Source organism: Massilia sp. (assembly GCF_031995545.1).
Lineage (GTDB): Bacteria > Pseudomonadota > Gammaproteobacteria > Burkholderiales > Burkholderiaceae_D > Telluria.
The window spans coordinates 1-57,671 of record NZ_DAMAGA010000032.1 but is presented as its reverse complement, the minus strand read 5'-3'; the positions used below and the strand labels follow the sequence as shown (position 1 = coordinate 57,671).

The following is a 57,671-nucleotide window of genomic DNA, read 5'->3' as shown; positions in this document are numbered from 1 at the left end:
ACACGCCGCTCGACAAGAACTACAAGCCCTTGCTGGTCGACGCGCGTACCGCCGAACTGCTGCCCGAGCCGCCGCTCGAGGGCGGTCCCTTCATGTCGCTGATGTTCCACCTGCACGTCGACCTGTATGCCGGCCTGTGGGGCAAGCTGTTCCTCGGTTTCATAGGTTTTGCTGCTGCTGGTGGCGGTGGTATCCGGCGTGGTGCTGTACGCCCCGTTCACGCGCAAGCTGGCCTTCGGCACGGTGCGCCACGAGCGCAGCCGCCATGTGCGCTGGCTCGACCTGCACAACCTGCTCGGCATCGTGACGCTGGTGTGGCTGTTGGTGGTAGGCTCGACCGGCGTGATCAATACCTGGGCCGACCTGCTGCTCAAGGTCTGGCAAAAGACCGAGTTGGCCGAGATGACGGCGCCGTACGCCGGCCTGCCGCCGGTGACGCAGCTGGGCTCGATGCAGAAGGTGATCGACCTGGTGCAGGAGACCGAGCCCGGCATGCTGGTGCGCTACGTGGCCTTCCCCGGCACCAATTTCGCGACCCTGCACCATTACATCGTCTATCTGCAGGGCGACACGCCGCTGACCTCGCGCCTGCAAAAACCGGTGCTGGTCGATGCCCAGACCGGCGCGGTGACGGCCAGCGTCGCCCTGCCGTGGTATATGGTCGCGCTGCGCGTGTCGCAGCCGCTGCACTTCGGCGACTACGGCGGCCAGGCGCTGAAACTGCTGTGGGCCTTACTGGATATCGCGACCATCGTGGTGCTGGTCACGAGCCTGTACCTGTGGCTCAAGCGTGGCAAGGCGGAGGCAGCCAAGCCGGCCGAGGTGCGTGCGGCGGAGGAGGCGGTATGAGGCAGCCATTCAGTCATCTGTACCGCGTCGGTCGTGCTGGGGTGCTGACCGTTATCGGCCTGGTCAGTGCGCTGCTGGGCGACGGCGTGTGGGATGCGGTATCCGCGCTGGCGCTGGCGCTGGGCGCGGTGGCGGCGGTGGGTGGCTGGTATGGCTTGCGTCGACCGAAGGCGCGGCAGACGCGCCCGGTACCACCAGCATGAGGACGTGAAAAAAGTAGATCGGCTAATGCCTAGCCTAGCTTTCCGAATTCTATGGTCGGGGTAGGAGAATTCGAACCTCCGGCCTAACGTCCGAAATAATGAGGATTGAGAAAATAGTTTTGTGTAATATGAATTGCAAAAAGAGCACTACCTTTAGTACTACGGTTGGCTATGCATGAAGATGCAAGAGTATGCATCCTGTTTTGCCTGTTCATATCCCAGCTTAGCCAGCGCGGTGTCACCGCAGACCTAAGCCTAGTGATAACGCGTTGCGGTCGAGTTAATGTAGATAGGTCATCGTTGCTGAAAGTTAATTTCTTAAGTAGAATGATCTAAAAATTATATCGATGCAAATTCTGTATCGTTTTGCGCTGTCCGACTTGAGAAATTTATGAAAAATGCAACAAAGGTAGTAGGTATGCTTGGATGCTTGGTTCTGGCAGGCTGTGGAGGAAGTAGTGGTTCGCCCTCGACGCCTGGAGTGCAAAATCCCATACCGCCGGTACAAGCGCCGGCCACACCGACCTGGAAATTGACTGGCACTGTGGCTGTAGCCGCCAACGGTACTGCCCTGGGTACAGCGGTGATGAGCAAGGCCGACGGCTCTAAGCTGGTTGTGTTCGGGGGGCCGGAAGTCATCTATAGTCCCGGCTATACGTTTACGTGCAACAAAACGACGCTGCATGCTGTCGAAATTACGAGTGCCGGATCGGTCACCGACGGCACGGCGCTGCTGGCACAAACGACCACGGGAGTGCATACTCGTGCAATGGTCGTGGCCGACTTCAATGGTGACAGCCACGACGACTTGTTCGTTGCCAATCATGGTTGCGACGACCCCAGCAAGAACATGCAGAACGAGACTAACAACCTGTTCCTGTCGTCGGGTCACCAGATTACCGATGCCTCGTCTGAGGTGAGCGGTCTGCCCCCTGCTTTCACGCATAGCGTAGCCGCGGCTGCCACCGGCTACTCGCAAGACGTGGACGTGCTGGTCGGTGTAATGGGTGGCGACGGCCCGTACATCCTGCGCGGTGATGGTGCCGGACACTTCACCAAGGACACTTCTTCGCTGGCCTCTCTGGGCGAATATGCGTCGGCGAAGTTCGTTGACGTAAATGGTGACAGCATGGCGGACTTGGTCGTGGGATACGACCAATCAGGCGCGACTGCTGGGGCTGTGCTGCTAAACGACGGCAAGGGTTATTTCAAAGGTCCCGCAATACCACTGCCGGTTGGTGTGATGGGGGCCAACAATACAATTATTGTGGGGATCGAGAGCACTGACGTGAACGGTGACGGTAAAGCTGACCTGATTCTGTCGAGCTCCCAAAATGCACCCACATACTACGGCAACGGTCGTTTGCAGGTGCTGATCGGTGACGGTGACGGGACCTTCACGGATAAAACATCTGCGTATTTACCAGTGAACAACAACAGGGCTTGGACGCAAGCTGTTCACGTGGTTGATCTGGATAGCGATGGTAAGCTAGATCTGCTGCTGCAAACGGAGAACCCGCAAGTCAACGACGTTATCGCTTACAAGAACAATGGCACAAATTTTACCCCGATAGCTCGCTCGGATTTGCCGCCTTCGGTAATCACGCTGATCCCGGTCAAGAACAACAGCACGCTGTCTCTGGTGTCGCTGGTGCCGAATGGTTTGGCAGTGACTGCTACTATGTATCAGCTTAAATAAGCACTGGTGTCACAATAAGGGGACCTCTTATTCGCAGATAAACCGATCACGCTTATATAGTAACAGCAAGCAATCAGCAGCACTGACGTAACCGCAGGTGCCGTGCCTGATTTCGTGAAGGGCAATGATAACTGTTATGTTAGTCGCAAGAGCAGAGGGAAGTATTTTCCCGGAAATGAATGTAAGCATTGGTAAACTGAATCGGATGCGGTGTAAGGCAGCGACTACGCCGCGTGCGAGCATTGCAAACGAAAGCCATACTGTTGCATTTGGTTCTTGAAAGCGCCTCTACGATCCTTGGTGGGGCCGCAAGCTCCTATCCTTCTTGAGTATGAAACAGCCCATATCAACTTCCCGACTAAATTTGTATATGGTGCTTGGCACTATGTGTTTGCATGGCATCGTAATGATTGCCAACGAATTGTTCATCCAGCGAGCGCAGTTCACTCGGGGAATAGACTGGATCTACCTTCCAGCTGGAACCCGGTTGCTGTGTACACTGCTTTTCGGTCCGGCTGGGGCGATCGGATTGCTAATTTCAGGTTGGTTTGCTTGCTATTGGTATTACTTTCCAGGCGATGCTTTACGCGCAACGACCGGGACTATTGCCGGAGCTATTGGCCCGTATCTAGTCTACGTTATTGCGCAAGAGCGATTTGGTTTGCAGGCTTCTTTAATCAATCTGACACCCAGGCGACTTGTGATCTGCGCTATTGGATGTGCATTCGCAAGCCCTTTTCTGCATCACATCTGGTTCGCAATCGACGGGGACACCGGTCTCTTGCCTAGTTTTCTTGCGATGTTCGTCGGAGATCTGGGGGGAGCGTTGATCGTACTCTACACGGCTAAAGGGTTGCTTTCACTGTTTCCAGTGCCGACTCTCCCTCGCTAAATACGTGGATCGATGTGCTTAAATTTATAGCAGAAAGATTGTCGGTTAATCTGACAACAACAGATTAGTTTTGAGCGATGCTATGACGACTTCTAAACGACCGGCCGATATTTACATGCGCTTTCTGCAATTGGCTGAAGCCTTGGGAGGATTGCCATCCTTGCCGCCACTTGATCCGTTGGAGGAACGCATATTGGCTATTGTCGCACTAGCTTGTCAGGGACAAGAGCGCCTGTCGGTGCGCGATATGATGGGTAAAAAGGAGCTTGGTGCGCCAGCGACGGTGCACAGTCGTTTGACCTCGATGAGAAAAAAGGGCTGGCTCATGCTGAGCGATACCGAAGACACTCGGAGAAAGCAGATCGAGCTTACGCAAGCTGCGCTGCTGCACTTTGATAAGTTGTCGAAGTGCTTGGTACAAGCTGCTAAGCAAAGCTGATGGAAATTCGCTGCGGCGTTAGTTTTTTTATCAGTCGAATGCGACCGTCTGGCCGGCCTGCACTCTATCGTGTACATCGCTATTGCTCAACCGTCTCTGAACTGCCGGCATTGACGTGCTTCGACATTCTAGTCGTGGCGAATGGATTCAAACCTCTGGTCTTTGCATCCCGAAAGTACCGGTTTACCAGGCGTTGCTAATCCCGGCTAGGTTTGGGACTCGTGGCAGAATCTCGGAAGGAATTACTAGAGCTGTTGTGACGATTCTAACTTCTGAATACCAGGTTCCCCCGGACAGGAATGCTTGTAGCGCGTTCCGCCGACCCTCTGCTTGGACAGTGGGTGCAGCGGGCAAGTTCGCCACGTAGCACGGTTTCGTTGTCTTCAAGGTTGAACCTCTGCCGCTCAAGAAACGAGGTCAGAGCTTCATAGCCTTGTACTGCCATTACATCCAGCCGCTGGCGCAGCAGGCCAAGCATTCGCGAAGCAATTTCGTCGGCGTTGTGACGAACGGGCGCAGGAGGGGTGTGGCGAGTTGTGGACTTGGAATGACTCGAGGCAGGGACGGCTAGCGCGGCGCACCTTAGCGAACTCTTCATCAAGCTTTGCTCCGGCGACACGGCATAGCTGTTCAGCTTCGCAACGGTCACTCGTGCCGAGCGCCTTCACGACCTCTGTTCGACCGTAGTGGCCTTGCAAATCAAAGGGGAATCTTGCGGCGGATGGAATATCGACTTCCGCGTTTGGTTAGATGCGTACACACAGGTTCTTGCTCCTCAACGAATGTAGCACACACGGGGAACAATCCTGCTATAGATCTTCGATTCTATGGGAAATCGTTAAGAATCAACGAGATAAAATGGTCGGGGTGAGAGGATTCGAACCTCCGGCCTCTACGTCCCGAACGTAGCGCTCTACCGGGCTAAGCTACACCCCGACGGTTTGGGATGTCAGTACAGTCATCCCGGGATGGCATTACTATAATAATCTCAATGGTTCCTGTCAACAGCGAAGCTGCAGAGCTGCAGCAGGCTGCTCTTGTAGTCGCTGTCGGGCAGATCGGCGATCGCATCCTTGGCGCGGCGCGCTGCCTGCTCGGCCTGCGAGCGGGTGTAGGCCAGGGCGCCGCTCGAGGTCACCGCCGCCAGCACCGCGTCGAACTGCTGTTCGTCGCCTTGCTCGATGCAGCTGCGCACCAGCTCGCGCTGTTCCGAGGTGCCGTGTTCCATCAGCCAGATCAGGGGAAGCGTAGGCTTGCCTTCGCGCAGGTCGTCGCCCAGGTTCTTGCCGATCTCGGCGGCGTCGCCCGCGTAGTCGAGCACGTCGTCGATCAGCTGGAAAGCGGTGCCGAGCGAGCGGCCGTATTCGCCGGCCGCGGCGATCTGCGCGTCGTTGGCGCCGGCCACCAGGGCGCCCAGTTCGGCGGCGGCCTCGAACAGCTTGGCGGTCTTGGAGCGGATCACCAGCAGATACGCCGCTTCGGTCACGTCCGGGTCGTGCATGTTCAGCAGCTGCAGCACTTCGCCTTCGGCGATCACGTTGGTGGCGTCGGACAGGATGCGCATCACGCGCATATTGTCGAGGCCGACCATCATCTGGAACGAGCGCGAGTACAGGAAGTCGCCGACCAGCACCGAAGCCGCATTGCCGAACAGGGCGTTGGCGGTCTGGCGGCCGCGGCGCATTGACGATTCGTCGACCACGTCGTCGTGCAGCAGCGTCGCGGTGTGGATGAATTCGACCACCGCCGCCAGCTCGTGGTGCGCCGAGCCCTTGTAACCGTAGGCGTTGGCCAGCAGCAGCACCAGCACCGGGCGGATACGCTTGCCGCCGGCGCTGATGATGTACTCGGCGATCTGGTTCACCAGGGTGACTTCGGAGTGCAGCCGCTGGCGGATCACCGAATTGACGGCCTCCATGTCGGGGGCGATCGATTGGACGATGGTGTTCTGTTGGGCGTGTTGATTGGCGGCGGACAAGGCGAACCTGCAGACGATGGGTTTTATATAAGTGCGGCGATTATACGACATGCAAGGGAAACGCGTCCCGAACGGCGGCCGCATTCTCCCTATGGCGTGGCGGAGCGCGCCGTGTCAGTACGTCAACGTTGCAACAGGTGGCGGCGTGGCGTGAGATCGGCTTTGACGCACCCCTTTGTCCCATGTATAATCCCCTGTTCCCCGGCTTTCAAACAGTCCAGCGCGGCAAGTAGCTCAGCAGCGCAGGGGGATTCTTTTAACATTTGATGAGGTTTCAAATCATGTACGCGGTCATAAAAACCGGTGGCAAGCAATACAAAGTTGTCGCTGGTGAAAAACTTAAAGTAGAACAGATACCGGCTGACATTGGTTCCGAACTCACGATCGATCAGGTCCTCGCCGTTGGCGCGGGCGACAGCATCAAGTTTGGTGCTCCGCTGGTCGAAGGTGCAACGGTGCTGGTGAAAGTGGTTTCGCATGGTCGTCACGACAAGGTCCGTATCTTCAAGATGCGCCGTCGTAAGCACTACCAGAAGCGTCAGGGCCATCGCCAGAACTTCACCGAAATCCAGATCGTTTCGATCAACGGCTAATCGCCGTCCGGTTCCCAGCATAGTCATCAAGGAGTAATACAATGGCACACAAAAAAGGCGGCGGTACTACCCGCAACGGCCGTGACTCAGAAAGCAAACGCCTCGGCGTGAAAGTCTACGGCGGCCAGGCGATCAACGCCGGCGGCATCATCATCCGTCAACGCGGCACCCCGGTGCGCGCTGGCGCCAACGTCGGCACCGGCAAGGATCACACCCTGTTCGCGCTGGTCGACGGTACCGTCAAGTTCGTCAAGCAAGGCGTGGGCTCGAAGCAGTTCGTGACCGTCGTCGCTAACGAAGCAGTCGCAGCGTAATAGCGCTCCAGCGTCGCTCAAGCAGCGGCGCTTCTTTGCAAGGCGTAAGCCTTCCATCGAAAGGCTCTGCCCACGGTAGGGCCTTTTTAGTTTTTAAGCGGTCACAATCATGAAGTTTATCGACGAAGCAAGAATTGAAGTCATCGCTGGCGACGGCGGCAACGGGTGCGCCTCGTTCCGTCGCGAAAAGTTCCGGCCATTCGGCGGTCCGGACGGCGGCGACGGCGGCAAGGGCGGCTCGATCTTTGTGGTTGCCGACCGCAATGTGAACACCCTGGTCGACTTCCGTTACTCCAAGACCCACACCGCCCGCAACGGCGAACCGGGCCGCGGCTCGGACTGCTACGGCAAGGGCGCGGAAGACGTCACCATCCGGATGCCGGTCGGCACCCTGATCGTGGACGACAACAATGGCGAGATCATCGCCGACCTGACCGAACACGGCCAGACCGAACTGCTGGCCAAGGGCGGCGAGGGCGGCTGGGGCAACATCCACTTCAAGACCTCGACCAACCGCGCACCGCGCCAGAAGACCGAAGGCAAGGACGGCGAGCGCCGTACCCTGCGCCTGGAACTGAAGGTGCTGGCCGACGTCGGCCTGCTGGGCATGCCAAATGCCGGCAAGTCGACCTTCATTACCGCGGTGTCGAACGCCAAGCCGAAGATCGCCGATTACCCGTTCACCACCCTGCACCCGAACCTGGGCGTGGTGCGTGTGTCGCACGAAAAGAGCTTCGTGATCGCCGACATCCCCGGCCTGATCGAAGGCGCGGCCGAAGGCGCCGGCCTGGGTCACCAGTTCCTGCGCCACCTGGCGCGTACCGGCCTGCTGCTGCACATCGTCGACCTGTCGGGCTTCGATGCCAAGGCCGATCCGGTCAAGGAAGCCAAGGCGCTGGTCAAGGAACTCGAAAAGTACGACGAAGAGCTGCTCAACAAGCCGCGCTGGCTGGTGCTCAACAAGCTCGACGTGGTGGAAGAATCCGAGCGCAAGAAGGTCGTCAAGGACTTCGTCAAGCGCATGGCGTGGAAGGGTCCCGTGTTCGAGATCTCGGCCCTGAACCGCGAAGGCTGCCAGGACCTGATCAACGCGATCTACCTGCACCTGGAAGAAAAGCGCCACTCGGAGCAGCGCGCTGAAGAAGTCTCGATGACCGAGGAAGCACGCGGCATCTCGTCGATCGATCCTGACGATCCTCGTTTCAAGATCCTCGAAGACTGACGTTGAGCGCCAGCGTTCCACGCATCGGTAAGCCGGCTCCCCCTGAGCCGGACGCCGCCTCCGCTCCCTCCGCTTCCTCCGGGAGCGCGTGGTCGCGTGCCGGGCTGCGCGGGCGATTGTTGTCGCTGGTCGCCACCGTCAGTTCCCTGGCCGCGCTCGCGGCCATGCTCGATCCCGACCGTATCGCGTCGGCGATGGGCCTGTTTCTTGTCGGCGTAAACGGCTACAGCCAGTTCTACGCGATCTATGTCGGCATCCGTCTCGCTACCGCGGGGCTGGCGCTGTTGGCGGCCAGGCGGGGCGACCAGCCCATCCTCGGCGACCTCGTTGCCCTGTTCCTCCTGGCCCAGCCGGCCGGCCGCCTGATCGCGGCCTTCGCGATCGGCTTGCCCACGGGGGTATTATTAGTCGTCTGCGCGGTCGAACTGCTGGCAGGACTTTCCCTGCTGGCGCTGCGCCCGCGAGGGAAAATCCTGTCGCCATGAACTCCGCCACCCATTCTGTTCTTCAGCAAGCCAACCGCATCATCGTCAAGGTCGGCTCCTCGCTCGTCACCGACGAGGGCAGGGGCCTGGACCACGCCGCCATCGCCCGCTGGGCCCAGCAGATCGCCGCCCTGCGCGCGCTCGGCAAGGAAGTCGTGCTGGTCAGCTCGGGCGCCATCGCCGAAGGCATGCTGCGCCTCGGCTTCGCGACCCGCCCCACCGACATCCACGAACTGCAGGCCTGCGCCGCCTGCGGCCAGATGGGCCTGGCCCAGATCTACGAATCGAGCTTCCGCGCCCACGGCGTCGCGACCGCGCAAGTGCTGCTGACACACGCCGACCTGGCCGACCGCGAGCGCTACCTGAACGCACGCTCGACGCTCACCACGCTGCTGCGCCTGAAAGTGGTCCCGATCATCAACGAGAACGACACCGTCGTCACCGACGAGATCAAGTTCGGCGACAACGACACCCTGGGTGCGCTGGTGGCCAACCTGATCGAGGCCGATGCGCTGGTGATCCTCACCGACCAGCGCGGCCTGTATTCGGGCGACCCGCGCAAGGATCCGAATGCGCAGCTGATCGCCCAGGCGCAGGCGGGCGACGCGCAGCTGCAAGCGATGGCCGGCGGCGCCGGCAGCAGCATCGGCCGCGGCGGCATGCTGACCAAGGTGCTGGCGGCGCGCCGCGCGGCGCGTTCCGGCGCCCACACCATCATCGCCTGGGGCCGCGAGCCGGAGGTCCTGACCCGGCTCGCCGGCGGCGAGGCGATCGGCACCCAACTCAACGCCGCCACCGGACGCCTGACCGCGCGCCGCCAGTGGATGGTGGACCATCTGCACACCAGCGGCGAAGTGGTGCTCGATGCCGGCGCCGTGGCCAAGCTGACGCGCGAAGGCAAGTCGCTGCTGCCGATCGGGGTGCTGGCGGTACGCGGCGAATTCGGACGCGGCCAGGTGGTGACCTGCGTCGACGAAGCCGGCCGGCCGCTGGCGCGCGGGCTGACCAGCTATGCCAGCGGCGAAGTGCGGCGCATCATGCGCCATTCCTCGAGCGAGATCGAGGGCATCCTCGGCTTCGTCGAGGGGCATGAACTGATCCATCGCGACAACCTGGTGCTGCTCTAAGAGCGCGGCGCCGATTCTTGAAAGAACGTATGCCAGCTTCTCCGCTCGCTGTGGTCCAGGCCCAGCTCGACGCCTATAACGCCAAGGATCTCGACGCCCTGATGGCCACCTACGCACCGGACGCGCAGCAGTTCGCGCTGCACGACGCGCTGCTGGCGCAAGGCCATGACCAGATCCGTCCGCGCTACGAAGCGCGCTTCGTGGAACCGGACCTGCACGCGCGCCTGCTGTCGCGCACCGTGCTCGGCAACTTCGTCACCGATCTCGAGATCGTCACCCGCAACTTCCCCGAAGGGAAGGGGACCGTGGAGATGCTGTGCGTGTACGAAGTGGTCGACGGGCGCATCGTGCGCGCCTCGTTCGCGACCGGGGAAACCCGGGTCTGAGACCGGTCAGCTCGCCGCCGAGGCCGTGGCAGCGGCGGCTTCCACGTCGGCGTCGAGCGCCGGATCGTGCACGCCGGCGGGCGCCGGCGTCTTGTCCCTGAATTCGCACAGGTCGGCGATCAGGCAGTTCCAGCATTTGGGTTTGCGCGCCACGCAGGTGTAGCGCCCGTGCAGGATCAGCCAGTGGTGGGCATCGTGCAAAAAGTCCTTCGGCACGAACTTCAGCAGCTTCTGTTCGACGATGTCGACGTTCTTGCCCGGCGCGATGTTGGTGCGGTTGGAGACGCGGAAGATGTGGGTGTCGACCGCCATGGTCGGCTGGCCGAACGCCGTGTTCAGCACCACGTTGGCGGTCTTGCGGCCCACACCCGGCAGCGCTTCCAGCGCTTCGCGCACCGGCGGCACTTCGCCGCCATGCTGTTCGACCAGGATCTGGCAGGTCGCCATCACGTTCTTGGCCTTGGTGTTGTACAGGCCGATGGTCGAGATATAAGTCTTCAGTTCGTCGATGCCGAGGTCGAGGATGGCCTGCGGCGTGTTCGCCACCGGGAACAGCTTGCGCATCGCCTTGTTGACGCCGACGTCGGTCGACTGCGCCGACAGCAGCACGGCAATGAGCAGCTCGAATGGGGTGGTGAATTCGAGTTCGGTGGTGGGATGGGGATTGGCGGCGCGAAAGCGGGTGAAGATCTCGAGGCGTTTGGCGGGATTCATCGTTCAGGTCTTGTCAGGGTTGCCGGCCGCCTTCAGGCGCGCCCGTTCCATGGCGGCGGCGATGATGGCGCGCTTGCGTTCTTTCTCGGCCAGTTCTTCCGGGGTATTGGTGGCTTCCGCGGTCACGGCGCGCATCTTTTCCACCGCCTTGGCCGCCAGGCGCGCATCGTTCTCTTCGCGCTCGCGCTGCAGGCGCGCGCTGCGGAAGTCGTGGCGGCTCCGGGCGGCGTCGGCGTCCGCCTGCGACCAGGCGTCCCAGCCGGTGCGCTCGCCCGTCACCGGCACCATCGCGATGCAGTCGACCGGACACGGCGCCACGCACAGGTCGCAGCCGGTGCACAGGCTCGGCAGGATCGTGTGCATCTGCTTGGCCGCGCCCATGATGGCGTCCACCGGACAGGCCTGGATACACAGCGTACAGCCGATGCACAGCGACTCGTCGATGAAGGCGACCGGACGCGGGCGCTCGACGCCGTTGGCCGGATTGATCGGGATCACCGGCCGTCCGGTGGCCGCCGCCAGCCGGCGCACGCCTTCCATGCCGCCCGGCGGGCACTGGTTGATCTCGGCTTCACCACGCGCCATCGCTTCGGCATACGGGCGGCAGGCGGGATAACCGCATTTGGTGCACTGGGTCTGCGGCAGCAGGTCTTCGAGCTGGTCGGCGAGGGGCTTGGTCACGGCGGGAAAAAATCGGCGATTCAAATCTGATAAGCCGACATTATCCGCCAAAACGGTGGGCTGCGCGGTGTGAGCTTGCGCAAGGCCGCTGCGCGTCGATCGCGTTGAGCTCAGCCGTTTGCGATGTACGTGTTCGAGCTAACAGACGCGGCGCCGATAGGCTGGTGTACTGGGCGCTGATTGAGCACTTACCGACAATTCACTGACCGCAGGGGGCCGAGATGAACGAGTTGATTGCGCCGCTGATCTTCGCCGCCGTGATGTCGGCCGGGGATGGCTTGCAGCCGCGCGCCGGCGCCGCTGCGGATGGTACCGCGACGTTGACTGCATCCGCCCAGGCGCGGCCGGCGGCGCTGAAGCCGGGACCGTACCGCAGCGTCGAATCGGACGGCGAGCTGCGCCGCGGCGAACGCCTGCCGGCGCGTTACCAGACGCATCAGTACGTGATCGAGAACTGGCGCTCGCTGCGCCTGGCCAAGCCGCCGCGCGGGCACCAGTGGGTGCAGACCGGTGGCAGCTATGCGCTGGTGGCGATCGCTACCGGACGGGTGGCGCAGGTGGCGGTCGCCAACGGACGCGTGGCGCAGGTGAGGTAGGGTTGGCGGCGAAGCGCAGGGCCGCCGAGGCCAACCCTACAAAAAATGCCGTGGCGTGCCACGGCATTTTTGTTGGTCGCTCAACCGATCAGCGGTTCGCCTGAATGAACCCGGTGATCTTCGGACACACGATCTCGCGCCAGCGACGCCCCGAGAAGATGCCGTAGTGGCCGGCCTTGGGCACCACGAATTCCTGCTTCTTCTCTTGCGGGATGCCGCTGCACAGCTCGAGCGCGGCGCTGGTCTGGCCCAGGCCCGAAATATCGTCCAGCTCGCCTTCGACGGTGAGTAGGGCAACGTTCTTGATGTCTTGCGGACGCACCAGCTTGCCGCCGACTTCCCAGGTGCCTTTCGGCAGGCTGAAGTCCTGGAACACGGTCTTGATGGTGTCCAGGTAGTACTCGGCCGGCATGTCGAGCACGGCGTTGTATTCGTCGTAGAACTGGCGGTGCGCCTCGGCCGAATCGTCGTCGCCGCGCACCAGGTGCTGGTAGAACTCGCGGTGCGACTGGGCGTGGCGGCCCGGGTTCATGGCGATGAAGCCGGCGTGCTGCAGGAAGCCCGGATACACCTTGCGCCCGAAGCCTGGGTAATTGCCCGGCACTGCATAGATCACGGTGTTCTCGAACCACGAGAACGGCTTTTCGATGGCCAGGTCGTTGACCGCGGTGGGCGACTTGCGCGGGTCGATCGGGCCGCCCATCATCGTCATCGAGCGCGGCAGCTTGGGATCGTTGTCGCTCGCCATCAGGGCGATCGCGGCCAGCACCGGCACGGTCGGCTGGCACACGGATATCACGTGCACTTCCGGGCCCAGGTGGCGGATGAAGTCCTGGACGTAGTAAATGTAGTCGTCGAGGTGGAACGGGCCGGCGGCCAGCGGCACCATGCGCGCGTCGGTCCAGTCGGTGATGTAGACGTCGTGGTCGACCAGCAGCGCGCGCACGGTGTCGCGCAGCAGGGTCGAATGGTGGCCCGACAGCGGCGCCACCACCAGCACGCTCGGCTGGTCCAGGGCGGCGAATTCGGCATCCGGCAGGTCCTTGCGGAAGTGCAGCAGCTTGCAGAACGGTTTCTCGAGCACGGTGCGCTCGTTGATCGCGACTTCCTTGCCGGCGATCGTGGTGCTGTCCAGGCCGAATGCCGGCTTCTGGTATTCCTTGCCGAGACGGTACATCAGCTCGTAACCGGCGGCGATACGTTGGGAAAACGGGGTGTGCGCGAAAGGCGACACAGGATTGGAAAACAGTTTCGAGGACGCATCGGCCCACTGCATCAGCGGGGTCAGGAAGGAGCGTTGCATCTCGTGCAGTTGATAAAGCATAGGGTTTCCTTCGGGGTAGCAGCGCGTCGCAAACGGTTGCGGCTTGCTTCAAATCATTATAGGGGAATTGTCTTGGCCTGTGGAAACAAGGACTTAGGCTTCCCGTATATACATCTCACTTGTAGCATATTTGCCTGACCGCCGTTGGTGAGGCGCCCCACATAAACAAAAATGCCCCGCTGGGCGGGGCATTCTCGGGGGCTGCGTCGTACCGATGTTACTGAACGAGGCAAGTGTATTATCAGTCGAACACCGGGGTTTCGACGCCCAGGATCTTGTGCAGTTTCGGCGAAGTCGTCGTGTACTGCATGTGGATCTTCTTGTCCGGGAAGATGTACGGCGCGGCGCCGAAAGCGGCCAGCGCGGCTTCGTGGAAGCCCGACAGGATCAGCTTCTTCTTGCCCGGGTAGGTGTTGATATCGCCCACGGCGAAGATGCCCGGGACATTGGTCTCGAACTTCTCGGTGTCCATCACCTTCAGCTGCTTGCGCTCGATGTCCAGGCCCCACTCGGCGATCGGACCGAGTTTTGGCGACAGGCCGAAGAACACCAGCAGCATGTCCAGCGGCACGCGGCGGGTGACGCCGTCGGCGCCGGTGACTTTCACTTCGCTCAGCTGGCCGTCTTTCTCGTCGAAGCCGGTGACCTGGCCGGTGATCAGCTGCATCTCGTACTCGTCGCACAGTGCCTTCATCTTGGCGACCGAGGCCGGGGCCGCGCGGAAGTCGTCGCGGCGGTGCACCAGCACCACCGATTCGGCCTTGCCGACGAAGTTCAGGGCCCAGTCCAGTGCTGAGTCGCCGCCGCCGCAGATGACCAGGTTCTTGCCGTCGAACAGTGCCGGATCCTTGACGCGGTAGAACAGCTGGCTGTTCTCGAACTTCTCGATGCCGTCGACCTTGATCGTGCGCGCCTGGAACGAACCGACGCCGGCAGCGATGAAGATGGTCTTGGTGATGAAGCGGGTGCCGAGCGTGGTTTCGACGTTGAAGCGCTGGTCTTCGCGGCGCTGCACGGTGGTGACTTCCTGGCCCAGGTGGAAGGTCGGCTCGAACGGCTCGATCTGCTTGAGCAGGTTGTCGGTCAGTTCCTGGCCGGTGCAGATCGGCACCGCCGGGATGTCATAAATCGGCTTGTCCGGGTACAGTTCCACGCACTGGCCGCCGACGGCTGCCAGCGAATCGATGACGTGGGCCTTGATTTCGAGCAGGCCGAGTTCGAAGACCTGGAACAGGCCGACCGGGCCGGCGCCGATGATCACGGCATCGGCTTCGATGGCGCCTGCGAAGGAACTGTTGGGAGCGATGCTGCCCGCGTCCTGGGTGGCATTGATAGTCATGCGCTAAGCTTCCTGTGTTTTTTGATTGGTGAGGCGATGGCAGCCAGCACTGCCATGCGTAACGACCCTTGGGGCTGGCACCGGTACCTCCCGCGCATTGTCGCAGGATGGATGGCGCCGCGGCGCAGCGTCGGCTGCGCCAGCGGGATCAACGGGCCAGCTGGTCGAGCTTGTCCTTGACGTCTTTCCACTCTTCCGCGTCTGGCAGGGCCGGCTTCGTCTTGGTGATCGAAGGCCAGAAGCGCGACAGGTCGGCATTGAGCTTGATGAACTGCTGCTGGTCGCCAGGCACGTCTTCCTCGGCATAGATCGCATTCACCGGGCACTCGGCCACGCACACGGCGCAGTCGATGCACTCGTCGGGATCGATGGCGAGGAAATTCGGGCCTTCCCGGAAACAATCTACCGGGCATACATCGACGCAGTCGGTGTAACGACAACGGATGCACGATTCGGTGACAACGTGGGTCATAACAGTCCTATCAATTGGTGGAGTGTCGCGTCGCCGGGCGCAGATGCGTGAATAGGCCGGCCGGACATGGCAAAGCACTGTATTTTAGGGCAATTCAGGTTTTCCCACAAATTCGCCTATATATACATTCCACATAAGCAAATCATGGCTCAGCTGCACGAGCGTGCGTTTTGACAGGGGCGATCGAGCCTGGCACTGCTCCAGGGTGGGGAGCAGGGAGCGCCAGGCGCAGAGCTGGGTGAGGTCAGGCGGTGCGGCGCGGATGCGCGCACGGCCCGCGGCAGGCGCGGGCCCCGGTTTTTACGCCGTCAGCGTGTCGTCGAGCGCGCTGCCGGCTTTCGGCAACCCCAGGTTCGGCACCCCGGGCGCCAGGCTGCCCGGAGAGATGCCGGGCAGCGCCGGTCCGTGACGGCCGTGCTCGGCGCACCAGCGCGCCAGCAGCCGTGCTTCGCCGGCCAGCACGCGCTCGGCATCGGCATACTCGGCCAGCTGCATGGTGCCGCAGCAGGCGCGCCGGTCCTGGCGCGCGCCGGGCGCGTCGCACACCTTGGGCGCCAGCGGAACGCACGGCAGGAAGGCGGAGCCGACGGCGCCGCTAGTTGGGCCCATGGCGGCTTCCAGCGCCGTGCCAAGGCCGGGCTCGACCACGTCGCGGCGGCTGAACTGGTTGCGGATGAAGCCGCTGTAGGCGGCCGGCTTGCCGTCCTGCGCCACCGCCTGCAGCATGGTGTTGACCACGTCGGCGAAGGTGGCGGCTTCCTCGGGCGCGGCGATCAGGGCGCGCAGTAGCACCCCGGCCAGGTAGCCGGCCACCCGGTGCAGCACGGCGGCGTCGTCCTCGCGCTCGGGCGCGCGCTCGTAGGCGAACAGGTCGGCCAGCACGTCGTACACGGCGCCCGTGAACACCTGCGAGATGGCGTGCACCTGGGTGCCGGCCTGGCCCAGGCGCAGGTCATTGTCGGCGTTGCGCAGGCTGCTCCCGTTGCCGAGCGCCACGCCGAACTGCTCGGCGATGTTGGCCAAGTAGGATTTGTCGTGCAGACTGGCCTTGGTCTGGGCCACGATCGCTTCGCACTGGTCGAACTGCGACAGGGCCAGGAAGATCGCGGTCAGGTCGCCGAAGGCTTCGTGCAGGCCGCCGGTCTGGGGCGGCGCGTCGGCCTGCAGCCAGCGCGGCTTGATGCCGTCCAGCACCGCGTGCGCGGTCTCGTGGGCCACGATGTCGAACGAGCGGCAGGTGTACACGCGCTCGCTGGCGCCGGCGGGCAGGAAGTCGCCGAACTTGAGGCAGCCCTGGGTGCGGCTGTAATAGGCGTTCATCACGTCCGGCAAGCCGTGCGGGAACACTCGCAGCGGACTGGTGTCGACGCTGCTGTTCCATTGCCACGGCAGCGGCATGGCGGCGCCGGCCGCGCCCAGCGCGCGCTGGTACATGGTCAGGGTCTGGCGCACCACGGCGAAGGTGTGCACGGCGTCGAAGCCGGGCGTATCGGGCTGGGTGACGAAGTCGCCGAAGGCGTTCGGCTCGACTGCGGCGATGCCGGGCTCGCCGGGCGCGATGCGGGCGTCGCGCGGGCCGGCCAGCACCACGCCGGGCAGGTAGGCCTTGCGGGTGCCGATCTCGTCCACCGAAGGATCCTGCTTCCACATCAGCACGCGCGCGCCGAAGGCGTGCGGCAGCGGCTCCGCCTCGACTGTCGGATCTTGTTCCGGCGCGCTCGGGTCGCCGAGTTGCAGGGTGGATAATTCCATGTCGACTCCTTCGATGATGAGTGATGCGGACTGAATACGCGCACTGAATACGATTTCATGGTCGCGCGCCCGGCCAGGCGTGCCTTGAGACTCATCAATTGATGCCGCTCGACACCGTCAACAGTAGCGAGCTCTGGCATGAGATCGCTTCGAGTGGCATCATGGCGGATTGTTCGGAATCGACTAGGAAGGATTGTTTCAAATGGCGGAAATCAGCATCGTCCAGCAACACAGCCTGAGCCCGGATGCGGCGCGCTCGGCGGCCGAGCAGGTGGCGCAGCGCGTCGCGCAGGAATATGGACTGGAGTGCAAATGGGACGGCGACGTATTGCGCTTCGAGCGCAGCGGCGTGGAAGGAGCGCTGACGCTGGAGGGGCAGAGCGCCGCGATGCGGATCCGCCTGGGGTTCTTCATGGGGGCGTTCGCACCGGCGATCGAGGCCAAGGTGGCGGACAAGATGCGGCGGGTGTTTACCGCGGCGTGATGGCGCTGCCATGCGGCGCGTCCGGCGCGCCGCATGTCTGAAACGAACGGGCGATCAGCCCTTCAGTTCTTCGATCAGGTCGACATACTGCTGCTGCGCCTCTTCCTGCGAGGTGCCTTTCAGGTTGGCCCATGCATCGTACTTGGCGCGCGCCACAAAGTCGGTCATGCCCGGACGCTCGCCGGTCGCATCGCCGCTCGAACCCTGCTTGAACAGGGCATAGATCTTCAGCAAGGTCATGTTGTCCGGACGCTCGGACAGGTTCTTGGAATCGATTTGCGCCTGGTTGAACTGTTCCTGCAAGCTCATGGAAACTCCCGTGATGATGGTTGGTTGCGGTATTGTCGCTTGGACAATGCGGCAGGCATCTTAGCGCAGGAGGGGCGCGCGGAACCGTGAAACGGCCGCATTTTAGAAGGGAAGTTCAAATGCGCGCGCAGCGGCGCGATGCCGGCGCGCGCAGGTAAAGCAGTCTTAGACGGCCAGCAGTTCGACGTCGAAGATCAGGGTGGCGTTCGGTGGAATCACGCCGCCGGCGCCGCGTGCGCCGTAGCCCAGGCTGGCAGGGATGGTCAGACGGCGCAGGCCGCCGACCTTCATGCCCTGCACGCCTTCGTCCCAGCCGCGGATCACGTGGCCGGCGCCCAGCGCGAACTGGAACGGGTCGTTGCGGTCCTTGCTCGAATCGAACTTGGCGCCCTGGGTGCCGTCGTCGTTGCGCAGCCAGCCGGTGTAGTGCACGGTGACGTGCTGGCCGGCCTTGGCTTCGTCGCCGCTGCCGGCGATCAGTTCTTCGTATTGCAGGCCAGAATCGGTAGTGGTGGTGGACATGGTATTCCTTGTTGTTCAGATTGAACGGCGATTGTAGTCCATGGGTTCCGAAAGTGCCATGCGCGCGCTGTTCGCACCAATGCCATCGCCGCCTCGCCGTGTCCGGTGGCGGCGAAGTTGTGCGTAAAATGACAATCCCGACATCTCATCAGGAGCCAGCATGCGCGCCGCCGCCCGACCGATCCATCACGCGCCCCGGGTCTCGCCATGAAAGGCGTGCTCACCGCCTACCGGCGCGCGCTGCGCGCGCAGTTCAGCGGCCGCATGCTGCTGCTGTCGCTGGCGCCACTGCTGCTGTCGCTGCTGCTGTGGGGCGTGCTGCTGTGGCTGGGCGCGCAGCCGCTGCTCGACTGGCTGCAGGGCCTGTTCGCCGAGTATGGCGCCCACGAGACCAGCAACAGCGTGCTGGCCATGCTGGGCCTGGGCATGCTGAAGGTGATGGTGGTGCCGCTGCTGGCGATCGCGCTGCTGCTGCCGCTGATGATCGCTTCCAACCTGCTGTTCATGGGTGTGATCGCGATGCCGGCGATCGAGCGTCATGTCGGCCGGCGCCAGTTTCCCAAGCTGGAAAAGAAAGAGGGCGGCAGCTTCTTCGGCAGCCTCGGCATCAACCTCGGCAGCACGATCGTCTTTGCCTTGCTGTGGCTGCTGACGCTGCCGCTGTACGCGGTGCCGCCGCTGGCCTGGCTGGTGCAGGCGGCGCTGTGGGCCTGGGTGACGTCGCGCGTGATGAGCTACGACGCGCTGGCCGCGCACGCCAGTCAGGCCGAACGCCTGGCCCTGATGCGGCGCCATCGCACCGCGCTGCTGGCGATCGGTTTCGCCTCCGGCCTGGCCGGGGCGCTGCCCGGCATCGCCTGGATGGGTGGCGCGGTGCTGTCGTTCGTGCTGTTCCCCGTGCTGGCCATGGTGTCGGTGTGGCTGTACATCATGATCTTCCTGTTCGCCGGACTATGGTTCCAGTATTACTGCCTGCAGGCATTGGAAGAATTGCGCGCGCAGGAGGCACTGCAGCCGGCGCCGTGACCGTGGCTGGCCGATTTTCCCGCGCTTGTGCACCGATGGCGCGGCTGGCGCGTTGAACGCACTGGACCGCAGTGGCGGCGCATTCAACACGCGGCAAGCAACACGCTGCACCGAACGGAGCATGGCATGGGTTTTGGCCTGATCGTCGTTGGCGACGAGATCTTGTCCGGCAAGCGGCAAGACAAGCATTTTTCGAAAGTGATCGCACTGCTGGCCGAGCGCGGCCTGCAACTGTCGTGGGCCGAATTCGTCGGCGACGATCCGGCGCGCTTGACGGCGTTGCTGCGGCGCAGTTTCGCCGGCGACGACATCGTGTTCTCGTGCGGCGGCATCGGCGCCACGCCGGACGACCACACGCGCCAGTGCGCGGCGGCCGCGCTCGGGCTGCCGCTGGTGTTGCACCCGGAAGGCCGGCGCCTGATCGAGGCCCGCATCCGCGCCACGGCGCCGCAAGGCAGCCAGCCCGACCTGGATGCGCCGGACAATCTGCAGCGCTTCAGGATGGCCGAGTTCCCGCAAGGTGCGACCTTGATCCCCAATCCCTATAACGGCATCGCCGGCTTCACGGTGGCGCGGCATCACTTCGTGCCCGGTTTTCCGGTAATGGCCTGGCCGATGATCGCCTGGGTGCTGGACGAATGCTATGCCGGCCTGTTCGGCAGCGGACGCCAGCTCGAGCGTTCGCTGCTGGTGTACGGACAGGCCGAGGCCGCGCTGACGCCGCTGATGGAAGCGCTGCAGCGCGACTATCCAGGCGTGCGCGTGTTCAGCCTGCCGAGCGTGGGCGACGGCAATACGCGGCGCCATATCGAACTGGGTGTCAAAGGCGCGCCCGATCGGGTCGAGCCGGCATTCGCTGCCTTGCGCGCCGAACTGGCGCGGCGTGGCGCCGAAACCGGGCCGTTGCCAGAGGCGTAATAGCGTCTTTGCAAGAAGGAATGTCACCCAGCTAAGTCTTGCTCAGCTACCGATCGGGTGCCCGTTGTTTTTTTGCGAAAATATTCTGTGTTCGTCAAATATGTTAAACGGCGTCTCGCGCGTGTCGTATTGATGTGGTGGAATATTGCCTACGGAGGGCGCGATCTGGAGTTGGATTGCCCTGCCGATTGTGCGAACTAAAGAGACCACAATCACTCGAACGGACCAGCAGCAACATGCATGGCGAGCAGGTTGGCGGGGATTGCAAGCGTTTTGATTCAGACCGGTTAAGCCATCATGGAAAGTATTCGCCGTCTAGCACGGCCTAGTAATGTGTTCGGCAAGCGTGCCGCATCCGCACGGCGCGAGCCGTCGATCGACGCCGCCAACGAGGCGGTGGCGGGTGCGCCTGCGCTCGCCAGCTCGTCCGCGGCTGCGGCCGCACCGGCCGGCGGCAACGACGTCCCCCTGTACGAAGCCTTCCCGCACCTGGCGCCGGGCGGCGGCGCGCCGGGCGAACCCGGCGATCCGTCGGGCGACCCGGGTGAACCGCGTCCGCGCAAGCGCCGCTTCAAGCTGTGGCTGGCGCTCGGCCTGCTGTTGCTGCTCCTGATCCTGGCCGGCTGGGCGGTGCTCGAAATGCGCACCTCCAGGCTGCAGGCAAAAATCTTCTCGGACATGGCCAGCGAGCTGACCTATCGCATGGGCAATGGCCCGAGCGATTCGATCCGCTTCCCGGCGGCCAGCCCCTACGACACCCGCCTGGGCTACGCCGGACTGCCGAACTACCTCGAACGCCTCAAACAGCGCGACTACGCGGTCGCGGCGCAGGCGCGCATCTCGCCAAAAATGGTCAAGATGCACGACCTCGGCCTGTACGCCACCTATCACGAAAAGACCAAGGTCGGCCTCGAGATCCTCGATTGCCGCTCCCAGCCGCTGTTCACCTCGCGCTTCCCCGAGCGCTTCTACCACGACTTCAATGCCGCGCCGCCGCTGCTGGTGCAGAGCCTGCTGTTCATCGAAAACCGCGAATTGCTCGACCCGAGCAATCCGCGCCGCAATCCGGCAGTCGAGTGGGACCGCTTCTCGAAGGCCGTGTTCGACAAGACGCTGTCGAGCGTCGGCCTGGGCGGCGAAGGCCGTGTGGCCGGCGGCAGCACGCTGGCGACCCAGATCGAAAAATACCGGCACTCGGCCGAAGGGCGCACCGGCTCGCTGACCGACAAGATCATCCAGATGTCGTCGGCCACGCTGCGCGCCTACCAGGACGGCGAAGACACGACCAGGGCGCGGCGCCAGATCGTGCTCGACTACCTGAACACGGTGCCGCTGTCGGCCAAGGGCGGCTACGGCGAAGTCAACGGTATCGGCGACGGCCTGTGGGTCTGGTACGGGCGCGACTTCGACAAGGTCACCGCCATGCTGAAAGGTCCGATGACGAGTTCGGATGCGGTGCTGGCCTACAAGGAAGCGCTGTCGCTGATGATCGCCCAGCGCCGTCCGGCCTACTACCTGGGCGCGGGCGAAAACGATTTGGAAACCTTGACCAACAGTCACCTGCGCGTGCTGGCCCAGGCCGGCGTGATCTCGCCCCAGCTGCGCGACGCCGCACTCAACGTCAAGCTGCAGCCGGCGCTGCACAGCGGCGTGGCCGCGCCGCCGGCCGACGCGTTTGTTTCGCGCAAGGCCGCCAACGCGGTGCGCAATCACCTGGGTTACCTGGTCGGCGACTCGCGCCTGTACAACATCGACCGCCTCGATCTGTCGGTGGTCTCGACCCTGGACGCCAACGCCCAGCAGGCGGTGACGGCGGCGCTGCGCAGCCTGACCGATGCCGAGCACGCCAAGCAGGCCGGCTTGACCGGCAAGGGTCTGCTCGGCAACGGCGACCCGGCGCAGGTCGTGTACAGCTTCACGCTGATGGAGCGCGGCGAGCACGTCAACTACCTGCGGGTGCAGACCGACAACTACGACCAGCCGCTGGACATTAACGAAGGCGCCAAGCTCGATCTCGGCTCGACCGCCAAGCTGCGCACGCTGGTGACTTACCTCGACATCGTCGACCAGTTGCACAAGCGCTTCGAACCGATGGATAGAATCGGCCTGATGGGCGTGGAAGTCGATGCCAAGGACCGCATGTCGCAGTGGGCGCTGGAGTATTTCAGGTCGCTGCCGGACGGCGCCGACCGCGGCCTCACGCCGATGCTGCACGCGGCGATGGAGCGCAAGTACTCGGCCAATCCGGGCGAGCGCTTCATGACCGGCGGCGGCCTGCACACCTTCGGCAACTTCAGCAAGCTCGACGACAGCCGCATCATGGACGTGCACCAGGCGCTGCGTAATTCGACCAACCTGGTGTTCGTGCGCATGATGCGCGACGTGGTGCGCTACTACATGTTCCAGCTGCCGGGCTCGTCGGCCCAGCTGCTGGCCGACGCCAACGATCCGCGCCGCGCCGCCTACCTGGCGCGCTTCGCCGACAACGAAGGCAAGGATTTCCTGGCCAAGTTCTGGAACAAGTACAAGGGCAAGACCCCGGCGGAAGTGGACCAGCTGCTGTTCTCGGGCGTGCGTCCGCTGGCTTCGAAGCTGGCCGCGGCCCACCGCACGGTGGTGCCGAACGCCACGCTGGACCAGTTCGGCGCCTTCATCAATGCCACGCTGCCGTCCGCCAACGAGGTCGATCCGGAACGCATCCCGAAGATGTACGAGATGTACGACCCGCGCAATATGTCGCTGGCCGACCGCGGCTACGTGGCCTCGGTGCACCCGCTGGAACTGTGGCTGGTGAGCTACCTGCGTACCCATCCGAAAGCCACCTGGTCCGAAGTGACCGCGGCCAGCGTCAAGGAACGCCAGGAAGTCTACCAATGGCTGTTCAAGACTAGCCGCAAGAACGCCCAGGACAAGCGCATCGCCGGCCTGCTGGAAGTGGAAGCCTTCCTCAAGATCCACGCCCAGTGGAAGAAGATGGGTTATCCGTTCGATTCGCTGGTGCCGTCGTTCGCGACCACGCTGGGTGCCTCGGCCGACCGTCCGGCCGCGCTGGCCGAGCTGATGGGCATCATCGTCAACGGCGGCGTGAGGAAACCTGTCGAGCGCATCGACTCGCTGCACTTCGCCAAGGACACGCCGTACGAAACCCTGGTGCGCCGTAACAAGGGCGGCGGCAAGGAACAGGTGCTGGCGCCGGAAGTCGCGCGCACCGTGGCCGACGCCATCCAGGGCGTGGTCTCGGACGGCACCGCCAAGCGCGTGAAAACCGCCTTCGTGCAGTCGGACGGCCAGGTGATCGCGCTGGGCGGCAAGACCGGTACCGGCGACCAGCGCTTCGACGTGTATGCGCGCGGCGGCCGCCTGATCGAGTCGCGCTACGTGAACCGTTCGGCCACCTTCGTCTTCAATATCGGCGAGCGCTTCTACGGCAGCATGACCGCCTACGTGCACGGTCCGCAGTCCGAGCACTACGACTTCACCAGCGCGCTGCCGGTGCAGCTGCTGGTAACGCTGGCGCCGAGCCTGATGCCGATGATCGAACCGCCGGCGGTGGCGCCGGGCGCGCCCGCGCCGCGCCAGTGCGTGCGTTGAACAAGAAAGAGCAGGGCGCGTCCAGATACATCGGCCGCGCCCGCAACGCCGTTTCCTCGCGCCTGCAGAACTTCAGCATCGTCTCCCTGCGCGACCTGGTGCTGGCTTCCGGCCCCACCGTCCTGACGGTGATCGCGGCCCTGCTGCTGGCCTACTGGTGGGTCGACCCGGCCCCGCCGCGCAGCCTGCGCCTGGCCACGGGCCAGGAAAATTCCGCCTACGAACAGTTCGGCAAGCGCTACGCGGCGCTGCTGGCGCGGGACGAGATCAAGGTCGCGCTGCAGAGTTCGCTCGGCTCGCGCGACAACCTGGAGCGCCTGCGCCGCGGCGAAGCCGACGTCGCCTTCGTGCAGAGCGGTTCGACCGATCCCGACCCCGACCTTTCTGGCGAGGACGACATCGAAAGCGCCGGCCTGGTCTCGCTCGGTAGCCTGTTCACCGAACCGGTGTGGCTGTTCGTGCGCGAAGGGGCGGGCGTGCGCCAGCTGACCGACCTGCGCGGCAAGCGCATCAACCTGGGTCCGGAAGGCACCGGCGTGCCGCGCCTGATCCGGCAAGTGCTGGACGCCAACGGCATCGCACCGACCCAACTCCGGATCGGCGACCTGGCCGATACGCCTGCCACGGTCGAACTGCTGGCCGGCCGCATCGACGGCCTGGTATTCAGCTCGGCGCCGGAAGCGCCGCTGATCCAGATGCTGCTGCAGACGCCTGGCATCCGGCTGTTCGACTTCGCCCAGGCCGAAGCGTATACCCGGCGCCTGCCGTTCCTGACCCATGTGGTGCTGCCGCGCGGGATCGTCGACCTGGGGCGCAACATCCCGGCCCAGGACTACCATCTGATCGCACCCACCGCCACGCTGGTGGCGCGCGAGGAACTGCATCCGGCGCTAGTCGGCCTCTTGGTGAAAGCCGCCGGCGAGATCCACGGCGGCGCCGGCTGGTTCCAGCAGCAGGGGCAATTCCCGTCGCCCAAGTACACCGAGATCCCGGTGGCACCGGAGGCAGCGCGCTACTACCGCGACGGCCCGCCGCTGCTGCAGCGCTATATGCGCTTCTGGCTGGCCAACCTGGCCGAGCGGCTGTGGGTGGTGGTGGTGGCGCTCACCGCGCTGCTGATCCCGCTGTCGAAAATCGTGCCGCCGATCTATGTCTGGCGCGTGCGCTCGCGCGTGTACCGCTGGTATGGCGAATTGCGCGCCATCGAGCAGGCGTATGAAGACAGCGGCGCCGCGCCCGGCGACGCGGTGCGCAAGGACCTGGGACGGCGCCTGGACGGGCTGGAAGACCGGGTCAACCACATCTCGGTGCCGTTGGCTTATGCGGACGAGCTGTACCGCCTGCGCAGCCATATCCACCTGGTGCGCGAACGCGTGCGCGGCGCGCAGCAGATCGACGGCGCGCCGGCTCGCCCAGCCATCGATCCGCAAGCCTCGCATTCCCCAGGCTGAAGCCGCCGGACAGGGCGCATGTCCAAGAGCGTTGTATTCATTCCACGCATTCGGCAAAATGCGAAAATTCGGCAACGGCTGTGATACATTGTTTGCTTGCTGTGTGGAAATGAATGTTGCGTGGGTTCGTCGACCGGAAGTTGTCCCTGACGAACCATGCCTTTCCTCTTTTAATCGACCGCGCCCATGCTAGATTTTTCGCAATCCCATATCGACCGTCTCGACCAGATGTGCAAGCCGATGGTCAAGCGCACCATCACGCTGATCGGCGGTATTTCGCTGCTGCTGGTATGCCTGCACCTGTGGAGTCTGTTTGCCGCGCGCCAGGCCGAGATCGACGGCACCGCTACCAGCACCGCCAACATGGCGCGCGCGCTGGCCTCGCATGCCGAGCGCACAATGGAACTGGGCGATGCCGTGCTCGATGAAATGGTCGAGCGCGCCGAGAACGGCGAACTGACGGCCAACGGGGAAAAAACGCCGGCCGTGCACCTGCATGCGCGCCTGACCCATATCGCCACCGTGACACCGCAGATCCAGGAACTGTTCATCTACGGCGCCGATGGCGAACGGCTGGCTACCTCGCTGCCGCACCTGCTCGCGGGCAATAACTCCGATCGGGAGTATTTCCGTTACCACCAGACCCATGCCGGCCGTGGCACCTATATCGGCAAGCCGATCCGCAGCCGCTCGACCGGCATCCTCACCATTCCGCTGTCGCGCCGCATCGACCGCCCCGACGGCAGCTTCGGCGGCGTGGCCATGGCCTCGCTCAAGCTGAGCTTCTTCGGCAATTTCTACGACAGCTTCGACGTCGGCAAAACCGGCACCATCGTACTGGCGATCGACGACGGCACGCTGTTGTACCGTCGTCCGTTCAAGGAATCGATGGTCGGCACCAACGTCAGCAATATCGCGATCTTCGATATGTACCGCAGCATGGGCGTGGCCGGCACGTCGATGCGAGTGGCCAAGATCGACGGTATCGAACGCCTGTACAGCTATCGCCAGGTCGAGGGTTTCCCGCTGCTGGTCGCGATCGCCATTTCGCGCGAGGAGATCCTGCACGAATGGTGGGTGGTCGTGATCAAGATGAGCGGCGTGGTGCTGGTGGCGCTGGCACTGCTGGGCTGGGGCGCGCTGCGCATGGTGCGCCAGCTCAAGGTGCGCGAAGCGCTGGAGGACCAGTTGCGCCACGCGCGCGTCAAGCTGGAACAGCAGAACGAAGAGCTGCAGGTGCTGGCCGACAGCGACGGCCTGACCGGCATGGCCAACCGGCGCCACTTCGAGATCACCCTGAACGCCGAGTATGAGCGGGCGCGCCGCAACGGTCAGCCGTGTTCGCTGATCCTGATCGACGTCGATCACTTCAAGAAGTTCAATGACCGCTACGGCCACGTCGCCGGCGACGAATGCCTGCGCCGGGTGGCGCGTGCGATCGACGGCGGCACGCGCCGGCCGACCGACCTGGCGGCGCGCTATGGCGGCGAGGAGTTCGTGGTGATCCTGCCCGACACCGACCTGGAGGGCGCACGCGCCGTGGCCGAGAACATCCGCAGTGCCGTCGTCGATATCGGCACCGAGCATGCCGACAGTCCCTATGGCCACATTACCGCCAGCCTGGGCGTGTTCACCGCGCGTCCGGCGCAGGACGATTGCGCAGCCTCGAGCTGGGTCGAAGCGGCCGACGCCGCGCTGTACGAGGCCAAGACGGCGGGACGCAACCGCGTGGTCTGGCATGCGGCCGAACCCTGCAGCGCCGAGGCAGCGACCTGAGAAGGTTGGCCATTGCCAAGATGGTCATTCCTTCAGGAATCGGATTACACTGACGGCCCCCGTTCTCCGTTCCGAAGGAAGCCATGATCCGCCGTTCGTTTTCCGTTCTCGCCCTGGGCTGCCTGCTGGCCTGTGCGGCCGCGCCATTCGCCAATGCCGCCAGCGCCGATGATGCCGGCACCGAGGCGCCTGCCGCCAAGCGCAGCGTGCGCGAGCTGTACACCAAGTACGAATTCCGGATCCCGATGCGCGATGGCGTGCGCCTGTTCACCACGGTCTACGTGCCGAAGGACGCTGCGCGCGCCTATCCCTTCCTGATGGAACGCACTCCGTACAGCGCCGGCACCCACGCCCAGGGCGAGCTGCGCTACGGCGTCGACTGGATGCCCGAGTCGCTCGGCCCGTCGCCCGAGTTCGAGCAGGCCGGCTACATCTTCGTCGAGCAGGACGTGCGCGGGCGCTACATGTCCGAAGGCGTGTGGCAGGAAATGACGCCGCACGGCAAGGCCAAACTGGAAAAAGGCGAAGGCCGTGAAAGCGAGGACATGCACGACACCGTGGCCTGGCTGCTGAAAAACGTCCCCAACAACAACGGCAAGGTCGGCATCCTCGGCATCAGCTATCCGGGCTTCTATACCGCCGCCAGCATCATCGACTCGCACCCGGCGATCAAGGCCGCCTCGCCGCAGGCGCCGATCGCCGACCTGTACATGGGCGACGATTCCTACCATGGCGGCGCCTTCAAGCTGGCCGGCAATTTCGACTTCTACGCCGCCTTCACCTCGGTCAGGAACCCGACCCCGCTGCCCAAGACCTGGGCCGACTTCGAGTACGGCGAAGCGGACGCCTACGACTTTTTCCTGAAACGCCTGACGCTGTCGAACATCGCCGCCGCCATGAGCGACAACCAGCGCGAGCTGTTCATGCCGAACATCGAGCACGACACCTACGACGCGTTCTGGCAATCGCGCGCGATTGGCCCGCACATGAAGAACGTCAAAGCGGCGGTGCTGACGGTGGGCGGCTGGTACGACGCCGAAGACTTCCAGGGTCCGTTCTCGATCTACCGCGCGATTGCCCGCCTTAACCCGAACACCAGCAATGCGCTGGTGATCGGCCCCTGGGTGCACGGCGGCTGGGCGCGTGGCGACGGTGCGCGCCTGGGCCACGTGCGCTTCGATGCCAAGACGAGCGAGTACTTCCGGCGCGAGATCCAGTTCCCGTTCTTCGAGCAGCACCTGAAGGGCGTCAAGCCGGCCACAACGCTGGCGCCGGTGACCGTGTTCGAAACCGGCAGCAATGTCTGGCGCAGCTACGCGGCCTGGCCGCCGAAGCCGGCCAAGCCGCGCACGCTGTACTTCGGCCCGGACGGCACGCTGGGCTGGGCCCAGCCTTCCTCGAACGCAGGCGCCGGCTACGACGAATATGTGGCCGACCCGCGCCGCCCGGTGCCGTACATCGGCTACCCGGCCACCGGCGTGCCGAAGGAATACATGGTGTCTGACCAGCGCTTCGCCGCCACCCGTCCCGACGTGCTGGTGTACCAGAGCGAGGTGCTGGAAGAAGACGTGACGGTGGTCGGCGACGTGATCCCGAAATTGTTCGTCTCGACCACCGGTACCGACGCCGACTGGGTGGTCAAGCTGATCGACGTGTATCCGGCAGCCTATCCCAACGAGGCACCGGCGCGTGGCGGTCGTGACGTCGGCCCGCCGGCCGTCAACCTGGGCGGCTTCCAGCAGCTGGTACGCGGCAATCCGCTGCGCGGCAAGTTCCGCAACAGCTACGAGAAGCCCGAGCCGTTCGTGCCGGGCAAGGTGGAAGCGCTCAGTTACGGCATCGGCGACGTGAATCACACCTTCCGCCGCGGGCACCGCATCATGGTGCAGGTGCAGAGCTCGTGGTTCCCGTTGATCGACCTGAATCCGCAGACCTTCATGCGCATTCCGGATGCCAAGCCGGAGGACTTCCGCAAGGCGACCCAGCGCGTGTATCGTGCGCCGGGCAATGCGTCGGGCTTGCAGCTGATGGTCTTGCCGAGCAATTAACCTCTCCGCTCGGGCGGATTTACTGTAGGGTTGCAGGTCAGGCGCCGACCCAGGGCAGGCCTGCCTTGCACCAGCCGCCAATCGTCTTGCGGTGGCCTTCGCCATCACGGTCGCCCTCGAACCCTTCCAGAATATCGAACGAGTTCGCAAATCCGAGCTCGGTCGCCACGCGCGCGCTATGGCGCGAACGTACCCCCGAGCGGCACAGGAACAGCAGCGTCTGGTCCCGGTCTGCCACCTGCTCCAGCTGGGCGCCGAAATCCGGATTCGGCACACCGCCCGGATAAGTTGCCCACTGCACCGCCGCCTGCTGGCCTTCGGGAACCGCAACCCGGCCCACCCAGTCGCGTTCAGCATTGGTGCGCACGTCGACGATCTTCACGTTCGGATCGGCTTGCAGCAGTTCGAAGGCCTCTTGCGGCGTCACCGCCCCGGCATAGGGCAGACCGGCACCACGTTCGCGCGCTACTTCCAAAATATTTTCTTTAGTCATGAGTTCTGTTCCGTTTTCGAGCACTGGCTAGCGTTGCACCATCGTGGATCAGTGTATCCTGCGCTGCAATGGTGCGCCGCCCACAGTTTGCACCAAGCCGGTGCAGTCATGCGGGCTGAGCAAATTACAGCGAGGCACCCCGGTTGGCGCGATTTTATGGGTAAACTAGATTGTTTCCCAAGAACGATTTGCGCATGTGTTCATGCAGGATGGTAGACAGCCACCCGGGTGAATGGTTGGCACGCTTCATGCTTGAATATGCTTCAAGTTGTCGGACCGCGTGATCCGACTTCCCTTTTTCAATTAGGAGATTCCGAATGGCAAAGTCCGCCGCAGATGTAATGCAAATGGTTAAGGACAACGAAGTCAAGTTCGTTGATTTACGCTTCGCCGATACCCGCGGCAAGGAACAGCACGTCACGGTGCCGGTGTCGCACTTCGACCTGGACAAATTCGAATCCGGCCACGCCTTCGACGGTTCGTCGATCGCCGGCTGGAAGGGCATCGAAGCGTCGGACATGCTCCTGATCCCGGACCCGAACACCGCCAATCTCGACCCGTTCATGGAAGAGACCACCATCTTCATGCAGTGCGACGTGATCGAACCGTCGGACGGCAAGGGCTACGACCGCGACCCGCGCTCGATCGCGAAACGCGCAGAAGCCTACCTGAAGTCGTCGGGCATCGGCGATACCGCTTACTTCGGCCCGGAACCTGAATTCTTCATCTTCGACTCGATCCGCTGGAAGATCGACATGTCGGGCTGCTTCGTCAAGATCGATTCGGATGAATCGTCGTGGGCCACCGACAAGGAAATCGAAGGCGGCAACAGCGGCCACCGTCCGACCGTCAAGGGCGGCTACTTCCCGGTCCCGCCGGTCGACAGCTTCCAGGACATGCGTTCGGAAATGTCGCTGATCCTGGAATCGATGGGCATCCCGGTCGAAGTGCACCACCACGAAGTGGCCGGCGCCGGCCAGAACGAAATCGGCACCAAGTTCTCGACCCTGGTCGAGCGCGCCGACTGGACCCAGAACATGAAGTACGTGATCTGGAACGTGGCCCACAGCTACGGCAAGACCGCGACCTTCATGCCGAAGCCGATCAACGGCGACAACGGCTCGGGCATGCACGTGCACCAGTCGATCTGGAAAGACGGCAAGAACCTGTTCGCCGGCGACGGCTATGCCGGCCTGTCGGAAACCGCGCTGTTCTACATCGGCGGCATCATCAAGCACGCACGCGCGCTGAACGCGATCACCAATCCGGGCACCAACTCGTACAAGCGCCTGGTGCCGGGCTACGAAGCTCCGGTCAAGCTGGCCTACTCGGCGCGTAACCGTTCGGCCTCGATCCGCATCCCGCACGTGGCGAACCCGAAAGGCCGCCGCATCGAGACCCGCTTCCCGGATCCGCTGGCCAACGTGTACCTGTGCTTCGCCGCCCTGATGATGGCCGGCCTGGACGGTATCCAGAACAAGATCCACCCGGGCGAAGCCGCCACCAAGGACCTGTACCACCTGCCGCCGGAAGAAGACAAGCTGATCCCGACCGTGTGCGCATCGCTGGAAGAAGCGCTGGAAGCCCTGGACAAGGACCGCGAGTTCCTGACCCGCGGCGGCGTGTTCAGCGACAGCATGATCGATGCCTACATCGAGCTGAAGATGAACGAAGTGCAGCGTCTGCGCATGACCCCGCACCCGGCTGAATTCGACATGTACTATTCGTCGTAAAATTCGGTCGTAATCAGACACGTAATCGCTTGATAACGCGAGCGTTGTTGCAGAACGTCGTTCGCGTTGCAGCGAGGTGATCAAAGCGGGGAAAGCCATGGCTTTCCCCGCTTTTTTTGTTGCTTCGGGTATAGTCGGGCGCGACTACAATGCCTGCACGCTGCGTGTGCAGCTTCTCGAGTGATCCGAATGACAAACACCGTATTTCGCCGCGTATTGCCACTGTTGCTGGCCGCGCTGACGCTTCCGTTGTCGCACCATGCCCAGGCCCAGATCTACCGCTGCGTCGACGCCAACGGCCGGCCGCTGTACACCGACGTCAGGGTCGGCAAGTGCCAGCTGATCGATACCGGCCCGTCGCTGCCGGCCTCGTCGCCACCGATCCCGGCGCCGCGTCCGCCGAGCAGCTCGGGCGCTTCGAGCAGCCCGGCGCCAAGCACCTCGCCGGCCAACTTCCCGCGCGTGGACACTTCGCAGCAGCGCGCGCGCGACGACGAACGGCGCGAGATCCTGGGCGACGAGCTGCGCATCGAAGAGAAGAAGCTGGCCGACCTGAAACGCGTATTCAACAACGGCGAGCCGGAACGCCAGGGCAACGAGCGCAACTACGCCAAGTATCAGGAGCGGGTGGCCTCGATGCGCGACGAGATCGGCCGCACCGAGCGCAATATCGAAGCCCTGCGGCGCGAGATCGGGAATATCCGCTGAGCCTCTACTAAAGAATAAAGCCCATGAACGTCCCGCCCAACGTCACCGTCTCCGCCCACGAAGCAGGCGATCCGGCCCGCTTCACCGGCCTCGACCTGCTGGCCTCGGCCGTGCTGCTGCTCGACGCCGACGGCCACGTGCACTACGCCAATCCGGCAGCCGAGAACATGATGGAGCTGTCGCTGAAATCCCTGCAGCGCCACTGCCTGTACGAGCTGTTCACCAACGGCGCCGAGCTTAGCCAACTGGGCAGCCAGGCGCTGGCGCACCAGTACGCCGACCTGCGCCAGGACCTGACCCTGCTGCGCGTCGGCCGCGAGCCGCTGCACGTGAACGGCATCGTCAGCGCGCTGGGCGACGCGACCCTGTTGATCGAGCTGCGCGAGAACGTCCAGCAACTCAAGCTCGACCGCGAAGAGCGCATCCTCGACCAGAGCCAGGCCAACAAGGAACTGATCCGCAACCTGGCGCACGAGATCAAGAACCCGCTGGGCGGCATCCGCGGCGCGGCCCAGCTGCTGGAACTCGAACTGCCACCGCACCACCTGGCCGACCTGCAGGAATATACGCAGGTGATCATCAAGGAAGCCGACCGCCTGCAGACCCTGGTCGACCGCCTGCTGGCGCCGCACCGCAAACCGCACATCGTCGGCGACGTCAATATCCATGAAGTGTGCGAGCGCGTGCGCAGCCTGATCCTGGCCGAATTCCCGCAAGGGCTTGCTATCCGCCGCGACTACGACGCCTCGATTCCCGAATTCCGCGGCGACTTCGAGCAGCTGATCCAGGTGGTGCTGAACATCGCCCACAACGCCGCGCAGGCCTTGCAAGGACGCATCGCCGCGGGCGACGCCGAGATCACCTTGCGCACCCGGGTGGCGCGCCAGGTCACGCTGGCGAAGGTCCGTTACGGGCTGGCACTAGATTTGCATATCATTGACAATGGACCGGGCATCGCACCCGACATCCGCGACCGCATCTTCTATCCGCTCGTCTCCGGGCGCGAAGGCGGAAGTGGCCTGGGGCTCACGCTGGCGCAAACCTTCGTGCAGCAGCACATGGGCGTGATCGAGTGCGAAAGCCGGCCTGGACTGACGGATTTCCGGATCCTGCTGCCCCTGCCGTAAGCAAATGAGGCGGGGCGGGCGGGGCGAGGGCGTCGGTCCATTTTGAATCCATATTGCGGGAAGCACGAATACATGAAACCAATCTGGATTGTCGACGACGATGCATCGATCCGCTGGGTACTGGAAAAAGCCCTGGCCCGCGAAAGCCTGGAGACCCGCAGCTTCGCCAATGCACGCGAGGCATTGACCGCCTTCGAAACCGATACCCCGCAAGTGCTGGTGTCGGACATCCGCATGCCGGGCGAATCCGGCATCGACCTGCTGCAGGCGGTCAAGGCGCGCCATCCCGGCCTGCCGGTGATCATCATCACCGCCTTCTCCGACCTCGACTCCGCCGTGTCCTCGTTCCAGGGCGGCGCTTTCGATTACCTGGCCAAGCCGTTCGATATCGACAAGGCGGTCTCGCTGATCCGGCGCGCGCTGGAAGAAAGCCTGCGCGAAGCCAGCGTGGAAGCGGCGCCGGCCGAGACGCCCGAGATCCTGGGCCATGCGCCGGCGATGCAGGAAGTGTTCCGCGCCATCGGGCGCCTGTCGCAATCGAATGTGACGGTGTTGATCACCGGCGAATCGGGCACCGGCAAGGAACTGGTGGCGCGCGCGCTGCACAAGCACAGCCCGCGCGCGCAGCAGCCATTCATCGCGCTGAATACCGCGGCGATCCCGAAAGACCTGCTGGAATCGGAACTGTTCGGCCACGAGCGCGGCGCCTTCACCGGCGCGCAGGCGATGCGGCGCGGCCGCTTCGAGCAGGCCGAGGACGGCACCCTGTTCCTGGACGAGATCGGCGACATGCCGTTCGATCTGCAGACGCGCCTGCTGCGCGTGCTGTCCGACGGCCACTTCTACCGCGTCGGCGGCCACCAGCCGGTGAAGGCGAATGTGCGCGTGATCGCGGCCACGCACCAGAACCTGGAACAGCGCGTGCGCGACGGCCTGTTCCGCGAAGACTTGTACCACCGCCTGAACGTGATCCGCCTGCGCCTGCCGTCCCTGCGCGAGCGCAGCGAAGACATCCCGATCCTGACGCGCCACTTCCTGGTGCAGAGCGCACACCAATTGGGCGTCGAACCGAAGCGCATGAGCGAACAGGCGATGCGTTTCCTGTCCGGTCTTGAACTCCCGGGCAATGTGCGCCAGCTGGAAAACCTGTGCAACTGGATCACCGTGATGGCGCCCGGCCAGACGGTCGAGATCAAGGACTTGCCGCGCGACCTGACCCAGGGCCAGGCGCCTGTTGCTCTTAATCCTGTCCCGCTGGCCGACGGCATGGTCGGCGCGCTGCCGGTGGCAGGCGGCGGCGGTGTGGTAATGCAGGCCGCGGCTGCAGCGCCAACTGTGCTGCCGGAAGGCTGGGTCGGTCTGCTCGAGCTGCAGGCCGCCGGCATGCTCAGCGCCGGCCAGATGGACGTGATGGACATCCTCGGCCGCCAGTTCGAATCGGCCCTGATCCGCACCGCCCTGAAACACACGCACGGGCGCAAGAACGACGCCGCGATGCGGCTCGGGATCGGGCGCAACACGATCACGCGCAAGATCGTGGAACTGGGGATCGACGGCGCGCGCGACGAGTAGCCTGGTACTGCCGAGATGGGGAACGCGGCGCGTTTGGTGTAAGCTCTTGCATCGGCGCGCCGCGCCCGTTTCAATCCACTGCAATGCTGATCAACTGCGTCGCCTACCAGGAAGGCAAGAAGCTGTCGGATATCCCGGTCGAGGATATCAGCGAATACCTGAAACAACCCGATACCTTCGTCTGGGTCGCGCAGCGCGATCCGGCGCCGGCCGACATCATGCTGATGCAGGAAGAATTCGGCCTGCACGAACTGGCGGTGGAAGATGCGCTGCGCGGCCACCAGCGTCCCAAGATCGAAGAGTACGGCGACTCGCTGTTCGTCGTGGTCCAGATCGTGGAGCTGGCGGGCGACGAACTCAATATCGGCCAGCTGGCCGTGTTCGCGGGCGAGAATTACGTGCTGTCGGTGCGGCGCGATGCCAACCAGGGCTTCCTGGGCGTGCGTGCACGCGCCGAACGCGAGCCGCATCAACTCAAGAAGGGCGCCGGTTTCGTGCTGTATGCGCTGGTCGATGCGGTGGTGGACCGCTATTTTCCGGTGGTCGACGCGCTCGAATCCGAACTCGAATCGATCGAAGACCACATCTTCGGCATGCAGGGCAAGCAGCGCGACAACGTCGAGCGGCTGTATGAACTCAAGCGCAAGGCGCAGACCCTGCGCCATGCGGTCATGCCGCTGATGGATGCGGTCGGGCGCATGTATGGCGGCCGGGTACCCGGCGTGGTGCACGAGACGCAGGAATACTTCCGCGACGTACACGACCACCTGCACCGCATCGCCGGCCGCCTGGATGCGGTGCGCGATACCATCAACACGGCGATCCAGGTGACGCTGTCGATGCTGGCGATCGAAGACAACGAGGTGAGTAAAAAGCTGGCGTCGTACGCCGCGATCTTCGCGGTGTTCACCGCCTTCGCCGGCGTGTGGGGAATGAACTTCGAGTTCATGCCCGAGCTGAAATGGAAGTACGGTTATCCGGTCGCGCTGTTGACGATGGTGCTCGTGTGCGGCCTGCTGTACCGCCGCTTCAAGCGTGTCGGCTGGTTATAGCGTTCAGCGCTTGCCGGCAGTGGCGGCGGCGCCGCCCGAGGCCAGGATCACCAGCGCGATCGCCAGCCACTGGATCGCGGTCAGGCGCTCGTCGAGCATGAAGAATCCCGCCAGCGCCGCGATCGCGGGACCGGCGCTGACCAGGATCCCGAATACCCGCTGCGGCAAGCGGGCCAAGGCCATCATCTCGAGCGTGTAGGGCAGGGCGCTCGACAGCAGCGCCACCGCCAGCCCGCCCATCAGCATCGATGGCGTGAACAGCGCCGCGCCCGCGTGCGCGACGCCGAACGGCACCGCGAACAGGCTCGCCGCCAGCATCCCCCACGCCACCGCCTGGCCGCCCTTCAGGGTCGACACACGCTTGCCGAACACGATGTACATCGCCCAGCAGAACGCAGCCGCCAGCGCATACATCACCCCGACCGGATCGAGCGACGCCGCGCCGTCACGCAAGGGCAGCAGCAGCCACAGGCCAAGTCCGGCGCACGCCACCCATACGAAATCGCGCAGGTGGCGCGAGGCCAGGATCACCACCGCCAGCGGACCGGTGACCTCGATCGCCACCGCGATCCCGAGCGGGATGCGTTCGAACGCGCGGTAGATACACAGGTTCATCATGCCCAGCATCAGGCCGTACACCAGCAGGTTGCGCGCCTCGATGCGCGTGACGCGCGTGCGCCATGGCCGCACCGCCGCCAGCAGCAGCAGGGCGGCCAGGCCGACGCGCAGTGCGGTCAGGCCTTCGCTGCCGACAACCGGGAACAATCCTTTGGCCCAGGCGGCGCCGGCATTGACCGACACCATCGAGGCCAGGATCGCCAGGCCCGGGCCGAGCGCCGTCGCCGAATCGCCCTGGCGCCCGGCCGGCATCACTTGGCCGCCATCGCGGTGGCCACGGCTTCGGCGACGCGGATGCCGTCCACCGCCGCCGACATGATGCCGCCCGCGTAGCCGGCGCCTTCGCCGGCCGGGAACAGGCCGCGCGTGTTCAGGCTTTGCAGGTCGTTATCGTTGCGTTTGATGCGGATCGGCGACGAGGTGCGGGTCTCGACGCCGGTCAGCACCGCGTCTTCCTTGTAGTAGCCCTTGATCTGCTTGTCGAAGGCGACGAAGGCTTCGCGCAGCGCCAGGATCGCGTAATCCGGCAGCGACGGCGCCAGGTCGGTCAGGTGCACGGCGGGACGGAACGACGGCGTCACCGAACCGAATTCCTTCGACGCCACGCCACGCACGAAGTCGCCCATCAGCTGGCCCGGCGCATCGTAGGTCGAGCCGCCCAGGACAAACGCGCGCGACTCCAGCTCGCGCTGGAAGGCGATGCCGGCCAGCGGGTGGCCCGGATAGTCCTCGGGCGTGATGCCGACCACGATCGCGCTGTTGGCGTTGCGTTCGGCGCGCGAGTACTGGCTCATGCCGTTGGTGACCACGCGGCCTTCTTCGCTCGACGCCGCGACCACGGTGCCGCCCGGGCACATGCAGAAGCTGTAGACCGAACGGCCGTTGGAAGCGTGGTGCACGATCTTGTAGTCGGCCGCGCCCAGCAGCTTGTTGCCGGCGTTGGGGCCGAAGCGGCAGACGTCGATCAGCGACTGCGGATGCTCGACCCGGAAGCCGATCGAGAACGGCTTGGCTTCGACATACACGCCGCGGTTGTACAGCATCTCGAAGGTGTCGCGCGCGCTGTGGCCGACCGCCATCGCCAGGTGGCGGGTGGCGAGTTCCTCGCCATTGTTCAGGCGCACGCCGACCACCTGGCGCACGCCGTTTTCTTCCGCGATCAACACGTCGTCGACGCGGGTTTCGAAACGGATTTCGCCACCCAGCTGCTGGATCTCGGCACGCATCTGTTCCACCATTTTGACCAGGCGGAAGGTGCCGATGTGCGGCTTGCTGACGTACATGATCTCTTCCGGCGCGCCGGCTTTGACGAACTCGGTCAGCACCTTGCGGCCGTAGTGTTTCGGATCCTTGATCTGGCTGTACAGCTTGCCGTCCGAGAAGGTGCCGGCACCGCCTTCGCCGAACTGCACGTTCGACTCGGTATTGAGCTTGCGCTTGCGCCAGAAGCCGAAGGTGTCGACGGTCCGTTCACGCACGATCTTGCCGCGCTCGAGCACGATCGGGTTCAGGCCCATCTGGGCCAGGATCAGGGCGATGAACAGGCCGCACGGGCCGGTGCCGACCACCACCGGACGTGGGGTGCCGGGCGCCGGCCTGGCGGCGTCGACGAACTTGTAGCCGGTATCGGGCGAGGGCATCACGTGCTGGTCCTTCAGGCGCGCCAGCACGGCCGCTTCGCCGCGCACTTCGGCATCGATCGAGTAGATCAGCACGATGGCCGACTTCTTGCGCGCATCGTAGCTGCGCTTGAAGACGGTGAAGTCGATCAGGTCGGCGTCAAGCACGCCCAGGCGCGCCAGGATGGCTTCGCGCAGGGCCGCTTCGGGATGGTTCAGGGGGAGTTTGAGTTCGTTAATTCGCAGCATGAGGGCGGTCGCTGGTGAGGCGACAAAAGTGACGGGCAAACCGCTATTTTACTTCAGCCGGCCTTTCATCCTGTGGGCATGACAGCAGAGTTTTAGGAGCAAATGTTGCTTTTCGGATGCGCAAATCTGAAAGCCTCCGCTTATCCATTATAAGTAAAAAATATATTGCTACTCAAATGGCACCCCGATCATCGATTCGCTGTTTATTGAGCATCGGTGGTTGAATGCACATCGCGTAGGTCCAAAAAATGTAACTGTCTTTACACTACCAAAGGTCCCATTTGATAGAAAATTTCGTGAGATTCAAAAATGGTGCGATGAAGTGCCGAATAAGTGCAAATACGCACCATAAAAAACAACGAAAATTTAGTGTATTTATCTCTGTTGCATGATCTGTTGTTTGTGGACACATTTATATTTCAGTTCGTTGACATTAGAAGTTTCCCCATGGTTTTATATCTGTACGTCTTCTGCGAATTATCAACTGTGTGAATATTGATTCGTTTAAGTCGAGAGAGAAAGCAGGAAATAAGCTGGCAGCAGTGATTCGCAAACAAAAACCACGATCGGCCGTTTCAAAAGAATCGCCGACACAAGACAGGAAATCACAATGTTCAAAAAGACCGTTTTAGTCCATGCGCTGGGATTGGCATTCAGTAGTGCTGCGCTGACTGTCGCCGTGATGGCGCCGGCCATGGCGCAATCGAACGCCACCGCCTCGGTGTATGGCACCGTGGCGCCAGGCAGCAACGTCCAGGTTCTGATCGAAAACCCTGCAATCGGCTTGCGCCGCACCCTGACGCCCGATGCGCAGGGCCGCTTCAACGCGACCTCGCTGCCGACCGGTGTCTACCGTGTCTCGCAGTTGCGCGATGGCCAGGTGATCTCGGCCGTCGAAGTCGAAACCAGCATCGGCGCCAATGCCGAAGCGGTGTTTCCGGCGAGCGGCGTCCAGACCGTGGAGGTGACCGGCACCCGGCGCACCATCGACGTCAGCAGCGTCAACAGCGGCGCGACCTTCAACGCGCGCCAGCTGGCCGCGCTTCCGATCGCGCGCACCCTCGACGCCATCATCCAGCTGGCACCGAACACTACGCGCGCCGACAGCCGCTTCGCCGGCGGCGCCTCGTTCGGCGGCGGCGCAGCGTCCGAAAATTCGTACTACATCAACGGCTTCCCGGTCACCAATCCCTTGACCGGCCTGGGCGCGGCGCAGCTGCCTTTCGGCGCGATCGCCGAAGCGCAGATCCTGACCGGCGGCTTCGGCGCCGAATTCGGCCGCTCGATCGGCGGGGTGGTGAACATCATCACCAAGAGCGGCACCAACAACTGGGAAGCCGGCGGTATCGTTGCCTACGAGCCGAAGAAGTGGCGCGCCAGCCCGAAGGACTTCTACTACGCCAACACCGGCGCCAATCCTCTCACCGACGGCACCCTGAACGAGGCGCGCCGCGACAACACGCGCGAACAGAAGATCTACGGCGCCTATGTCGGCGGTCCGATCATCAAGGACAAGCTGTTCATGTTCCTGTCGGCCGAGATGACCGAGCGCGAGGAAGGCTACGTCAACGGCACCCGCACCGCGTCGGCGGCCTCGAACACCGCTTTCGGCTGGCGTGACCGGGATACCGAGCTCGAGCGCTACATGGGCAAGATCGACTTCAACATCACCGACAACCACCGTCTCGAACTGACCGCCTTGGGCGACACGCCCACGGTGGAATACGCGGACAGCGGCTTCAACTATGCCGACCGTTCGCGCAACGGCATCGTCACTGCGCGCCAGAAGCGCGTCAACGTGGCCAACAACGGCGGCGAAAGCGCCACCCTGCGTTACGTCGGCAACCTGACCCAGGACCTGACCCTGACCGCGCTGTATGGCCGTTCCGAAGCCAAGCATGAAAACACCTTCGAAGGCTACGATCCGAACCAGTACCAGATCGTGTTCACGCCGACCGCCCAGGTGCCCGGGCTGACCTATACCAATCCGCAATCGGTGATGACCAACATCCTGGCGCCAGGATCCAAGGACATCGTCGATTCGGCCCGCCTCGACCTCGAATACCGTTTGGGCGACCACATGCTGCGCGGCGGCTGGGACCAGACCAAGATCGAATCGAAGAACGCGGGTGACGACCGCGCCGGCGGCGGCCGCTGGACCTATTCTTTCACCAGCACGCCGAACCGTCCGATCAGCGGACCGGGCGGAAATACCGTGCCGGCGGTGGCCACCGGCGGCGGCTACGGTCCGCAAGGCTTTTACGTGGTCAAGGGCATCTTCACCAGCGTCACCGATTCGTTCGGCGAGCAGAGCGCCTTCTACCTCGAAGACCGCTGGCAGGCAACGCCGAACCTGCTGCTGACGCTGGGCGTGCGCAGCGAATCGTTCAAGAACCAGAACGAGAGCAAGGTCACCTTCCTCGAAATGAAGAACCAGATCCAGCCGCGCCTGGCGGCGGCCTGGGACGTGAACGGCGACGCCAGCCTCAAGATCTTCGGTACCGCCGGCCGCTATTCGGTGCCGATCCCGACCCACATCTCGGTGCGCGGTGCCGGCCGTTCGACCTTCACCAGCCAGTACTTCACGTACAGCGGCATCGATGCCAAGGGCAATCCGACCGGCCTGACCCAGCTCAGCGCGCCGCTGTCGGCGAATAACGAATACGGCCAGGAAAAAGTGGTGGCGGCGCTGGCGGCACTCGACATGAAGCCGTCCTACCAGGACGAAGTCACGCTCGGCTTCGAGCGCGCCTGGTCGCCGACCCTCAACTTCGGCGGCAAGATCATGTACCGCGAACTGAAGGAAACCATCGACGACTTCTGCGACGGCCGTCCGTTCGCGCGCTGGGCCGAGGCGCGCGGCATCACCATCACCAACCCACTGTGGGGCAATGCCTGCCAGACGTTCAATCCGGGCCGCGACAACACCTTCATGGTGGACTTCTACGGCGATCCGTCGCGCCTGACCGAGGTTTCGCTGACGGCCGCGGAGCAGGGCTTCCCGAAACCGAAGCGCACCTACGCCGCGGTCGACCTGTTCGCCGAACATCCTTACCGCGACGGCTGGTACGGACGGGTCAACTACACCTGGTCGCGCAACAAGGGCAATACCGAAGGCCAGGTGCGCTCGGACAATGGCCAGGCCGACGTGGCCGTGACCTCGACCTGGGATTATCCGGAACTGATGCTGGGCGCCTATGGCCGCCTGCCGAACGATCGTGAGCACCAGATCAAGGCCTTCGGCTTCTTCGATATCACCAAGGAACTGACGGTCGGCGCCAATGCCGTGCTGGCATCGGGCCGTCCACGCAGCTGCATCGGCAGCGAACCGGAACCGGGCGACTCGCCGAACTACGAGAACCAGACCTTCTATTGCCTGGGCAGCGTGGTGACCGAGAACCGTGTCGTCGGGCGCGGCACCCTGGGCAACCTGCCATGGGAGCGCACGCTCGACCTCAACCTGGCCTACAAGCCGTCGTTCCTGAAAGGGTTGCAGGTGCGCCTCGACGTCTTCAACGTGTTCAACCGCCAGGAAATCGAAAGCGTGACCGAAGCGTACAACTCGGGCACCGAGATCAGTTCGACGTATGAACTGCCGCTGTCGTACAGCACGCCGCGCCATGCACGTATATCGGTGATGTACGACGGCAAATTCTGATCGGGGAGAAAGTGTCCTGACAGAGCCGGCAGTCTGCCGTTATCTCTGAAAACCGCCGGGAAACCGGCGGTTTTTTATTTGTCGGCCCTGCTGACGTATGTGAAATGATCGGCCGGCTTCCATGTCGGAGGCCCTTGGTGCTGACAGCGGAAAATGAAATGCTGTTTGGTACCTACTGCTGTTTCGTGAATATCTTAATGAGTCGAGCGGTTGTCTTCATGCCCTGCACCATGTATGCACGGGGTATTTCAAACTGATGACGGCACCCGTCCTTGCGAAATTTTTCAGAGATTTCCCACACAAAAATTTTGCAGTCGCACATTTTTTTGAATTTTCATGCTTTTGGCATGCCATCTTTTTTGGTGCAGCACTGCCACATAATTGCACATTTGCGCACCACTAGTTATCAATCCGTTGCATATCGTTAACGTATCGTTGCAGAAATGCACAAATGTAACTTTTAGCGTTGACACTCGCATGGGGCGCGTGTTTTTATTTGTAACTTCAGTAACATTTCTACGTGGAAGTTGCTGGGCGTCGTGGAGGTTGGCGGCGGTGGAGCTCAGGGCCGAAAGAGCCTGGTTCAGAGAGATGTGTGGCCGGCAGGCCAATAATTAATAGGAAATCACATGTTTAGAAATACTGTTCTGGTTCGTGCGTTGCAGTTGGCTTTTGCAACTGGTGCTATTACCGTAGCGATGACGCCGACCGCCATGGCGCAATCCAACGCCTCGGGTGTTGCTTACGGCAAGGTTGCCGCAGGCACCGCCGATACCGTTACCCTGCGTAACAACGGCACCAACGCTACCCGTACCTCGGCTCTCGACGCAAACGGCAACTTCCGCGTGTCCAGCCTGCCGATCGGTATCTACACCGTCACCCTGACCAAGGGCGGCGCAACCGTCGGTACTACCCAGATCGAAGTCCTGGCCGGCCAGGGTGTCGAAGCCGAATTCGCCGGTGCAGCACCGGCTGGCGGCGCACAAACCGTCCAGGTGACTGGCCGCCGTAACCGTATCGACGTCTCGACCTCGAACAACGGCGCGACCTTCACCGCGCGCGAACTGGAAAAACTGCCGACCGGCCGTAGTGTCGAGTCGATCGTCCAGCTGGCGCCGAACACCACCCGCAGCGACCCGAGCTACCCGGCCGGCGCCAGCTTCGGTGGCGGTGCCGCATCGGAAAACGCGTACTACATCAACGGTATGGTCGCGACCAATGCGCTGACCCAGCTGGGCGCGATGGAACTGCCATTCGGCGCGATCGCGCAGGCGCAGGTCCTGACCGGCGGTTTCGGCGCCGAGTTCGGCCGTTCGACCGGCGGCGTGGTCAACATCACCACCAAATCCGGTACCAACACCTGGGAAGTCGGCGGCCTGGCATCGATCACGCCAAAATCGACCCGCGCCAGCTACCGCGACCAGTACTACGCGAACACCGGCGCGCTGCCGCGCACCGACGGTACCCTGTACCTGCGCCGTGGCGATAACGAACTGACCCAGAAACAATATTCGGCATGGGCCGGCGGCCCGCTGATCAAGGACACCCTGTTCGGCTTCGTCGCACTGGAGCAGACCGAAAGCGAACAGCGCCTGGTCAACGGCACCACCGCATCGACCACCCTGGGCACCAACGGCTACCGCGAAGCGGACACCACCACCAAGCGCTACATGGCCAAGGTGGACTGGAACATCAACGACAGCCACCGCCTGGAATTCACCTCGATCGGCGACCTGCCAGAGACCGACCTGCGCTACCGTTCATACAACTACACCACCCGTGAAGTGGGTTCGACCGTCAACTCGTCGATTCACCAGGAACACGGTCCGATCAACCCGAATGGCGGCAAGCTGAACAGCCTGCGCTACATCGGCAACATCACCGACGACCTGACCATCAACCTGCTGTACGGCAAAACCAAGTCGGAGCACATCTATCTGCCGACCGGCTACGATCCGACCATCCTGCAGGTGTCCGCATCGCCGGAAAACCGTGCTCCAGGCATCAGCTACGTCGGCGGCCAGCGCATCACCGGCAACATCCCGCTGAGCGGCTCGACCGACGAGATGACCTCGAAGCGTCTGGACCTGGAATACAAGATCGGCAACCACACCATCCGCGCCGGCCTGGACAACAACAAAGCCGTGTCGCAAGGTGCCGGCGAAGCCAACGCCGGTGGCGGTATCTGGACCTACAACCGCAGCGTTGATGCGAACGGCAATCCGCAAGTAACCCAGCCATTCGGCGCCGACGGCCCGGACATTCCTGCACTGGCACCGTTCGGCGGCCTGGCAGCACAGGGCTACTACGTCACCCGCTCGATCTACTCGACCATCTCGAATGCCTATGCAGGCCAGGATGCGCAGTATCTGGAAGACCGCTGGCAGGCTACCAAGGACCTGCTGGTGACGATTGGCGTGCGCCGCGAAGGCTTCTATAACGCCAACCAGGACAACGTCAAATACATCGAGATGAAGAACCAGATCGCGCCGCGTGTCAACGTGGCGTGGGACGTGAACGGCGACAGCTCGTTCAAGGTCTTCGGTAGCGCCGGCCGCTACACCGTGCCGATCCCGACCCTGGTCGCACTGCGCGGCGCCAACGGCTCGCTGTACACCTTCCAGCACTTCGCCTATAGCGGCACCGACGCCAACGGCCAGCCGACCGGCCTGACCCAGCTGACCGGTATCGGTTCGAACAACAACGAACTCGGCCAGGCGAAGAATCCTGCGACGGTTGCAGCGCAGGACATGAAGCCGGCCTTCCAGGATGAGATCACCCTGGGTATGGAGCGTCAGCTGACTCCTGACTACGTCTTCGGCGCCAAGTTCACCTACCGCAAGCTGCGTTCGACCATCGACGATACCTGCGATGGCCGTCCGTTCGTGCGCTACGCCGAGCGTAACAACATCGACGCTTCGGATTACCACTTCGGTTGCGCCAGCTTCAACCCGGGTGAGGCGAACGACTTCTACGTCGATTATGGAAACAACGGCAACCTGACCGCCGTTCACCTGACCAAGGAAGACCTGGGCTTCGACAAGCCGGTGCGTACCTACGCCGCGCTCGACTTCCGCCTCGAGCACCCGTACCGCAACGGCTGGTATGCCGCCGTCAACTACACCCTGGCGCGTAACCGCGGCAATACCGAAGGCCAGACCCTGTCGGATACCGCAACTGCACAGGGCGACGTGGCTGCTACCCAGACCTGGGATTATCCAGAGCTGATGGTCGGCTCGGACGGCCTGCTGCCTAACGATCGCAAGCACCAGCTCAAGGCCTACGGCTTTGTCGACGTGACCAAAGAAGTCGTGGTCGGCGCCAACCTGCTGCTGGCTTCGGGTCGTCCGCGTTCGTGCTCGGGTACTAACCCGATCACCAATGCACCAGGCTGGGACGGTGAGAACTACCAGTCGGCAGCGCGTTACTGCTTCGGCGCAACCGGCGATCAGAACGTGCTGGTGCCGCGCGGTACCCTGGGCCGTCTGCCATGGGAAAAGACGCTGGATCTGAACGTGGTCTACCGTCCGGCAATGCTGGAAGGCCTGGCCCTGCGCGTCGACGTGTACAACGTGTTCAACGACCAGTCGATCCAGAAGGTCAACGAGCGCTACAACACGAACAACTCGCGTTACGCTCTGTACGAGACCCCGACCTACTTCACCGCACCGCGTGCAGCGAAGTTCTCGGTCGAGTACAACAAGCGCTTCAACTAAGCGTGTAGTGCAAGCGTTGCGGCGCAGTCGGGCCGCAACGCTGAGCCTGGCGGCCCGGTCGATGTTTCGGCCGGGCCGTTTTTCATTCAGCACTTGAATTGTCCTGCTTCACGGCGCTTGACGTAAAAAAGGCCTGCCGGCATCACTGCCGGCAGGCCTTTTTTCATCACTTCAGAACCACCCAGGGCAGGGTGCTTCAGATCCCGCCCCATGCCCCCGCAAACAGGGCCAGCGCCGCCAGTCCGGCGGTCTCGGTACGCAGCACGCGCGGCCCCATCGACAGGGCAAGCGCGCCGGCCGCCAGCGCCGCGTCTTCTTCTTCCGGCGCAAAGCCGCCTTCCGGACCCACCATCAGCGTCACCGCCTGCGGCCCATTGGCGCGCGCCCAGCCGGCCAGCGATTCGGTGGCGCGCGGCGTCAGCAGGATGCGCGGCGCCTCCGTAGGCGTCGCCAGCCAGGCCTTGAACTCGGCCAGTGCGTGCAGCCGCACCAGCCGGTTGCGCCCGCACTGTTCTGATGCGGAAACAATCACCCCTTCCCAGTGCGCCTGGCGCTTCTCGGCGCGCTCGCCGGACAGCCGCACCACGCTGCGCTGCGCCGCCAGCGGCTGGATCGCGGCCGCGCCCAGCTCGACCGCCTTCTCGACGATCCAGTCCATTTTCGAGCCTTCCGGCAGCGCCTGTGCCAGCGTCACGGCGTACGGCGTTTCGACCTCCACGGCCTCGAAGGCATCGACCTGCACCGTGGCCCGCTTTTTGCATAACTCAACAAGGGTAACGCCATATTGACCACCATCACCGTTGAACAGCGTGAGCGTGGCGCCGGGCTGGAGCCGGACGACATGCAAGTGGTGGGCGACGTCGGCCGGGAGTGCGATGGTGGCGCCGGTCGTGAGCGGCAGAGGACAGTAGAAGCGGGGCATGCAGGGCCTGGGAAAGATCGGTAACGGCACATTGTAGTGTGCCCGTCCGCGATGGAACAAACGGCCGGAAAAAAGCCGGCAGTCAAGGCATATGCATATGGCAAAAAGTGCGTGTCATTTTTCCGACACATTGCCATATGTCATTGACATAAATCAATCAAAAATGGTCCTATGGACGTACGTACATAGTCATCAATACGTCGCCGGGACACCATCGAAAGGAGGTAACAGGGCAATCAAATCGCCGTAGAGCGCAACACCAAGTTTGGCCGCATTTTATGTAGTTCAATACGTGGGAATATAAGAATGATTAAAGAGAAAGCAATCACGCGAGCTGTACGCCTCACCCTGGTCGTCGCGGGCCTGACTTCCGCACTGCCGGCATTTGCCCAGCAGTCCGCCAACGTCGTGCAAGTGACCGGTACGCGCATCACGTCGCCCGGCATCACGTCCAACAGCCCGATCTCGTCGATTACTGCCGAGGAAATCCGCACCACCCAGCCGATCGCGGTCGAAGAATTCTTCAAGGCGCTGCCGTCGGCAGTCGCTTCGATCGGCCCGGCGACCAACAACGGTACCGGCGGTGGCGCAACTATCGACCTGCGTGGCCTGGGCGCCAACCGCTCGCTGGTGCTGATCAACGGCCGCCGCATCGTGCCGTTCAACCTCAACGGTACGGTCGACACCAACTCGATTCCCATCGCATTGCTCAGCCGCGTCGACGTGCTGACCGGCGGCGCCTCGGTGGTCTACGGCGCCGACGCCGTGGCCGGCGTGGCCAACTTCAACCTGCGCCGCAACTTCACCGGCGTCGAGGTCAGCAGCACCTACGGCGCCAGCGCCGACGAACGCGACACCAAGCGCCGCCGCACCGACATCACCATCGGCAGCAACCTGGCCGATGGCCGCGGCAACGTGGTACTGAGCGTGGGCAAGACCAAGTCCGATCCGCTGACCCAGGGCGAGCGCGACTTCGGCGTCGTCAGCCTGAACTCGGTGACCGGCGGCCCGACCGGCTCGACCACCGGCGTACCCGGCATCTTCTCGACCACGCTCGGCCCGGGCGGCACCAATGTACTGCCGGGTAACTCGCAGATCAATCCTGCCACCGGCCAGCTGATCCAGCCGGCAGTGCCGTACAACACCAATCCGCCGAACTACTACGCGACCGGCCTGGACCGCACCCAGGTCACGGCGCTGGGTAACTTCCGCATCAACGATCACGCCGAGGTCTACACCGACGTGTTCTACACCACCAGCGAAGTGGCGTCCGCGCTGGCCGATACGGGCACCTTCGGCAACACCTTCCAGGTGCCGATCGGTAACCCGTACATTCCGCAACCGGCGCGCGAGCAGCTGTGCCTGCGGCGCGGCATTCCGATCGCCAGCTGCGTGGCCGGCAACGCCACCATGGTGCCGCTCACCATTGGCCGCCGCTTCACCGAACTCGGTCCGCGCCTGAATGACTTCGACAACAAGACCCTGCAGTACACCATCGGCCTGAAAGGCGACGTCGCGGCCGACTGGAGCTATGACGCCTACTGGAGCAGCGGCACCGCCGACCAGACCCAGGTGCGCGGCAACTGGGGCTCGTTCTCGAAAGTGGCGCAGGCGCTCAATGCCTTGAGCACCACTGCCTGCGTGAATCCGGCCAACGGCTGCGTGCCGCTGAACGTGTTCGGCGCCGAAGGTTCGATTACGCCGGAACAGCTGGCCTTCATCAACCAGTCCGCGCTGCTGCGCCAGAAGGTCAAGCAGGACGTGGCCGCGCTGTCGCTGTCGGGCACCCTGGGCGAGACCGTGCGCAGCCCGCTGGCCGAGGATCCGATCGCGATCTCGCTGCTGGCCGAGCACCGCAAGGTCAGCGCCAGCACCCAGTCCGACGCCGCTTCGCAGATCCAGAACGAAGTGCTGGGCACCGGTGCGCCGACCCCGGACCGCCGCGGCGAATTCTCGCTGATGGAATACGGCATCGAGATGTTCGTGCCGCTGGTTAAGAACAAGCCGTTCGTGCGTTCGCTCAACGCCGAACTGGGTTACCGCGAAACCAGCTTCAAGACCGCCACCAAGACCAACTACGGCAGCTGGAAAGCCGGCGGCGAATGGGCGCCGGTGCAGATGTTCCGCGTGCGCGGCATGCTGCAGAAAGCGACCCGTGCGCCGAACGTCAACGAGCTGTTCGCGCCGAACGTCACCGGCCTGTCGAACCTGGGCACCGACCCGTGCCAGGGCGCCAACATCAATGCCGCGCAAGCCAACACCGCCGGCACGCTGTCGAACCTGTGCCGCCTGACCGGCGTGCCGGTATCCGAGATCGGCAGCCTGCCGGCACCGTCCTCGGGCCAGATCAACCAGCTCAGCGGCGGTAACCCGAACCTGGGACCGGAATCGGCCAAGACCAAGACCATCGGCTTCGTGTTCGAGCCGCTGCCGCGCCTGGCGCTGTCGGTCGACTACTACAAGATCGACATCACCGATGCGGTGTCGTCGCCGTCGACCACCGACATCCTGGACGGCTGCTACAGCGCCGCGCTGAACCCGGGCTTCGTGCTCAACGAAGCCTGCGGCATGGTCGGCCGTAACACCGGCAACGGCACCTTCAATGGTGTCGCTTCGCGCGGCGTCGCCACGCCGCAGTCGAACCTCGGTGCCCAGAGCACCGCCGGCGTCGACCTGAACGTGGCCTACCGCATGAACCTGTCGCAAGTGGGCCTGGCCGCCGGCTACGGCAGCCTGGATCTGTCGCTGGGCGCGAACTTCGTGACCGACTACACCTTCCAGGCCACCCCGACCTCGGTCGAGCGCGATTGCCTGGGTTACTACAGCATCGCCTGCAACAGCGTGGTGAATGCGCCGGTGTACAAGCGCAAGTTCAACCAGCGTACCACCTGGAACGCCGGCGCCTGGTCGGTCGGCTACAACTGGCGCTACGTGAGCGCGGTGACCGAAGAGCCGGGCGGCACCGTGTTCCTGCCTGAGTTCTCGCGGATCAAAGCTTACCACTACGTCGATGCCAACGTGAACTATCGCATCAACGAAAACGTGCGCCTGACCCTGTCGGTGGTGAACCTCGGCGACAAGAAACCGCCGATCGTCGGCGGCTCGATCGGCGGTACCGGTCCGAACAGCGGCAATACCTTCCCGCAGAGCTACGACGTGATCGGCCGTTACGTGACCCTGGGCGCCAACGTCAAGTTCTGATCGACGTTTCGCCAGTAGCTGCAAGAGCCCGGTGCCTGCGCACCGGGCTTTTTTTCGTTCATGACACTAGGAAATGCAGCCGCGGCAACCACCGCTTTCGAAATCGGTCGCGCATGCTCTGGTAAAATAACGGGCTACGGCCCGCAGCATGCCACCGCTTTCCAATCCCTGATCCACGATCTCCATGAAATCTACGCAAACCACCACCCTGATGGCCAACGCGATCCGCGCGCTGGCGATGGACGCTGTGCAAAAGGCCAACTCGGGCCACCCGGGCATGCCGATGGGCATGGCGGAAATCGCCGTCGCCCTGTGGGACAAGCACTACCGCCACAATCCGGCCAATCCGGGCTGGATCAACCGCGACCGCTTCCTGCTGTCGAACGGCCACGGTTCGATGCTGCACTACGCGCTGCTGCACCTGGCCGGTTACGACCTGACCATGGACGACCTGCGCGACTTCCGCCAGATGCACTCGAAGACCCCGGGCCACCCGGAAGTCGGCATCACCCCGGGCGTGGAGACCACCACCGGTCCGCTCGGCCAGGGCATCGCCAACTCGGTCGGCATGGCGCTGGCCGAGTGGCTGCTGGGCTATGAATTCAACCGTCCGGGTTACGACGTGGTGGATCACTACACCTACGCCTTCCTGGGCGACGGATGCCTGATGGAAGGCATCTCGCACGAAGTGGCGTCGCTGGCCGGCACCCTGCGCCTGAACAAGCTGATCTGGCTGTACGACGACAACGGCATCTCGATCGACGGTAAAGTCGAAGGCTGGTTCACCGACGATACCCAGAAGCGCTTCGAGGCCTACGGCTGGAACGTGATCCCGAAGGTCGACGGCCACAGCGTCGCCGACGTCTCGGCAGCCATCGAGCAGGCGAAACAGTCGGACCGTCCGACCCTGATCTGCTGCAAGACCATCATCGGCAAGGGCGCCCCGAACCTGGAAGGCGGAGATAAAGTCCACGGCGCGCCGCTGGGCGACAAGGAAATCGCGGCCGTGCGCCAGCACCTGGTGTGGGATCCGATCCCGTTCGATATCCCGGCCGAACTGTACGAAGCATGGGACGCCAAGGAACGCGGCGCGCAGCTTGAGACCGAATGGACCACCCTGTTCGACGCCTACCGCGCCGCCCACCCTGAGCTGGCCGCCGAACTCGAGCGCCGCACCAAGGGTGAACTGCCGGGCAACTTCCAGGCGACCCTGGACGCGGCCATCGCCGCCTGCATCGACAAGAAGGAAACCATCGCCACCCGCAAGGCCTCGCAGAACGCGATCCAGGCGCTGGCACCGGTGCTGCCGGAATTCCTGGGCGGCTCGGCCGACCTGACCGGCTCGAACCTGACCAACTGGAAAGAATCGGTCGCAGTGCGTTCGGGCATTCCGGGTAACCACGTCAACTACGGCGTGCGTGAATTCGGCATGAGCGCGATCCAGAACGGCGTCGCCCTGCACGGCGGCTTCATCCCGTTCGGCGCCACCTTCCTGACTTTCTCGGACTACAGCCGCAATGCGCTGCGCATGGCCTCGCTGATGAAGATCCGTTCGATCTCGGTGTTCACCCACGACTCGATCGGCCTGGGCGAAGACGGCCCGACCCACCAGTCGATCGAGCACGTCTCGTCGCTGCGCCTGATCCCGGGCCTGGACAACTGGCGTCCGTGCGACACCGTCGAATCGGCGGTGGCATGGGGCGCGGCGGTCCAGCGCAAGGATGGTCCGTCGACCCTGATCTTCTCGCGCCAGAACCTGCCGTACATGGAGCGTGAAGCACAACAGGTGAGCGACATCGCCAAGGGCGGCTACGTGCTGCGCGACGCGGCCGACGCCAAGGTCGTGCTGATCGCGACCGGTTCGGAAGTCGAACTGGCGGTGAAGGCTGCCGAAGCGCTGGCAGGCGAGGGCATCGCCGCGCGCGTGGTCTCGATGCCGTCGACCGACGTGTTCGATCGTCAGGACGCCGCCTACAAGGCCAGCGTGTTGACCAAAGGCGTGCCGCGTGTCGCGATCGAAGCCGGCGTCACCGCCTTCTGGTACAAGTACGTGGGCCTGGAAGGCGCGGTGGTCGGTATCGACACCTTCGGCGAATCGGCGCCGGCGCCGGTGCTGTTCAAGCACTTCGGCTTCACCGTCGAGAACGTCGTGGCGAAAGCCAAGGAAGTTATCGCAGCATAAGGTTTGCCGGACACGGGCTGCTTCTCTGGGGAAGCGGCCCGTTCTACTATGTTCGTTACCAAAAAAGTTTTTTTCTAATCAGGAGCAGAGCATGACGATCAAAGTTGCAATCAATGGTTATGGCCGCATCGGCCGCAATGTGCTGCGCGCCTTCTACGAAGGCGGCAAGAAGCAAGACATCGAGATCGTGGCGATCAACGACCTCGGCAACGCCGAATCGAACGCCCACCTGACCCGCTACGACACCGCGCACGGCAAGTTCCCGGGCACCGTCACGGTCGATGGCGACAACATGATCGTCAACGGCGACAAGATCCGCGTGTTCGCGCAGCGCAACCCGGCCGAGATCCCATGGGGCGAGCTGGGTGTGGACGTGGTGCTGGAGTGCACCGGCTTCTTCACCACCAAAGAAAAAGCGTCGGCCCACCTGAAGGGCGGCGCCAAGAAAGTCATCATTTCGGCACCGGGCGGCAAGGACGTCGACGCCACCGTCGTGTTCGGCGTGAACCAGGACGTGCTCAAGAGCTCGGACACCGTCATCTCCAACGCATCGTGCACCACCAACTGCCTGGCGCCGCTGGTCAAGCCGCTGAACGAAGCGATCGGCCTGGAAACCGGCCTGATGACCACCGTGCACGCCTACACCAACGACCAGGTGCTGACCGACGTGATGCACGAAGACCTGCGCCGCGCGCGTTCGGCGACCCAGTCGATGATCCCGACCAAGACCGGCGCCGCCGCCGCGGTCGGCCTGGTGCTGCCGGAACTGAACGGCAAGCTGGACGGCTTCGCGATCCGCGTGCCGACCATCAACGTGTCGATCGTCGACCTGTCGTTCATCGCCAAGCGCGACACCACGGTCGAAGAGATCAACGAGATCATGAAGAAGGCCGCGTCGGAAGGCCCGCTGCAGGGCATTCTGACCTATAACACCGATCCGCTGGTGTCGGTCGACTTCAACCACAACCCGGCATCGTCGAACTTCGACGCCACCCTGACCAAGGTCTCGGGCCGCCTGGTGAAAGTGACCTCGTGGTACGACAACGAGTGGGGCTTCTCGAACCGCATGCTGGACACCACCGTGGCGCTGATGAACGCCAAGTGATGCGTCGCACCTGACCGACCGACCCGGACGCTTCGGCCTCCGGGTTTTTTTTCGTCTATCCAATGAGAATAACGACTTTTCTGCTGGCCGCTTGTTTGGCGACCCCGGCTCTGGCGGCGCCCGGCGCGCTGCCGCCCCCGCTGCTGTTGACCGATGCCTTCAGCGCGTCCTGGGAAGCGACCAGGGATCAGCCGCCGGCGGCGCGTGTGGCCGATTTCAGGTCGCGCGTGACGACGCGCTTTGCGGCGTTCTATCGCAAGGAAGGCGCCGGCGCCGGCGCGGACAGCGAGCAGCGCATCCTGCGCGCACTCGACAACTTCCCGGCAATCCGCGCCGGCTACGCGCGCAAGGCGGCCGAACTCACGGCGATGCTGGACACCCACCTGACCACCTTCCAGGCGCGCTTTCCCGACTACCGGCCGAGCCACGAGATCGTGGTGCTGCATTCGCTGGGCGAAATGGATGGCGGGGTGCGCACCCTGGGCGGCAAGCAATACCTGATCTTCGGCGTGGACGTCATGGCGCGGCGCGAGGGCAGCGAGGCGGCGTTCTTCCACCATGAACTGTTCCATACCTACCACCTGCCATACCTGAGCCGATGCGAAGGCGGCATCTGGATGCCGCTGTGGGCCGAAGGCCTGGCGACCCATGTGGCGAAGACCATGAATCCGCAGGCCGGCGACACCGAGCTGCTGCTCGATTTCCCGGCCGGGACGGTGGCGCGTACCAAGGCCAGTCTGGACAGCGCGCTCGAGCAGCTGGCGCGCAACCTGGACAGCGAAGACGCGACGCTGGCGGCCGCGCTGTTCACGGTCGGCGGCGCGGACGGCGCCTTGCCGGTGCGGCGTGGCTATTACCTCGGTTATCTGGTGGCGCAGCAGGCGGGACGCCGCCACAGCCTCGAGCAGCTGGCGCAACTCGACTGCGCACAGGTGCGCGCGCTGATCGGTACGGCGCTCGACGAACTGCGCCAGGCGAGAAGGCCATGAACGCGGCGTAATGTGCGAGTCGCACATCCGTGCAACTTTCGGTTGCGCCCAGTCGCCCCCGGATGCCGTCCTGGCATGCGGGGGTTTTTTCGTCGTGCACCCGCTTGATACGTGAGTCGAGAGGTGAGCAGAGATGGTTCTGAGAGTGAAAATGTAACGACACGCACCTTGGTAGAGGGGAGCATGAGACGCTTTGGTGCATTGTGCGGCGTGGTGGACCGAACGGTTTTATCGACAGAAAGTCATAAATCAGCCGGCATCTTCAGATTTTAATATATATTAATGAGAAAATATTCGAATAATATTCTGTGTTTTGCTTTTACAACAAAAGCGTGATTTTTCACCTGTTCAACAGGAAAAACATTTCTTTTCGGGCACTCGTCTGAGAGACTGATTCGGCATGCATAACATGCATATCGGACAAAGATCCGGATAAACAACACAGCACCGAGAGGAAAAACTTGAAAACTCCACACTTGAAGCAGAGCGTGATCGCCGTCGCCCTGGCGCTCGCCGCAACGCCGTTCGCCACGGCGCAAACCGCCGGCGCGGAAGGCGCGCAGACCGTGTACGTCACGGGCTCGAACCTGAAGCGCACCGACAAGGAAGGCACCCAGCCGATCCAGACCATCACCGCCAAGGACATTCGCGAGACCGGTGCCACCACCGTAACCGAGTTGATCCGCCTGGTGCCGTCGATGGGGACCGACAACAATCTCGACACCAATGACGGCGGCTTCTCGCGCGGCGTCTCGACCGCCTCGCTGCGCGGCCTGTCGTCGACCTCGACCCTGATCCTGCTCAATGGCCGCCGCATGACGCCGGCCGCCTACGCCGATCCGAACAACGGCAACTCGACCCTGTACGACCTGAACTCGATCCCGCTCGCCGCCCTCGAGCGGGTCGAGATCCTGCGCGACGGCGCCTCGGCCGTGTACGGCTCGGACGCGATCGGCGGCGTGATCAACTTCATCACCAAGTCCAACTACCAAGGCCGCGAAATCTCGGCGCGCATGAGCGCCAACGACGACGCCAACTTCAAGCGCAAGGGGGTGAACTTCTTCGCCGGCACCGGCGACCTGGAAGACGACGGCTACAACGTGTTCGTCACCGGTGACTTCTCCGAGCGCGACCGCGTCCAGCGCGACGAAGTGCGCGACATCAAGTTCAACCAGTACCAGCGCCTGTCGAACCGTTATGCCACGCCGTACGGCAGCACGGTCTCGGGCGCCCCGGCGTTCTACCGCGAAACCGCGCCCGGCTCGGGCCAGTTCACCGCGACCCAGGCCAACGCCGCCCAGCGCCTGGTCTACAACACCAATTGCGACCCGTCGCGCCAACTGGTCGGCTCGACCGGCATGGGCCTGTCGGCCGCCAGCGTGTTCATCGGCCGCACCTTCTGCAACTTCGATACCAACCAGTACCTGGAAGGCGCCGGCGCCGGCAAGGACGCCAGCCTGATGAGCCGCGGCGTGTTCAAGCTGGGCCAGAACGTGCGCGCCTTCGCCGAAGTAGCGTACGCGCGCACCGAGCGCCAGTACACCGCGGCGCCGATCGGCATCAGCACCGGCGTCACCACCAACTTCACGTCGGCCGGCATCGCGCCGAGCTACCAGACCATCCTGCCGGCCGGCCACCCGGACAATCCATTCCCGGATGCGCGCGCCTCGGTCGCCTACCGCTTCGAGAACGCCCCGAGCGGCACCGAAACCATCAACCAGAACGGCCGCCTGCTGGCCGGCCTGCAGGGCAGCGCTGGCAGCTGGGACTGGGAAACCGGCGTGCTGTACAACGAAGCGCGGCGCGAAGACACCTACCAGGGCCGCCTGTACCTGCCGACCCTGCGTACGCTGAACGCCGGCGCCACGCTGGCCCAGCTGTCGAGCAATCCGGACCTGTTCCGCAGCACCTCGAGCGACGACAAGGCCTCGATCCTGCAGTTCGACGTCAAGGCCAATACCGAGTTCGGCCAGCTGCCGGGCGGCGCCATCGGCCTGGCCGTGGGCGCCGAGGCGCGCCGCGAAAAGCTGGTCATGCGTCCGGACGACCTGCTGGCCAGCGGCCAGATCTTCGGCCTGGCCAACACCATCATCGACGGCGAGCGCGAGGTCAAGTCGGCCTTCATCGAGATGCGCACGCCGCTGCTGAAGAACTTCGAGATGGACTTCGCCGGCCGCTGGGACAAGTACCCGGGCATCAAGACCAACTTCGTGCCGAAGGTCGGCGCCAAGTGGACCGTCACCAACAGCCTGGCCCTGCGCGGCACCTATGCCGAAGGCTTCCGCGCCCCGGCGCTGTCGCAGGTGACCCCGGGCGGCGCCCAGTTCTTCCTGTCTGGCCTGTATGACCCGAAACGCTGCGAGACCGACGAGGAAACGCCGAAACCGGGCGCGACCGAGATCGACTGCAACAAGTCGGCCTCGGGCACCGGCGGCGCCAATCCGGACCTGAAGCCGGAAACCTCGAAGAGCTATTCGTTCGGCATCCTGTTCTCGCCGACCGCCAACTGGGACTTCGGCTTCGACTTCTACAAGATCCGCAAGGAAGGCGAAGTCGCGCTGGGCAGCGCGTTCGATGCGCTGCGTAACGAAGACAGCAATCCGGCACTGGTGGTGCGCGACACCAACCCGGCCAACTTCGTGACCGACGGGAATGGCGTCCCGATCCCGGGCACCGGCCCACTGCTGATGGTGCGCCAGCCGTGGACCAACCAGGGTTCGGTCGAAGTGCAGGGCGTCGACATCGACGTCGCGTTCCGCAAGAACCTGGGCGAGTGGGGCCAGTTCAGCGCCAAGCTGACCTCGGCGTACATGCACTCGTACACGCTGCAGCAGTCGCCGGGCGACGCCGAACATAACTTGGTGGGCTACAACGCCGGCCTGCTCGACTGGAACCTGTCGAGCGGCATCGACCTGCCGCGCTGGAAGACCAGCCTGTCGGGCTCGCTGACCCGCGGCGCGCACGCCTTCAGCGCCAACCTGAACTACACCGGCACGGTGTCGCTGGCACGCCGCTACGACAACGACACCGAGTACGCGCAGCAGTTCTGCCACTACCAGCCGGCCACCAGCGCCAGCATGCCGAGCGCCAGCATCGCGGTGCCGGGCTACCTGAGCGAGTTCCCGGGTTGCAAAGTGAAGGAATGGTGGCGTGTCGGCGTGGGCTATACCTACACCGGCATCCAGAACCTGGCCCTGACGCTGAACATCCAGAACCTGTTCGACGAAAAGGCGCCGTTCGATCCGCGCTACGGCGCCAGTTCGGGCGCACCGCTGGCCGGCTACAACGAAGGCCTGCATAACCCGTACGGCCGTTACTTCTCGGTGTCGGCGCGCTACAGCTTCTGATCCAACCGTTGAAACAGCCGCTCGACTTCGTGTCGAGCAGCCGAGCCGCCCGGTGCAAGCCGGGCGGTTTTTTTAGGCGCTGTTATCGTTAAATATGGATGAGGGTTGAACTGTTGAGCCGTCTAGCGGTCCAAGCCTTCTCGTCATCCATAGGAGCCGATCATGAAGGCGCGCAGGTTCAAGAAGCTGT

The 57,671-nt window shown here is 63.5% G+C and carries 44 protein-coding genes and 1 tRNA gene; 30 read left to right on the top strand and 15 right to left on the bottom strand.

Annotation, left to right across the window (positions count from 1 at the left end; translation table 11 throughout):
• Window positions 1–168 precede the first annotated feature (168 nt).
• The 4 genes from RTQ83_RS18830 (at window position 169) to RTQ83_RS18815 (ending at window position 4,082) form a co-directional block, all read left to right on the top strand.
• Window positions 169–849 carry a PepSY-associated TM helix domain-containing protein gene (locus RTQ83_RS18830; protein WP_312517815.1) on the top strand — a complete coding sequence of 227 codons (681 nt, stop codon included), beginning with the start codon at window positions 169–171 and terminating at the stop codon, window positions 847–849.
• Window positions 846–1,052 carry a hypothetical protein gene (locus RTQ83_RS18825; protein WP_312517813.1) on the top strand — a complete coding sequence of 69 codons (207 nt, stop codon included), beginning with the start codon at window positions 846–848 and terminating at the stop codon, window positions 1,050–1,052. The genes RTQ83_RS18830 and RTQ83_RS18825 overlap by 4 nt, the downstream gene beginning before the upstream one ends.
• 586 nt (window positions 1,053–1,638) lie before the next feature.
• On the top strand, window positions 1,639–2,751 hold the full coding sequence (locus tag RTQ83_RS18820) for a VCBS repeat-containing protein (protein ID WP_312517811.1): 1,113 nt from the start codon (window positions 1,639–1,641) through the stop codon (window positions 2,749–2,751).
• A gap of 974 nt (window positions 2,752–3,725) precedes the next feature.
• Window positions 3,726–4,082 carry a winged helix-turn-helix domain-containing protein gene (locus tag RTQ83_RS18815; protein ID WP_312517808.1) on the top strand — a complete coding sequence of 119 codons (357 nt, stop codon included), beginning with the start codon at window positions 3,726–3,728 and terminating at the stop codon, window positions 4,080–4,082.
• A gap of 425 nt (window positions 4,083–4,507) precedes the next feature.
• Here the strand turns inward: RTQ83_RS18815 and RTQ83_RS24305 are convergent, their stop codons facing one another.
• From RTQ83_RS24305 to ispB, 3 genes are all read right to left on the bottom strand, one after another.
• Window positions 4,508–4,810 carry a DUF6538 domain-containing protein gene (locus RTQ83_RS24305; RefSeq protein WP_409456128.1) on the bottom strand — a complete coding sequence of 101 codons (303 nt, stop codon included), beginning with the start codon at window positions 4,808–4,810 and terminating at the stop codon, window positions 4,508–4,510.
• Between the two features lie 131 nt (window positions 4,811–4,941).
• Window positions 4,942–5,018: transfer RNA gene (locus RTQ83_RS18810), tRNA-Pro, on the bottom strand.
• Window positions 5,019–5,070: 52 nt separating this feature from the next.
• A complete protein-coding gene (ispB, locus tag RTQ83_RS18805; protein ID WP_312517806.1) occupies window positions 5,071–6,060 on the bottom strand; it encodes an octaprenyl diphosphate synthase in 990 nt (329 codons plus the stop codon).
• Between the two features lie 281 nt (window positions 6,061–6,341).
• Here ispB and rplU point away from each other — a divergent pair, with 281 nt between their 5' ends.
• The 6 genes from rplU (at window position 6,342) to RTQ83_RS18775 (ending at window position 10,187) form a co-directional block, all read left to right on the top strand.
• Window positions 6,342–6,653 (top strand): 50S ribosomal protein L21, encoded by a 312-nt coding sequence (gene rplU, locus RTQ83_RS18800; RefSeq protein WP_005668436.1) that lies wholly within the window; start codon window positions 6,342–6,344, stop codon window positions 6,651–6,653.
• A 41-nt stretch (window positions 6,654–6,694) separates the two neighbouring features.
• Window positions 6,695–6,967, top strand: a complete 273-nt coding sequence (gene rpmA / locus RTQ83_RS18795) for a 50S ribosomal protein L27 (protein ID WP_005668438.1) — start codon at window positions 6,695–6,697, stop codon at window positions 6,965–6,967.
• Window positions 6,968–7,076: 109 nt separating this feature from the next.
• Window positions 7,077–8,189, top strand: a complete 1,113-nt coding sequence (cgtA, locus tag RTQ83_RS18790; RefSeq protein WP_312517803.1) for an Obg family GTPase CgtA — start codon at window positions 7,077–7,079, stop codon at window positions 8,187–8,189.
• A gap of 119 nt (window positions 8,190–8,308) precedes the next feature.
• Entirely contained in the window at window positions 8,309–8,674 is a 366-nt protein-coding gene (locus RTQ83_RS18785) for a hypothetical protein (RefSeq protein WP_312517800.1), read from the top strand.
• Window positions 8,671–9,801: a glutamate 5-kinase gene (gene proB, locus RTQ83_RS18780; protein ID WP_312517797.1), complete on the top strand. Its 1,131-nt coding sequence runs from the start codon at window positions 8,671–8,673 to the stop codon at window positions 9,799–9,801. Before RTQ83_RS18785 ends, proB begins: the two co-directional genes overlap by 4 nt.
• A gap of 29 nt (window positions 9,802–9,830) precedes the next feature.
• Window positions 9,831–10,187: a nuclear transport factor 2 family protein gene (locus RTQ83_RS18775; RefSeq protein WP_312517794.1), complete on the top strand. Its 357-nt coding sequence runs from the start codon at window positions 9,831–9,833 to the stop codon at window positions 10,185–10,187.
• Window positions 10,188–10,193: 6 nt separating this feature from the next.
• Here the strand turns inward: RTQ83_RS18775 and nth are convergent, their stop codons facing one another.
• The gene (gene nth / locus RTQ83_RS18770) at window positions 10,194–10,901 is read right to left on the bottom strand and encodes an endonuclease III (RefSeq protein WP_312517792.1); all 708 of its coding nucleotides are present in this window, start codon (window positions 10,899–10,901) and stop codon (window positions 10,194–10,196) included.
• A gap of 3 nt (window positions 10,902–10,904) precedes the next feature.
• On the bottom strand, window positions 10,905–11,582 hold the full coding sequence (rsxB, locus tag RTQ83_RS18765) for an electron transport complex subunit RsxB (RefSeq protein ID WP_409456127.1): 678 nt from the start codon (window positions 11,580–11,582) through the stop codon (window positions 10,905–10,907).
• A 221-nt stretch (window positions 11,583–11,803) separates the two neighbouring features.
• On the opposite strand from rsxB, the gene RTQ83_RS18760 reads away from it, so the two are divergent.
• Window positions 11,804–12,178: an RcnB family protein gene (locus RTQ83_RS18760; protein WP_312517786.1), complete on the top strand. Its 375-nt coding sequence runs from the start codon at window positions 11,804–11,806 to the stop codon at window positions 12,176–12,178.
• Window positions 12,179–12,266: 88 nt separating this feature from the next.
• Here RTQ83_RS18760 and RTQ83_RS18755 read toward each other — a convergent pair whose 3' ends face one another.
• The 4 genes from RTQ83_RS18755 to RTQ83_RS18740 form a co-directional block, all read right to left on the bottom strand.
• Window positions 12,267–13,502, bottom strand: coding sequence for a polyhydroxyalkanoate depolymerase (locus tag RTQ83_RS18755; RefSeq protein WP_312517783.1), 1,236 nt, complete (start codon window positions 13,500–13,502; stop codon window positions 12,267–12,269).
• A gap of 241 nt (window positions 13,503–13,743) precedes the next feature.
• A complete protein-coding gene (locus RTQ83_RS18750; RefSeq protein ID WP_312517780.1) occupies window positions 13,744–14,841 on the bottom strand; it encodes an NAD(P)/FAD-dependent oxidoreductase in 1,098 nt (365 codons plus the stop codon).
• Between the two features lie 148 nt (window positions 14,842–14,989).
• The gene (gene fdxA, locus RTQ83_RS18745; protein WP_312517778.1) at window positions 14,990–15,313 is read right to left on the bottom strand and encodes a ferredoxin FdxA; all 324 of its coding nucleotides are present in this window, start codon (window positions 15,311–15,313) and stop codon (window positions 14,990–14,992) included.
• 300 nt (window positions 15,314–15,613) lie between these two features.
• Complete coding sequence (locus RTQ83_RS18740) at window positions 15,614–17,065, bottom strand: hypothetical protein (protein WP_312517775.1); 1,452 nt, start codon at window positions 17,063–17,065, stop codon at window positions 15,614–15,616.
• A 202-nt stretch (window positions 17,066–17,267) separates the two neighbouring features.
• On the opposite strand from RTQ83_RS18740, the gene RTQ83_RS18735 reads away from it, so the two are divergent.
• Window positions 17,268–17,549, top strand: coding sequence for a polyhydroxyalkanoic acid system family protein (locus tag RTQ83_RS18735; RefSeq protein ID WP_312517772.1), 282 nt, complete (start codon window positions 17,268–17,270; stop codon window positions 17,547–17,549).
• A 54-nt stretch (window positions 17,550–17,603) separates the two neighbouring features.
• Here RTQ83_RS18735 and RTQ83_RS18730 read toward each other — a convergent pair whose 3' ends face one another.
• Both RTQ83_RS18730 and RTQ83_RS18725 read right to left on the bottom strand, forming a co-directional pair.
• Window positions 17,604–17,858 (bottom strand): acyl-CoA-binding protein, encoded by a 255-nt coding sequence (locus tag RTQ83_RS18730; protein WP_312517770.1) that lies wholly within the window; start codon window positions 17,856–17,858, stop codon window positions 17,604–17,606.
• A 165-nt stretch (window positions 17,859–18,023) separates the two neighbouring features.
• A complete protein-coding gene (locus tag RTQ83_RS18725) occupies window positions 18,024–18,380 on the bottom strand; it encodes an FKBP-type peptidyl-prolyl cis-trans isomerase (RefSeq protein ID WP_290416773.1) in 357 nt (118 codons plus the stop codon).
• Between the two features lie 207 nt (window positions 18,381–18,587).
• On the opposite strand from RTQ83_RS18725, the gene RTQ83_RS18720 reads away from it, so the two are divergent.
• From RTQ83_RS18720 to RTQ83_RS18695, 6 genes are all read left to right on the top strand, one after another.
• Entirely contained in the window at window positions 18,588–19,406 is an 819-nt protein-coding gene (locus RTQ83_RS18720; RefSeq protein WP_312517768.1) for an EI24 domain-containing protein, read from the top strand.
• A 126-nt stretch (window positions 19,407–19,532) separates the two neighbouring features.
• Window positions 19,533–20,324 carry a molybdopterin-binding protein gene (locus RTQ83_RS18715; protein ID WP_312517766.1) on the top strand — a complete coding sequence of 264 codons (792 nt, stop codon included), beginning with the start codon at window positions 19,533–19,535 and terminating at the stop codon, window positions 20,322–20,324.
• 297 nt (window positions 20,325–20,621) lie between these two features.
• Entirely contained in the window at window positions 20,622–23,915 is a 3,294-nt protein-coding gene (locus RTQ83_RS18710; RefSeq protein ID WP_312517764.1) for a transglycosylase domain-containing protein, read from the top strand.
• The gene (locus tag RTQ83_RS18705; RefSeq protein WP_312517762.1) at window positions 23,912–25,366 is read left to right on the top strand and encodes a TAXI family TRAP transporter solute-binding subunit; all 1,455 of its coding nucleotides are present in this window, start codon (window positions 23,912–23,914) and stop codon (window positions 25,364–25,366) included. The genes RTQ83_RS18710 and RTQ83_RS18705 overlap by 4 nt, the downstream gene beginning before the upstream one ends.
• 186 nt (window positions 25,367–25,552) lie before the next feature.
• The gene (locus RTQ83_RS18700) at window positions 25,553–27,142 is read left to right on the top strand and encodes a diguanylate cyclase (RefSeq protein ID WP_312517760.1); all 1,590 of its coding nucleotides are present in this window, start codon (window positions 25,553–25,555) and stop codon (window positions 27,140–27,142) included.
• 83 nt (window positions 27,143–27,225) lie between these two features.
• Window positions 27,226–29,190 carry a CocE/NonD family hydrolase gene (locus RTQ83_RS18695; protein WP_312517758.1) on the top strand — a complete coding sequence of 655 codons (1,965 nt, stop codon included), beginning with the start codon at window positions 27,226–27,228 and terminating at the stop codon, window positions 29,188–29,190.
• 37 nt (window positions 29,191–29,227) lie between these two features.
• On the opposite strand, the gene RTQ83_RS18690 is transcribed toward RTQ83_RS18695, so the two are convergent.
• Window positions 29,228–29,683, bottom strand: a complete 456-nt coding sequence (locus RTQ83_RS18690; RefSeq protein WP_312517755.1) for a rhodanese-like domain-containing protein — start codon at window positions 29,681–29,683, stop codon at window positions 29,228–29,230.
• A gap of 317 nt (window positions 29,684–30,000) precedes the next feature.
• Here RTQ83_RS18690 and glnA point away from each other — a divergent pair, with 317 nt between their 5' ends.
• The 5 genes from glnA (at window position 30,001) to corA (ending at window position 35,875) form a co-directional block, all read left to right on the top strand.
• Window positions 30,001–31,416 carry a type I glutamate--ammonia ligase gene (glnA, locus tag RTQ83_RS18685; RefSeq protein ID WP_290416766.1) on the top strand — a complete coding sequence of 472 codons (1,416 nt, stop codon included), beginning with the start codon at window positions 30,001–30,003 and terminating at the stop codon, window positions 31,414–31,416.
• 189 nt (window positions 31,417–31,605) lie between these two features.
• Window positions 31,606–32,124, top strand: coding sequence for a DUF4124 domain-containing protein (locus RTQ83_RS18680; RefSeq protein ID WP_312517750.1), 519 nt, complete (start codon window positions 31,606–31,608; stop codon window positions 32,122–32,124).
• Between the two features lie 23 nt (window positions 32,125–32,147).
• Window positions 32,148–33,251: a nitrogen regulation protein NR(II) gene (glnL, locus tag RTQ83_RS18675; RefSeq protein ID WP_312517748.1), complete on the top strand. Its 1,104-nt coding sequence runs from the start codon at window positions 32,148–32,150 to the stop codon at window positions 33,249–33,251.
• A gap of 72 nt (window positions 33,252–33,323) precedes the next feature.
• Complete coding sequence (ntrC, locus tag RTQ83_RS18670) at window positions 33,324–34,823, top strand: nitrogen regulation protein NR(I) (protein WP_312517746.1); 1,500 nt, start codon at window positions 33,324–33,326, stop codon at window positions 34,821–34,823.
• Between the two features lie 83 nt (window positions 34,824–34,906).
• Entirely contained in the window at window positions 34,907–35,875 is a 969-nt protein-coding gene (gene corA, locus RTQ83_RS18665) for a magnesium/cobalt transporter CorA (protein ID WP_312517744.1), read from the top strand.
• Window positions 35,876–35,878: 3 nt separating this feature from the next.
• On the opposite strand, the gene RTQ83_RS18660 is transcribed toward corA, so the two are convergent.
• Window positions 35,879–36,745 carry an EamA family transporter gene (locus RTQ83_RS18660; protein WP_312517741.1) on the bottom strand — a complete coding sequence of 289 codons (867 nt, stop codon included), beginning with the start codon at window positions 36,743–36,745 and terminating at the stop codon, window positions 35,879–35,881.
• Window positions 36,745–38,361, bottom strand: coding sequence for an NAD(P)/FAD-dependent oxidoreductase (locus tag RTQ83_RS18655; RefSeq protein WP_312517737.1), 1,617 nt, complete (start codon window positions 38,359–38,361; stop codon window positions 36,745–36,747). The genes RTQ83_RS18660 and RTQ83_RS18655 overlap by 1 nt, the downstream gene beginning before the upstream one ends.
• Before the next feature lie 610 nt (window positions 38,362–38,971).
• Between RTQ83_RS18655 and RTQ83_RS18650 the strand changes: the two genes are divergently transcribed.
• A complete protein-coding gene (locus RTQ83_RS18650) occupies window positions 38,972–42,019 on the top strand; it encodes a TonB-dependent receptor plug domain-containing protein (protein WP_312517734.1) in 3,048 nt (1,015 codons plus the stop codon).
• A gap of 713 nt (window positions 42,020–42,732) precedes the next feature.
• Window positions 42,733–45,735, top strand: coding sequence for a TonB-dependent receptor (locus RTQ83_RS18645; RefSeq protein WP_312517731.1), 3,003 nt, complete (start codon window positions 42,733–42,735; stop codon window positions 45,733–45,735).
• A 196-nt stretch (window positions 45,736–45,931) separates the two neighbouring features.
• Here the strand turns inward: RTQ83_RS18645 and RTQ83_RS18640 are convergent, their stop codons facing one another.
• Entirely contained in the window at window positions 45,932–46,657 is a 726-nt protein-coding gene (locus RTQ83_RS18640) for a 16S rRNA (uracil(1498)-N(3))-methyltransferase (RefSeq protein ID WP_312517729.1), read from the bottom strand.
• 306 nt (window positions 46,658–46,963) lie between these two features.
• Here RTQ83_RS18640 and RTQ83_RS18635 point away from each other — a divergent pair, with 306 nt between their 5' ends.
• The 5 genes from RTQ83_RS18635 (at window position 46,964) to RTQ83_RS18615 (ending at window position 57,481) form a co-directional block, all read left to right on the top strand.
• Complete coding sequence (locus tag RTQ83_RS18635) at window positions 46,964–49,858, top strand: TonB-dependent receptor domain-containing protein (RefSeq protein ID WP_312517726.1); 2,895 nt, start codon at window positions 46,964–46,966, stop codon at window positions 49,856–49,858.
• 184 nt (window positions 49,859–50,042) lie between these two features.
• Window positions 50,043–52,040, top strand: a complete 1,998-nt coding sequence (tkt, locus tag RTQ83_RS18630) for a transketolase (protein ID WP_312517723.1) — start codon at window positions 50,043–50,045, stop codon at window positions 52,038–52,040.
• A gap of 91 nt (window positions 52,041–52,131) precedes the next feature.
• Window positions 52,132–53,145, top strand: coding sequence for a type I glyceraldehyde-3-phosphate dehydrogenase (gene gap, locus RTQ83_RS18625; protein ID WP_312517720.1), 1,014 nt, complete (start codon window positions 52,132–52,134; stop codon window positions 53,143–53,145).
• A gap of 95 nt (window positions 53,146–53,240) precedes the next feature.
• Window positions 53,241–54,134: a hypothetical protein gene (locus tag RTQ83_RS18620; protein ID WP_312517718.1), complete on the top strand. Its 894-nt coding sequence runs from the start codon at window positions 53,241–53,243 to the stop codon at window positions 54,132–54,134.
• A gap of 461 nt (window positions 54,135–54,595) precedes the next feature.
• Window positions 54,596–57,481, top strand: a complete 2,886-nt coding sequence (locus RTQ83_RS18615; RefSeq protein ID WP_312517716.1) for a TonB-dependent receptor domain-containing protein — start codon at window positions 54,596–54,598, stop codon at window positions 57,479–57,481.
• Window positions 57,482–57,671: the final 190 nt, after the last annotated feature.

Coding starts and splice junctions, on each gene's coding strand:
- RTQ83_RS18825 (WP_312517813.1), top strand. CDS start 846: ATGAGGCAGCCATTCAGTCATCTGTACCGCGTCGGTCGTGCTGGGGTG.
- RTQ83_RS18820 (WP_312517811.1), top strand. CDS start 1,639: ATGAGCAAGGCCGACGGCTCTAAGCTGGTTGTGTTCGGGGGGCCGGAA.
- RTQ83_RS18815 (WP_312517808.1), top strand. CDS start 3,726: ATGACGACTTCTAAACGACCGGCCGATATTTACATGCGCTTTCTGCAA.
- rplU (WP_005668436.1), top strand. CDS start 6,342: ATGTACGCGGTCATAAAAACCGGTGGCAAGCAATACAAAGTTGTCGCT.
- rpmA (WP_005668438.1), top strand. CDS start 6,695: ATGGCACACAAAAAAGGCGGCGGTACTACCCGCAACGGCCGTGACTCA.
- cgtA (WP_312517803.1), top strand. CDS start 7,077: ATGAAGTTTATCGACGAAGCAAGAATTGAAGTCATCGCTGGCGACGGC.
- proB (WP_312517797.1), top strand. CDS start 8,671: ATGAACTCCGCCACCCATTCTGTTCTTCAGCAAGCCAACCGCATCATC.
- RTQ83_RS18775 (WP_312517794.1), top strand. CDS start 9,831: ATGCCAGCTTCTCCGCTCGCTGTGGTCCAGGCCCAGCTCGACGCCTAT.
- nth (WP_312517792.1), bottom strand. CDS start 10,901: ATGAATCCCGCCAAACGCCTCGAGATCTTCACCCGCTTTCGCGCCGCC.
- RTQ83_RS18760 (WP_312517786.1), top strand. CDS start 11,804: ATGAACGAGTTGATTGCGCCGCTGATCTTCGCCGCCGTGATGTCGGCC.
- RTQ83_RS18755 (WP_312517783.1), bottom strand. CDS start 13,502: ATGCTTTATCAACTGCACGAGATGCAACGCTCCTTCCTGACCCCGCTG.
- RTQ83_RS18750 (WP_312517780.1), bottom strand. CDS start 14,841: ATGACTATCAATGCCACCCAGGACGCGGGCAGCATCGCTCCCAACAGT.
- fdxA (WP_312517778.1), bottom strand. CDS start 15,313: ATGACCCACGTTGTCACCGAATCGTGCATCCGTTGTCGTTACACCGAC.
- RTQ83_RS18740 (WP_312517775.1), bottom strand. CDS start 17,065: ATGGAATTATCCACCCTGCAACTCGGCGACCCGAGCGCGCCGGAACAA.
- RTQ83_RS18735 (WP_312517772.1), top strand. CDS start 17,268: ATGGCGGAAATCAGCATCGTCCAGCAACACAGCCTGAGCCCGGATGCG.
- RTQ83_RS18730 (WP_312517770.1), bottom strand. CDS start 17,858: ATGAGCTTGCAGGAACAGTTCAACCAGGCGCAAATCGATTCCAAGAAC.
- RTQ83_RS18725 (WP_290416773.1), bottom strand. CDS start 18,380: ATGTCCACCACCACTACCGATTCTGGCCTGCAATACGAAGAACTGATC.
- RTQ83_RS18720 (WP_312517768.1), top strand. CDS start 18,588: ATGAAAGGCGTGCTCACCGCCTACCGGCGCGCGCTGCGCGCGCAGTTC.
- RTQ83_RS18715 (WP_312517766.1), top strand. CDS start 19,533: ATGGGTTTTGGCCTGATCGTCGTTGGCGACGAGATCTTGTCCGGCAAG.
- RTQ83_RS18710 (WP_312517764.1), top strand. CDS start 20,622: ATGGAAAGTATTCGCCGTCTAGCACGGCCTAGTAATGTGTTCGGCAAG.
- RTQ83_RS18700 (WP_312517760.1), top strand. CDS start 25,553: ATGCTAGATTTTTCGCAATCCCATATCGACCGTCTCGACCAGATGTGC.
- RTQ83_RS18695 (WP_312517758.1), top strand. CDS start 27,226: ATGATCCGCCGTTCGTTTTCCGTTCTCGCCCTGGGCTGCCTGCTGGCC.
- RTQ83_RS18690 (WP_312517755.1), bottom strand. CDS start 29,683: ATGACTAAAGAAAATATTTTGGAAGTAGCGCGCGAACGTGGTGCCGGT.
- glnA (WP_290416766.1), top strand. CDS start 30,001: ATGGCAAAGTCCGCCGCAGATGTAATGCAAATGGTTAAGGACAACGAA.
- RTQ83_RS18680 (WP_312517750.1), top strand. CDS start 31,606: ATGACAAACACCGTATTTCGCCGCGTATTGCCACTGTTGCTGGCCGCG.
- glnL (WP_312517748.1), top strand. CDS start 32,148: ATGAACGTCCCGCCCAACGTCACCGTCTCCGCCCACGAAGCAGGCGAT.
- ntrC (WP_312517746.1), top strand. CDS start 33,324: ATGAAACCAATCTGGATTGTCGACGACGATGCATCGATCCGCTGGGTA.
- corA (WP_312517744.1), top strand. CDS start 34,907: ATGCTGATCAACTGCGTCGCCTACCAGGAAGGCAAGAAGCTGTCGGAT.
- RTQ83_RS18660 (WP_312517741.1), bottom strand. CDS start 36,745: ATGCCGGCCGGGCGCCAGGGCGATTCGGCGACGGCGCTCGGCCCGGGC.
- RTQ83_RS18655 (WP_312517737.1), bottom strand. CDS start 38,361: ATGCTGCGAATTAACGAACTCAAACTCCCCCTGAACCATCCCGAAGCG.
- RTQ83_RS18650 (WP_312517734.1), top strand. CDS start 38,972: ATGTTCAAAAAGACCGTTTTAGTCCATGCGCTGGGATTGGCATTCAGT.
- RTQ83_RS18645 (WP_312517731.1), top strand. CDS start 42,733: ATGGCGCAATCCAACGCCTCGGGTGTTGCTTACGGCAAGGTTGCCGCA.
- RTQ83_RS18640 (WP_312517729.1), bottom strand. CDS start 46,657: ATGCCCCGCTTCTACTGTCCTCTGCCGCTCACGACCGGCGCCACCATC.
- RTQ83_RS18635 (WP_312517726.1), top strand. CDS start 46,964: ATGATTAAAGAGAAAGCAATCACGCGAGCTGTACGCCTCACCCTGGTC.
- tkt (WP_312517723.1), top strand. CDS start 50,043: ATGAAATCTACGCAAACCACCACCCTGATGGCCAACGCGATCCGCGCG.
- gap (WP_312517720.1), top strand. CDS start 52,132: ATGACGATCAAAGTTGCAATCAATGGTTATGGCCGCATCGGCCGCAAT.